General features: G+C 63.5%; 57 protein-coding genes and 3 tRNA genes (2 of these 60 cut by a window edge). 36 read left to right on the top strand and 24 right to left on the bottom strand.

Features of this window, described 5'->3' with window-relative positions; genetic code table 11:
• The 5 genes from AUR_RS20700 to AUR_RS05030 form a co-directional block, all read left to right on the top strand.
• A protein-coding gene (locus AUR_RS20700; protein ID WP_062097550.1) for a LysM peptidoglycan-binding domain-containing protein crosses the window boundary here: on the top strand, positions 1-92 show its 3' portion. It extends 382 nt beyond the left edge of the window; only the last 92 of its 474 coding nucleotides appear in the window; its start codon lies beyond the left edge, outside the window; it ends in the stop codon at positions 90-92.
• Positions 93-209: 117 nt separating this feature from the next.
• A tRNA-Thr gene (locus AUR_RS05045) sits at positions 210-281 on the top strand.
• Positions 282-341: 60 nt separating this feature from the next.
• Positions 342-415, top strand: a tRNA-Met gene (locus tag AUR_RS05040).
• A gap of 86 nt (positions 416-501) precedes the next feature.
• On the top strand, positions 502-1,158 hold the full coding sequence (locus AUR_RS05035; protein ID WP_062097548.1) for an SDR family oxidoreductase: 657 nt from the start codon (positions 502-504) through the stop codon (positions 1,156-1,158).
• 99 nt (positions 1,159-1,257) lie between these two features.
• The gene (locus tag AUR_RS05030) at positions 1,258-2,829 is read left to right on the top strand and encodes a Na+/H+ antiporter (protein ID WP_062097546.1); all 1,572 of its coding nucleotides are present in this window, start codon (positions 1,258-1,260) and stop codon (positions 2,827-2,829) included.
• Positions 2,830-2,848: 19 nt separating this feature from the next.
• On the opposite strand, the gene AUR_RS05025 is transcribed toward AUR_RS05030, so the two are convergent.
• Complete coding sequence (locus tag AUR_RS05025; RefSeq protein WP_062097544.1) at positions 2,849-4,066, bottom strand: ROK family protein; 1,218 nt, start codon at positions 4,064-4,066, stop codon at positions 2,849-2,851.
• Between the two features lie 232 nt (positions 4,067-4,298).
• Here AUR_RS05025 and AUR_RS05020 point away from each other — a divergent pair, with 232 nt between their 5' ends.
• The 5 genes from AUR_RS05020 to AUR_RS05000 all read left to right on the top strand — a co-directional run bounded on the left by AUR_RS05020 (position 4,299) and on the right by AUR_RS05000 (position 10,203).
• On the top strand, positions 4,299-5,570 hold the full coding sequence (locus tag AUR_RS05020; protein WP_062097542.1) for an ABC transporter substrate-binding protein: 1,272 nt from the start codon (positions 4,299-4,301) through the stop codon (positions 5,568-5,570).
• 24 nt (positions 5,571-5,594) lie between these two features.
• Positions 5,595-6,548, top strand: coding sequence for a carbohydrate ABC transporter permease (locus AUR_RS05015; protein ID WP_062097540.1), 954 nt, complete (start codon positions 5,595-5,597; stop codon positions 6,546-6,548).
• Entirely contained in the window at positions 6,548-7,390 is an 843-nt protein-coding gene (locus AUR_RS05010; RefSeq protein WP_062097539.1) for a carbohydrate ABC transporter permease, read from the top strand. Before AUR_RS05015 ends, AUR_RS05010 begins: the two co-directional genes overlap by 1 nt.
• A gap of 82 nt (positions 7,391-7,472) precedes the next feature.
• Positions 7,473-9,227, top strand: a complete 1,755-nt coding sequence (locus tag AUR_RS05005) for a glycoside hydrolase family 13 protein (protein ID WP_062097537.1) — start codon at positions 7,473-7,475, stop codon at positions 9,225-9,227.
• Positions 9,228-9,249: 22 nt separating this feature from the next.
• Complete coding sequence (locus tag AUR_RS05000; protein ID WP_031216534.1) at positions 9,250-10,203, top strand: aldo/keto reductase; 954 nt, start codon at positions 9,250-9,252, stop codon at positions 10,201-10,203.
• An 11-nt stretch (positions 10,204-10,214) separates the two neighbouring features.
• On the opposite strand, the gene AUR_RS04995 is transcribed toward AUR_RS05000, so the two are convergent.
• Genes AUR_RS04995 through AUR_RS04980 form a run of 4 tightly spaced genes read right to left on the bottom strand, consistent with a single transcriptional unit; the run spans position 10,215 to position 14,049 of the window.
• Positions 10,215-11,138 carry a TauD/TfdA dioxygenase family protein gene (locus AUR_RS04995; protein ID WP_021472357.1) on the bottom strand — a complete coding sequence of 308 codons (924 nt, stop codon included), beginning with the start codon at positions 11,136-11,138 and terminating at the stop codon, positions 10,215-10,217.
• 51 nt (positions 11,139-11,189) lie between these two features.
• A complete protein-coding gene (locus AUR_RS04990) occupies positions 11,190-12,104 on the bottom strand; it encodes an ABC transporter permease (RefSeq protein WP_062097535.1) in 915 nt (304 codons plus the stop codon).
• Positions 12,104-12,991: an ABC transporter ATP-binding protein gene (locus AUR_RS04985; RefSeq protein WP_062097533.1), complete on the bottom strand. Its 888-nt coding sequence runs from the start codon at positions 12,989-12,991 to the stop codon at positions 12,104-12,106. Before AUR_RS04985 ends, AUR_RS04990 begins: the two co-directional genes overlap by 1 nt.
• 2 nt (positions 12,992-12,993) lie before the next feature.
• Positions 12,994-14,049 carry an ABC transporter substrate-binding protein gene (locus AUR_RS04980; protein ID WP_062097531.1) on the bottom strand — a complete coding sequence of 352 codons (1,056 nt, stop codon included), beginning with the start codon at positions 14,047-14,049 and terminating at the stop codon, positions 12,994-12,996.
• A gap of 383 nt (positions 14,050-14,432) precedes the next feature.
• On the opposite strand from AUR_RS04980, the gene AUR_RS04975 reads away from it, so the two are divergent.
• The 5 genes from AUR_RS04975 to AUR_RS04955 all read left to right on the top strand — a co-directional run bounded on the left by AUR_RS04975 (position 14,433) and on the right by AUR_RS04955 (position 17,729).
• On the top strand, positions 14,433-15,296 hold the full coding sequence (locus AUR_RS04975) for an HpcH/HpaI aldolase/citrate lyase family protein (RefSeq protein WP_021472361.1): 864 nt from the start codon (positions 14,433-14,435) through the stop codon (positions 15,294-15,296).
• 106 nt (positions 15,297-15,402) lie between these two features.
• Positions 15,403-15,627, top strand: coding sequence for a DUF3188 domain-containing protein (locus AUR_RS04970; protein ID WP_062099295.1), 225 nt, complete (start codon positions 15,403-15,405; stop codon positions 15,625-15,627).
• Positions 15,628-15,687: 60 nt separating this feature from the next.
• Positions 15,688-16,149 (top strand): FAS1-like dehydratase domain-containing protein, encoded by a 462-nt coding sequence (locus AUR_RS04965; RefSeq protein ID WP_021472363.1) that lies wholly within the window; start codon positions 15,688-15,690, stop codon positions 16,147-16,149.
• Between the two features lie 2 nt (positions 16,150-16,151).
• Positions 16,152-16,589, top strand: a complete 438-nt coding sequence (locus AUR_RS04960; protein WP_021472364.1) for a MaoC family dehydratase — start codon at positions 16,152-16,154, stop codon at positions 16,587-16,589.
• 72 nt (positions 16,590-16,661) lie between these two features.
• Positions 16,662-17,729: a UDP-N-acetylmuramate dehydrogenase gene (locus tag AUR_RS04955; protein ID WP_062097529.1), complete on the top strand. Its 1,068-nt coding sequence runs from the start codon at positions 16,662-16,664 to the stop codon at positions 17,727-17,729.
• Between the two features lie 21 nt (positions 17,730-17,750).
• Here AUR_RS04955 and AUR_RS04950 read toward each other — a convergent pair whose 3' ends face one another.
• Positions 17,751-18,230 (bottom strand): hypothetical protein, encoded by a 480-nt coding sequence (locus AUR_RS04950; RefSeq protein WP_021472366.1) that lies wholly within the window; start codon positions 18,228-18,230, stop codon positions 17,751-17,753.
• Between the two features lie 82 nt (positions 18,231-18,312).
• Between AUR_RS04950 and AUR_RS04945 the strand changes: the two genes are divergently transcribed.
• Positions 18,313-19,446, top strand: a complete 1,134-nt coding sequence (locus AUR_RS04945; protein ID WP_062097527.1) for a winged helix DNA-binding domain-containing protein — start codon at positions 18,313-18,315, stop codon at positions 19,444-19,446.
• Between the two features lie 89 nt (positions 19,447-19,535).
• On the opposite strand, the gene asd is transcribed toward AUR_RS04945, so the two are convergent.
• The 10 genes from asd to AUR_RS04895 form a co-directional block, all read right to left on the bottom strand.
• Positions 19,536-20,678 carry an aspartate-semialdehyde dehydrogenase gene (gene asd / locus AUR_RS04940; RefSeq protein WP_062097524.1) on the bottom strand — a complete coding sequence of 381 codons (1,143 nt, stop codon included), beginning with the start codon at positions 20,676-20,678 and terminating at the stop codon, positions 19,536-19,538.
• 105 nt (positions 20,679-20,783) lie between these two features.
• Positions 20,784-21,020: an NF038396 family protein gene (locus tag AUR_RS04935; RefSeq protein ID WP_031216541.1), complete on the bottom strand. Its 237-nt coding sequence runs from the start codon at positions 21,018-21,020 to the stop codon at positions 20,784-20,786.
• 19 nt (positions 21,021-21,039) lie between these two features.
• Complete coding sequence (locus tag AUR_RS04930) at positions 21,040-21,639, bottom strand: dihydrofolate reductase (protein WP_062097523.1); 600 nt, start codon at positions 21,637-21,639, stop codon at positions 21,040-21,042.
• Entirely contained in the window at positions 21,636-22,439 is an 804-nt protein-coding gene (locus AUR_RS04925) for a thymidylate synthase (RefSeq protein ID WP_062097521.1), read from the bottom strand. The genes AUR_RS04930 and AUR_RS04925 overlap by 4 nt, the downstream gene beginning before the upstream one ends.
• Positions 22,436-22,828 (bottom strand): GntR family transcriptional regulator, encoded by a 393-nt coding sequence (locus AUR_RS04920; protein ID WP_062097519.1) that lies wholly within the window; start codon positions 22,826-22,828, stop codon positions 22,436-22,438. Before AUR_RS04920 ends, AUR_RS04925 begins: the two co-directional genes overlap by 4 nt.
• Entirely contained in the window at positions 22,825-24,471 is a 1,647-nt protein-coding gene (locus AUR_RS04915) for a hypothetical protein (RefSeq protein WP_062097517.1), read from the bottom strand. The genes AUR_RS04920 and AUR_RS04915 overlap by 4 nt, the downstream gene beginning before the upstream one ends.
• 71 nt (positions 24,472-24,542) lie before the next feature.
• Entirely contained in the window at positions 24,543-25,511 is a 969-nt protein-coding gene (locus tag AUR_RS04910; protein ID WP_021472374.1) for an NUDIX hydrolase, read from the bottom strand.
• An 8-nt stretch (positions 25,512-25,519) separates the two neighbouring features.
• Entirely contained in the window at positions 25,520-27,769 is a 2,250-nt protein-coding gene (locus AUR_RS04905) for an RNA degradosome polyphosphate kinase (protein ID WP_021472375.1), read from the bottom strand.
• Positions 27,770-27,873: 104 nt separating this feature from the next.
• A complete protein-coding gene (gene mshD / locus AUR_RS04900; RefSeq protein WP_062097515.1) occupies positions 27,874-28,845 on the bottom strand; it encodes a mycothiol synthase in 972 nt (323 codons plus the stop codon).
• Positions 28,846-29,071: 226 nt separating this feature from the next.
• Positions 29,072-29,770: a winged helix-turn-helix transcriptional regulator gene (locus AUR_RS04895; RefSeq protein WP_021472377.1), complete on the bottom strand. Its 699-nt coding sequence runs from the start codon at positions 29,768-29,770 to the stop codon at positions 29,072-29,074.
• 261 nt (positions 29,771-30,031) lie between these two features.
• Between AUR_RS04895 and AUR_RS04890 the strand changes: the two genes are divergently transcribed.
• From AUR_RS04890 to AUR_RS04860, 7 genes are all read left to right on the top strand, one after another.
• Positions 30,032-30,766, top strand: a complete 735-nt coding sequence (locus AUR_RS04890; protein WP_062097513.1) for a hypothetical protein — start codon at positions 30,032-30,034, stop codon at positions 30,764-30,766.
• 166 nt (positions 30,767-30,932) lie between these two features.
• Complete coding sequence (locus AUR_RS04885; RefSeq protein WP_021472380.1) at positions 30,933-31,532, top strand: nitrobindin family protein; 600 nt, start codon at positions 30,933-30,935, stop codon at positions 31,530-31,532.
• A 55-nt stretch (positions 31,533-31,587) separates the two neighbouring features.
• Positions 31,588-32,310, top strand: coding sequence for a flavodoxin family protein (locus tag AUR_RS04880; protein ID WP_062097512.1), 723 nt, complete (start codon positions 31,588-31,590; stop codon positions 32,308-32,310).
• A 63-nt stretch (positions 32,311-32,373) separates the two neighbouring features.
• Positions 32,374-33,459: a CAF17-like 4Fe-4S cluster assembly/insertion protein YgfZ gene (gene ygfZ / locus AUR_RS04875; protein WP_021472382.1), complete on the top strand. Its 1,086-nt coding sequence runs from the start codon at positions 32,374-32,376 to the stop codon at positions 33,457-33,459.
• Entirely contained in the window at positions 33,456-33,878 is a 423-nt protein-coding gene (locus tag AUR_RS04870; RefSeq protein ID WP_062097510.1) for an ankyrin repeat domain-containing protein, read from the top strand. Before ygfZ ends, AUR_RS04870 begins: the two co-directional genes overlap by 4 nt.
• Before the next feature lie 120 nt (positions 33,879-33,998).
• Positions 33,999-34,628: a PadR family transcriptional regulator gene (locus tag AUR_RS04865; protein WP_021472384.1), complete on the top strand. Its 630-nt coding sequence runs from the start codon at positions 33,999-34,001 to the stop codon at positions 34,626-34,628.
• Positions 34,612-36,132, top strand: a complete 1,521-nt coding sequence (locus AUR_RS04860; RefSeq protein WP_021472385.1) for a DHA2 family efflux MFS transporter permease subunit — start codon at positions 34,612-34,614, stop codon at positions 36,130-36,132. Before AUR_RS04865 ends, AUR_RS04860 begins: the two co-directional genes overlap by 17 nt.
• Positions 36,133-36,144: 12 nt before the next feature.
• Here AUR_RS04860 and AUR_RS04855 read toward each other — a convergent pair whose 3' ends face one another.
• From AUR_RS04855 to AUR_RS04835, 5 genes are all read right to left on the bottom strand, one after another.
• Positions 36,145-36,894, bottom strand: a complete 750-nt coding sequence (locus AUR_RS04855; RefSeq protein WP_062097509.1) for a GNAT family N-acetyltransferase — start codon at positions 36,892-36,894, stop codon at positions 36,145-36,147.
• A 17-nt stretch (positions 36,895-36,911) separates the two neighbouring features.
• Entirely contained in the window at positions 36,912-37,937 is a 1,026-nt protein-coding gene (locus tag AUR_RS04850) for a 6-phosphofructokinase (RefSeq protein ID WP_021472387.1), read from the bottom strand.
• 247 nt (positions 37,938-38,184) lie between these two features.
• Positions 38,185-38,433 carry a PspC domain-containing protein gene (locus AUR_RS04845; protein ID WP_021472388.1) on the bottom strand — a complete coding sequence of 83 codons (249 nt, stop codon included), beginning with the start codon at positions 38,431-38,433 and terminating at the stop codon, positions 38,185-38,187.
• 2 nt (positions 38,434-38,435) lie between these two features.
• Complete coding sequence (locus AUR_RS04840) at positions 38,436-38,825, bottom strand: hypothetical protein (protein WP_062097507.1); 390 nt, start codon at positions 38,823-38,825, stop codon at positions 38,436-38,438.
• 1 nt (position 38,826) lies between these two features.
• The gene (locus tag AUR_RS04835; RefSeq protein WP_082694527.1) at positions 38,827-40,344 is read right to left on the bottom strand and encodes a PspC domain-containing protein; all 1,518 of its coding nucleotides are present in this window, start codon (positions 40,342-40,344) and stop codon (positions 38,827-38,829) included.
• Positions 40,345-40,469: 125 nt separating this feature from the next.
• Here AUR_RS04835 and AUR_RS04830 point away from each other — a divergent pair, with 125 nt between their 5' ends.
• On the top strand, positions 40,470-41,903 hold the full coding sequence (locus AUR_RS04830) for an ATP-binding protein (protein ID WP_062097505.1): 1,434 nt from the start codon (positions 40,470-40,472) through the stop codon (positions 41,901-41,903).
• Positions 41,900-42,571 carry a LuxR C-terminal-related transcriptional regulator gene (locus tag AUR_RS04825; RefSeq protein WP_021472392.1) on the top strand — a complete coding sequence of 224 codons (672 nt, stop codon included), beginning with the start codon at positions 41,900-41,902 and terminating at the stop codon, positions 42,569-42,571. Before AUR_RS04830 ends, AUR_RS04825 begins: the two co-directional genes overlap by 4 nt.
• 124 nt (positions 42,572-42,695) lie before the next feature.
• On the opposite strand, the gene AUR_RS04820 is transcribed toward AUR_RS04825, so the two are convergent.
• Positions 42,696-43,925 carry a pyridoxal phosphate-dependent aminotransferase gene (locus AUR_RS04820; protein WP_021474787.1) on the bottom strand — a complete coding sequence of 410 codons (1,230 nt, stop codon included), beginning with the start codon at positions 43,923-43,925 and terminating at the stop codon, positions 42,696-42,698.
• Positions 43,926-44,177: 252 nt separating this feature from the next.
• Here AUR_RS04820 and AUR_RS04815 point away from each other — a divergent pair.
• From AUR_RS04815 to rplL, 9 genes are all read left to right on the top strand, one after another.
• A tRNA-Trp gene (locus AUR_RS04815) sits at positions 44,178-44,250 on the top strand.
• Between the two features lie 81 nt (positions 44,251-44,331).
• A complete protein-coding gene (gene secE / locus AUR_RS04810; protein ID WP_031217390.1) occupies positions 44,332-44,613 on the top strand; it encodes a preprotein translocase subunit SecE in 282 nt (93 codons plus the stop codon).
• 109 nt (positions 44,614-44,722) lie between these two features.
• Positions 44,723-45,550 carry a transcription termination/antitermination protein NusG gene (gene nusG / locus AUR_RS04805; RefSeq protein WP_021474785.1) on the top strand — a complete coding sequence of 276 codons (828 nt, stop codon included), beginning with the start codon at positions 44,723-44,725 and terminating at the stop codon, positions 45,548-45,550.
• Positions 45,551-45,679: 129 nt separating this feature from the next.
• On the top strand, positions 45,680-46,108 hold the full coding sequence (rplK, locus tag AUR_RS04800) for a 50S ribosomal protein L11 (protein ID WP_021474784.1): 429 nt from the start codon (positions 45,680-45,682) through the stop codon (positions 46,106-46,108).
• Positions 46,109-46,334: 226 nt separating this feature from the next.
• Positions 46,335-47,042 carry a 50S ribosomal protein L1 gene (rplA, locus tag AUR_RS04795; RefSeq protein WP_021474783.1) on the top strand — a complete coding sequence of 236 codons (708 nt, stop codon included), beginning with the start codon at positions 46,335-46,337 and terminating at the stop codon, positions 47,040-47,042.
• A 147-nt stretch (positions 47,043-47,189) separates the two neighbouring features.
• Positions 47,190-48,314 carry a GNAT family N-acetyltransferase gene (locus AUR_RS04790; RefSeq protein WP_062099291.1) on the top strand — a complete coding sequence of 375 codons (1,125 nt, stop codon included), beginning with the start codon at positions 47,190-47,192 and terminating at the stop codon, positions 48,312-48,314.
• Entirely contained in the window at positions 48,293-49,462 is a 1,170-nt protein-coding gene (locus tag AUR_RS04785; RefSeq protein WP_031217388.1) for a GNAT family N-acetyltransferase, read from the top strand. The genes AUR_RS04790 and AUR_RS04785 overlap by 22 nt, the downstream gene beginning before the upstream one ends.
• Positions 49,463-49,758: 296 nt before the next feature.
• Entirely contained in the window at positions 49,759-50,358 is a 600-nt protein-coding gene (gene rplJ, locus AUR_RS04780; protein ID WP_021472393.1) for a 50S ribosomal protein L10, read from the top strand.
• Positions 50,359-50,434: 76 nt separating this feature from the next.
• Positions 50,435-50,815 carry a 50S ribosomal protein L7/L12 gene (gene rplL, locus AUR_RS04775; RefSeq protein WP_021472394.1) on the top strand — a complete coding sequence of 127 codons (381 nt, stop codon included), beginning with the start codon at positions 50,435-50,437 and terminating at the stop codon, positions 50,813-50,815.
• A gap of 118 nt (positions 50,816-50,933) precedes the next feature.
• Here the strand turns inward: rplL and AUR_RS04770 are convergent, their stop codons facing one another.
• Both AUR_RS04770 and AUR_RS04765 read right to left on the bottom strand, forming a co-directional pair.
• On the bottom strand, positions 50,934-51,410 hold the full coding sequence (locus AUR_RS04770) for an aminoacyl-tRNA deacylase (RefSeq protein ID WP_021472395.1): 477 nt from the start codon (positions 51,408-51,410) through the stop codon (positions 50,934-50,936).
• Between the two features lie 14 nt (positions 51,411-51,424).
• On the bottom strand, positions 51,425-52,621 hold the full coding sequence (locus AUR_RS04765; protein ID WP_062097503.1) for an acetyl-CoA C-acetyltransferase: 1,197 nt from the start codon (positions 52,619-52,621) through the stop codon (positions 51,425-51,427).
• A gap of 414 nt (positions 52,622-53,035) precedes the next feature.
• On the opposite strand from AUR_RS04765, the gene rpoB reads away from it, so the two are divergent.
• Both rpoB and AUR_RS04755 read left to right on the top strand, forming a co-directional pair.
• Positions 53,036-56,542 (top strand): DNA-directed RNA polymerase subunit beta, encoded by a 3,507-nt coding sequence (gene rpoB, locus AUR_RS04760; RefSeq protein ID WP_031216553.1) that lies wholly within the window; start codon positions 53,036-53,038, stop codon positions 56,540-56,542.
• Positions 56,543-56,643: 101 nt separating this feature from the next.
• On the top strand, positions 56,644-56,803 hold the start of the coding sequence (locus AUR_RS04755; RefSeq protein WP_021472398.1) for a DNA-directed RNA polymerase subunit beta'. It continues 3,740 nt past the right edge of the window; the window shows 160 of its 3,900 coding nt (coding positions 1-160); the start codon lies at positions 56,644-56,646; the stop codon falls past the right edge of the window.

Genomic DNA, 56,803 nt, shown 5'->3' with positions numbered 1-56,803 from the left:
GCGTGGACCTCGGAGCACTGATCGCGACCAACAGTGATACCGTCCCCAACCCGGACGCAATCTACCCCGGGCAGGTCCTTCGCTTGCCCTGAAAAAGGTGAATTGAGAGCAGGAAAATCGCGCGTCCGCAAATTGTGTCGACGCCGTTTTTCCCTGTCTTTGCGCCGATTTGGAGCTTCGGAAAACCTCCGGTAGAGTATTTACTCGTTGCCCCCCTAGCTCAGTGGTAGAGCGCGTTCTTGGTAAGAACGAGGTCACCGGATCGATTCCGGTGGGGGGCTCTGGATGAGGGCCTGCGTCAAGGCGGTTTGACCGGCTTGACGCAGGCTTTTCTCATCCGTGGCGGTGTAGCTCAGTTGGTTAGAGCGCACGACTCATAATCGTGAGGTCGGGAGATCGAGCCTCCCCACCGCTACAAAAAGCAAGGCCCCGCAGATTCGTCTGCGGGGCCTTTTTGTTTCCCCCGCACGCCCCTGCCCTGTTGTGGGACAGAATGGGTCCATGAGCCGAATTGCGATCATTGGCGGCCACGGAAAAGTGGCCCTGCACCTGTCCCGAATTCTTAGTGGGGAAGGTCACGATGTCACGTCCTTCATCCGGAATCCCGAGCATGTGGCTGATGTCACTGCCACGGGAGCTTCCGCGGAGGTGTTGGACGTCGAAAACTCGACGACGGCGGAACTCGCCAAGGCGCTCGGGGGCCATGACGCCGTTGTCTGGTCCGCCGGGGCCGGTGGGGGAAACCCTTCGCGCACGTACGCCGTGGATCGGGATGCTGCCATCCGCTCCATGGATGCTGCCGCTGAAGCCGGCGTCAAGCGCTACGTGATGGTGTCCTACTTCGGTGCGGGCAAGGACCATGGCGTTCCCGAGGACAATTCGTTCTTCGCCTACGCGGAGGCGAAGTCCGCAGCTGACGAGTACCTCAGGAACACCGGGCTGGACTGGACGGTGCTGGGGCCCGGAGCGCTGACCGAGGATGCTCCAACGGGGCTGATCGAGGTGAATCCGGCGAACCCGGGCGACGGCACGCAGACCTCCCGGGGGAACGTTGCGCTGGTAGCTGCTGCTGTCCTGGAGTTGCCGGAAACCATTGGCCGGACCATTCCCTTCAGGGACGGGACCGTGGACGTAGTGGACGCCCTCACTGCGGAGTGATGCGGTTCCCCGGGATATGTTTGTAAGGGCCTTTTCGCTGTACGTGCCGTACAGAAGCAGGAGCAGAAGCCTCTACGAACACCTGGGGAAAGCGGGACTATGGATCAGTTGGCACTCATTGTCGGGTTGTTGCTTGCAACGGTGATCGCGGTAGGCCTTGGCGATCGGTTGCGGCTTCCGTATCCGGTGTTGATGTTGCTGCTGGCCGTTGCCCTGACTTTCATCCCGGGCTTTCCCGAGTTCGAGATTTCGCCGGAACTGATCCTTCCCATCTTCCTGCCGCCGTTGCTGTTCGCCACGGCCCAGAAGAGTTCCTGGGCTGTATTCCGCGTCCGGTGGCGGACCCTGCTGCTGATGGCCGTGGCATTGGTGGTGGTCTCCACCGCCGTGGTGGCGGGGGCGGCCTGGCTCATGATCCCCGGCATCGGGATTCCGGCCGCGATCGCCCTCGGCGCCATGGTTGCACCGCCTGACCCGGTAGCCGTGGAATCGGTGGCGGGGCGCGTGCACATGCCGCGACGCCTGATCACTGTGCTCCAGAGCGAGGGCCTCTTCAACGACGCCGCAGCCATCGTCATTTTCCAGGCAGCGGTTGCCGCCACCTTGGCCGGCAGCGAGGTGGGGCCCAACGTCATCATCCAGTTCGTGGTCGGCGCGGCCCTGGCAGTGGTGATCGGCATCGCCATGGGCTGGCTGACCAAGTTCATCACCAAGCTCGTCACGTCGATGGTCGCCCGCAGCGCGGTCACGCTGGTGGTCCCGTTCGCTGCCTACATCCTCGCCGAGGAGCTGCACGCCTCCGGTGTGGTGGCCGTCGTCGTGACTGCCCTGGAACTGCAGCGCCACTCCAGGCCGCAGGACGCTGCCGAACGCATTACCCGCCGTGCTTTCTGGGACGTGGTGGAGCTGCTGGCCACCGGCCTCGCCTTCGGCCTGGTGGGCTTGGAAATCCGGCACGTGATCCGCGATGAGGGAACAGCCATCTTCGGCATGATCGGAATGGCGGTGGTGATTTGCGTGCTCGTGTTCGTGGTGCGGTACCTCTGGCTCGGACTGCTCGCCATGACCGCCAACCGTCGGCGCAACGTCCTGCAGCCCACCACTGCCAAGGAAGTCCTGATCCTGACGTGGTGCGGCATGCGCGGCCTGGCCACCCTGGCCCTTGCCCTGGCACTTCCGCTGACCCTGCCCGACGGCAGCGACTTCCCGGCCCGCCACGAGATCCTGGTGATTGTCTGCGCGGTCCTGTTGGCCACCCTGGTCTTGCCCGGACTCACCCTCCCGTGGCTGATGCGGGTGCTCAATGCCACGGAGGACGGCTCACATGAGAAAGACGCTGCACGCCTGTTGGCCAAACGTGCCCAGTCGGCAGCGGTAGCGGCCCTGAAGGATCATGACCTCATGAAGGAGCTTCCGCCGGAGAAGGTGGCACTCGTGAAGGACAAAATGCGCAGGCTGCACGCGGAACTGCTGGACGGCACGCTGAAGAACGAGTCGACGGCGGAGAAGCGCGAGCGGGGCCGTGAACTTGCGATTGCGGTGCAGACCATTGCGCTGGATGCCGCGAGGCAGGAAGTGGTGGACGCCCGCAACGAGCCCGGGACGGATCCCGAGATCGCAGACCGCGTGTTGCGGCAGCTTGACCTCCGCACCATGTCCATGCCGGAGTAGGCGCCAGTTGCCGAAGGAGTCAGGACGCTCTCTTCGGCAATGATGCGGGGGAGAGATCCAGGGCGTGCTCTTCGACGTAGTCCAAGGCGTGGCGGATGGCTCCCAGTGACACGATGCCTTCCCCGAGCGTGGAGGTGGCCAGCCGCGGGGGAGTGAAGGTGAACTCCGGAAGTTCCTTCGTGATGGTAGGCAGCAGTACTTCTGCGGAGGCTGCTACTCCTCCAGCCAACACCACCAATTCCGGGTTGGCCAGCGTGCTGATGGCTCCGATGACCTTGGCCATGCGGAGCGCAACGCTGTCCAGGGCGTCGACGGCGGCCTGGTCGCCTTGTGCTGCGGCCTCGAAGACCATCTCGGCCGTCAAGTCTTCAGGTTCTCCGGCGCAGAGCTCCAGCATGATGGTGTCCTGTTGGCGCTCGATCGCTTGCCGGCCTGCCGATACCGCTGAATGCGCTATGCCGTAGGTGCTGCCGACGCCATCGACGTTGTTGAGGAATCCCAATTCGCCAAAGCCGCCCGATTGGCCGTGCAGGAGGCGGCCCGATTCCAGGATGCCGGAACCCAGGCGATCTCCGGCGAGCATGACTATAAGGTGGTCCACGCCCTGCGCTGTGCCCTGCCACCTCTCGGCGAGGGCTGCGAGGTTGGCATCGTTTTCCAGCAGAACGTGCCAGCCGTGCCGTTCCGAGACGATCCTGCGGACATCGAAGGACTGCCAGAACTCCTGGACGGTGAGCACTTCGCCGTCCCTGTTCACGGGGGCCGCTACGCCGACGGAGACTGCCAGGACCGATTCTGCCGGGACACCGGCCTTTTCCAACGCGTCGGCAGCGATCTTGTCCAGGACGTCTGCCCGCTCTGCCGCGGAGACGTTGTAGGTGCGGAACGGCATGGTCACCTGGGACAGCGGGGTTCCGGCCATGTCGGCGACGATCGTGGTGATCTTGTTGGCGCCGATGTCGATTCCCAACACGCTCGCGGCGCCGTCATCGAAGACAAACCGCCTGGCGGGCCGTCCCTTGACGTAGTCCCCGGCCCCGCGTTGGTTCTCCAACTCCTGCAGCCAGCCAAGGCGGACAAGCTCGTCACATATCGAGATAACTGTTGCCCGTGAAAGGCCAGTCCTGGCCATGAGTTCCGTGCCGGTGACGATGCCGGCCCCGCGCATGGCTTTGAGCATGGCACCGGCGTTGACCCTGCGTACCAGTTGTGTTGATGGTGCCGTTTCACCAAGCATGTTGCTCCCCGCTATCCCGGCCGTCCCTGAGGCAGAAGGATCGACCGCTCTAAATTTAGTACATAAATTTAGACTTCGCCCTGTTACGATCCCGGGCTTGACGATGTGGCGGTGCTCACAGAATACTTACGCAGGGTCATAAATTTATCTCCTATCTAAATTTCCCGGGCAGTGCTGCGCGCCATTGCCCTGACGGACTTCAGCAGTGGGGGCCGTTCGACGAAAGGACTACGTGTCTGTGAAAGTGACACGCTCAAAACGCTTCGCGGCCATGGGCTTGGGGCTGGCTTTGTTGGCCGGGCTGCTCTCGGGCTGCGCCGGTTCCCAGGAAAAGGAAACCGTCCGGTTCACGTTCAGCAAGCGTGAAGCCATAGGTTTCATGACCAAACTCGTGGAAGACTACAACGCTTCTCAGGACGACACCGAGGTGGTGCTGGATACTTCCGGCGTCGACGTCGTCTCCGCCAGCTTCGTCCGCGGAAACCCGCCGGACATCGCCCTGGCAAACTACAACATGGAATCCGCGCGCTTCGTCCAGCGCGGAGCCCTCAGCGATTTGTCCGGTACCGGCGCGGCCTCCCGCATCCGGGGAGACCTCCAGCCGTTGATGGACCAGTACGGGGTGTACCCGGGCAGGACCAGTGCCTTGCCGTATTCGGTCATGGCTTCGTCCGTGATCTACAACAAGGAGATCTTCGCCGCCCACAACCTCGAGGTCCCCAAGACCTGGACGGAGCTGATCGCCGTCTGCGACAAGCTCAAAGCCGCCGGCGTGACTCCGTTCTACGCCACGTGGAAGGACGACTGGACGATTGCCCAGGGCTGGTTCGACTATTCGGTGGGTGGCCAGCTGGACACCCTCGATTTCTTTGAGAAGCTGGCCGAGGCCGGTACTGAGGTAGGGCCCGGTTCGGAAGCTTCATTCCGGAAGGACTTCGAACCCCCGGTGGAGAAGATGCTCACTTTGGCCGGCAAGTACGTCAATAAGGATGCGGCCAGCAGGGCATACGGCGATGGCAACCTGGCCTTCTCGCAGGGCAAAGCCGCCATGTACCTCCAGGGCCCCTGGGCGTTCAGCGAGGTGGCCAAGACCGCTCCGGACCTGCAGCTGGGTACGTTCCCGCTGCCCATGACGGAAGACCCCAAGGACCTGCGCGTCCGCGTCAACGTGGACCTTGCGGCATGGATCCCCGAGGCCTCCAAGCATAAGGAAGCTGCGCGTGAATTCCTTGAGTACTTGTACCGGCCGGAGGTGATCGAGGCCTACAACGCATCCCAGTTGGGTTTCACGCCCACGGAGGACGCTTCCGGTACCCCTGACCCCCGCATTGAGGGCATGGTGCCCTACTACCAGAACGCGCAGGTCTACCAGGGCCCGTCGGTGCTGGTGCCCAAGACGATTCCGATCATGAACTACACGCAGGCGCTCGTGTTTGGCGCAGACCCTGCATCCACCCTCAGCACACTCGACGCCGATTGGGCACGCCTGGCCTTCCGCCAGTAGCGCAGACACAGGGAGCCACACACTATGTCCGTCACCAGCACAACCGTGCCATCAAAAACGCCGGAGCAGGGCCGCCCGGACCGGAACCGGTCAACCGGGAGCCGTCCAGCCCCGCGCCGCGGCCGCCGGGTGGAGCCGATTTTCTATCTGTTCCTCCTGCCGAGCCTTGTTCTCTTCACGCTCGCCATCACCGTTCCCGGAATCGTTGGAATCTTCTTTAGTTTCACAAATTCGATCGGGATCGGGGACTGGGAGTTCGTGGGCCTGACCAACTACATCGCGATCTTCAGCGACCCCGCCATCCTGCAGAGCTACCTGTTTACCTTCGGGTTCTCAATCGTCACGGTGATCGCCGTGAATGTGGTTGCGTTCCTGTTGGCTGTCGGGCTTACTTCGCGGATCCGCATGAAATCGGCGCTGCGGACCATCTTTGTCATCCCGATGGTGGTTTCGGGCATCATCATCGCGTACGTGTTCAATTTCCTCTTCTCCAACTCCCTTCCGTCGCTGGGTACTGCGGCCGGAATTCCGTGGCTTGAGAACAGCCTCCTGGCCAATCCGGACCTCGCCTGGATTGCGGTGGTAGTGGTCACGGCGTGGCAGGCCGTCCCGGGATCACTGCTTATTTACATCGCCGGACTCGTGGCAGTGCCGGGGGACGTCTACGAAGCTGCGGAACTGGACGGTGCCGGGAAAGTGCAACAGCTCTGGAGGATCACCCTGCCCCTCGTTGCCGGATACGTGGTGATCAACGTGATCCTTGGATTCAAGGGCTTCCTCAATGCCTACGACATCATCGTGGGCCTGACCAACGGCGGGCCGGGCACGTCAACCCGGAGCATCGCCATGACAGTCATCACCGGCTTCAACGGCGGCGACTACGCCTACCAGATGGCCAACGCCACGATCTTCTTCCTGGTGGCTGTCGTTATTTCTCTTGTACAGCTTTCGCTGACCCGCGGACGGAGTGCCCTCTGATGAACAAGCAAGCTACCAGGCCGGAACGCGTTAATTGGTCGGCGACCACTGTTCTTGTCCTCTGCTCGGTCACGGTCCTGCTTCCGCTCTACGTGACCATTTCCATGGCCCTCAAGACGCAAGGGCAGGCGGTGGACGGTAATGCTTTCTCCCTGCCCGCGCCCTTCAGCATGGAGGGTTTCGTCCAGGCATGGAACCTGACCAACTTCCCTGTCGGGGCGGCAATGTCCCTCCTTGTCACCGCCGGGACGGTTGTGGCCACCATCGTCCTGGCTGCCTTCGCTTCCTATGCGATTGTCCGTAACTGGGATCGCCGGTTGTTCCGGTACTCGTTCTACTACCTGCTGGCAGCAATGTTCATTCCCTTCCCCGTGGTGGCATTGCCGCAGATCCAGTTGACCGGCCGCCTGGCCCTGGACAATCCGTTCGGCGTTATCCTGCTGGCAACCATGTTCCAGCTGAGCTTCAGCGTGCTGCTCTTTACGGCGTTCCTGCGTTCCATTCCCATGGAACTGGAAGAAAGCGCCAGGATTGACGGAGCCACCACGTGGCAGACGTTCTGGAAGGTGATCTTCCCGCTGCTTGCCCCCATGAGCGCCACGGTGGGAATCTTCGCCTTCCTGTACGCCTGGAACGACTTCATGATGCCGTCGCTGATCATTTCCGACCCCGCCCTGCAGACCCTGCCGGTAAGGCAGAACCTGTTCCAGACGCAGTTCAGCAACAACTACCACGTCTCCTTCGCCTCGTACCTGATGGCCATGGCGCCGGCAATCGTCGCGTACTTGTTCACCCAGCGTTGGGTCATGGCAGGCGTCACCCAGGGTGCCGTGAAGGGCTGACCCGCCGGGCTGTTGACCTCCTGAGCCAGCCGTCAGATACTGGTCAAGGAACTAAATTTAGAATCTAAATCAAAGGAGTTTCGTGAGCACCTCCGCCACCAAGGCAAATTTGTCCCTCTCCGAACGCATGGCCGATCCCAAATGGTGGCGCCAGGCGGCGGTCTATCAGATCTACCCGCGGAGTTTCTACGACGCGAACGGTGACGGGCTGGGTGACCTCAAGGGCATCACGGCCAAGGTTCCGTACCTGAAGGAACTCGGCGTTGATGCCGTGTGGCTGAGCCCGTTCTACCCGTCGGCACTCGCCGACGGCGGCTACGACGTCGACGACTACCGCGACGTCGACCCCAAGCTGGGCACGCTGGCGGACTTTGACGAGATGGCGGCTGCGCTGCATGAAGCCGGCATCAAGATTGTGGTGGACATCGTTCCCAACCACTCCTCGGACCGCCACGAATGGTTCAAGGAAGCCCTTGCTTCGCCGAAGGGTTCTGCTGCCCGCGACCGCTACATCTTCCGCGACGGCAAAGGCGAGAACGGCGAACTGCCGCCGTCGGACTGGGATTCCGTGTTTGGCGGCCCCATCTGGGAACGCATCACCGAACCCGACGGCACTCCCGGCCAGTGGTACATGCATATCTTCGCCAAGGAACAGCCTGACTTTAACTGGGAGAACCCGGAAATCCGCGAGGACTTCCTGAAGACCCTGCGCTTCTGGTCCGACCGAGGCGTGGACGGCTTCCGCATCGACGTCGCCCACGGCATGGCCAAGGACCTGTCCGAGCCCATGCCCATGAAGGATGACCTCCTCGCACGGGCCCACGGCACAGACGGCTTCATTGACGGCTCCCACCCCTTCTGGGACCGCGACGAAGTCCACGAGGTCTACGCCGAGTGGCGCAAACTCTTCAACGAATACAACCCGCCCCGCACCGCCGTTGCCGAGGCATGGGTCCACGAGTCACGCCGTGCCCGCTATGCCAGCCCCGAGGGCCTGGGCCAGGCCTTCAACTTTGACCTGCTGCAGTCGGACTTTGACGCCGCATCTTTCAAGCAGATCATCACGGACAACCTGGTCCACGCCAAGGAGTCCGGCGCGTCCTCCACCTGGGTGTTCTCCAACCACGACGTCGTCCGCCACGCCACCCGCTATGGCCTCCCCAAGGGCGGTTCCGTGGCCCAGGGAACCAACGCGGCCCAGGACGTGACCGGCAGCAAGCCCAAGGGCCAGGACGGCAAGGGCTGGCTGCTGGCCGGTGCGCCGCAGGAAGAACTGGACGTTGAACTCGGCCTGCGCCGTGCCCGTGCCGCATCGCTCCTGCTCCTGGCGCTGCCGGGCTCTGCCTACCTGTACCAGGGCGAGGAATTGGGCTTGCGTGAAGTGACGGAAATTCCGGACTCCGAACGTCAGGACCCGTCATTCTTCCGCAACAAGGGCGTTGAAATCGGCCGGGATGGTTGCCGTGTGCCGTTGCCGTGGACCCCTGAAGGCCCATCCTTCGGTTTCGGGGCGGGCAAGGCACACCTGCCCCAGCCGGAGTGGTTCAAGGATTACGCGGTATCCATCCAGGAAGGCGTCGAAGGCTCCACGCTTGAGCTTTACCGCAAGGCCTTGGGCCTCCGCCGCCAGCTGCAGACCGATGAAGAGCTCGAGTGGGTGGAGACCGGTAACCCGGAGGTGCTGCACTTCAGCCGCCCCGGCGGTTGGGAGACGGTGACCAACTTCGGCACTGAAGCCTTCGAGCTTCCGGCCGGGACCGTCGTCGTCAGCAGCGGCCCGTTGGAGGACGGCAAGCTGCCGGCCGACACCACCGCGTGGGTAGTCCGCGACGCCTAGTCTGCGGCGCTGACACAACTACATGGATAACGTGAACGGGCGGGGACGCCTCATCTATGGCTGCATGGGACTCGGCGGGTCCTGGGATAACAACCACTACGGTGCTGCGGAAATCGACCAGGCCGCCGCGGTGATTGAATCGGCGCGGGGAATCGGCATCGGCTTGTTCGACCACGCTGATATCTACCGCCGGGGTAAGTCCGAAGCTGTTTTTGGGGAAGTCCTCGTCCGTTCCCCCGGTCTGCGGGAGAAGATCCGGTTGCAGACCAAATGCGGTATCAGGCTGGCAGAAGGAGGCCGGGACGGCCACTACGACCTCAGTCGCGAAGCCATCCTGGAACGGGTCAACGGGAGCCTGCAACGGCTCCAAACGGACTACGTGGACGTGCTGCTCCTGCACCGTCCGGATCCCCTCATGGACGCGCGCGAGGTGGCGGACGCCGTCGGGCAGTTAATGGCCGAAGGCAAGGTGCGGCACGTGGGTGTATCCAACATGTCCGGCGCCCAGATCGCGTACCTGCAGGACCGGCTGCAGACGCCCATCGTGGCGAACCAGCTGGAGATGAGCCTGCTGCGCCGGGACTGGCTGGAAAGCACGGTGCTGGTGAACCATCCCGAAGGGCGGGAGAACAGTTTTCCGCACGGGACGCTTGAGCTGTGCATGGACAGGGGCATCGAACTCCAGGCCTATGGTTCGTTGGCGCAGGGCCGGTATACGGGAGCGGGTGCCGACTCACCGGCAGAAGCTGCGGCGTCGGAGATGCTGGTCCGCCTGGCGGCGGAGAAGAACACTACTCCTGAATCAGTGCTGCTTGCGTGGCTCATGAAGCATCCGGCAAGGATTTCGCCGGTGGTGGGGACCACCAACCTTTCGCGGATCGGTGCATGTGCGGATGCCGTTGCCGTAGCCGGCAGCATGACCCGCGCCGAATGGTACGGGCTGTGGATCACGGCCCGCGGCTCGAACCTCCCCTAAAACAGCAGCCCCTAGGACAGCCCGGCCACCACGGAGTACGTGCTCGAGTCGCCTTGGATCGGCTGGCTCTGCCTGCCGTCCGTGCCCACCGGGATGTCCCCGGCAATGGTCACGCGGTTCAGTTTGCGGGGCTGCCCGTCGTAGTTGTCCGGTGCGTAGTGCTGGGTGATCCGGTTGTCGAACAACACCACTTGGTTGGGCTCCCAATTCACCCGGAACACGTTCTCCGGACGGGTGACGTAGGCCTGCAGGAGCCGGATGATGTCCTTCGATTCGGTGTTGGACAGACCCACGATCCGCAGACGCTGCGCGAAGCCCCCAATGAACAATCCGCGCTCGCCGGTCAAGGGGTGGACCCGAACCACCGGGTGGGCAGTCTCGAACTTCAGCCGCGTGAATTCCTTGCGGCGTTCCTCGGCGTTGGTGTGCTCCAGGTTCTTTGGAACGGAGTAGTCGTAGTCGTTGGTGTGGATGGCCCAGAGGGTGTCCGCGAAGTTCCGAAGTTCGTCCGGGAGGTCGCGGTAGGCTCCGGCGGAGGACGCGATCAGGGTCTCGCCGCCGTAGGCCGGCAGGTCGATGCTGCGAAGGGTGGAGGCCTGGGGCGGGTTCACCACGAACGTGACGTCGGTGTGCCAGTTGTTCGCGGAGCCGTTCTCGCTGTCCACCGGAAGGACGTTCTCTTCACCCTCCACGGACGCCACGGTGGGGTGTGCCTTGGTGAGCGGACCGAAGTGGGAAGCGAACTTCACCTGGGCTTCGTCCGTCAGGATGTTCGCCTCACGGAAGACGAGCGCCTTGTGTTCGTTGAGGGCAGCACGGATCTGCGCCACGGTGTCCGCGCTCAGATCTCCGGAGATGTCCAGGCCCCGGATTTCGGCCCCGATTCGGGCTCCAAGCTTCCGGAACTCAAGTTTGGTTTCGGTAATGACGGTCATTTGTTTTCCTTACTTTCGATGTGGTGTGTGGCGGGTGCCACGATGGAAAAATCAGGAAGCCGCTGAACCCACGGCGGTGCGCCAGCGGGAGAAGTGCCGCTCCAAGGCGACCAGCAGGAAGTTCACGGCAAGCCCCAGCAGGGACACCGTGAGGATCCCGGCATACATGTCAGGGATGAGGAAGCTGCTTTGGGCGTTGACGATCAGGTACCCGAGGCCTGCCTTGGCGCCCACCATCTCGGCGGCGATCAGGACCAGGATGGAGGCCGTGCCTGCCATGCGGATGCCCGTGAAGATGGTGGGAACCGCGGAGGGCAGGATGACTTTCTGGAACAAGCGGAAGCTGCCCAACCCCAAGGAACGCGCGGCCCGGATAAGGAGTGGATCCACGGTTTTCACGCCGGCGATCGTGTTGAGCAGCACGGGGAAGAACGCGGCGTAGGCCACGATGCTGATCTTCGACTCTTCGCCGATGCCCAGCAGGAGAGTGAACACCGGGAGCAACGCCAAGGCAGCGGTGTTGCGGAACAGCTCCAGCAAGGGGTTGAGCACCGAATTCAGCCGCCCGTACCAGGCGATCAACAGCCCCAGCGCAACACCGGCCACCAACGCAGCACCGAAACCTGCAACAGACCTTGTGAGGCTCGCAGTGATGTGCCCTTGGATGGTTCCGGCCTCGAACAACCTGGCCCAGGCAGCCAGGACTTCGTGCAGCGGGGGAAGGAAGACCTTGGTGGACGGGCTGGCCAGGTACGTCGGGCCCAGCTCCCAGAGCGCCAGGAAGGCAAGGACGGCAGTGGACTTCCACACGACCGAACCGGCAGCGTTGGCGAGACGCCGCCCGGCCGATGGTTCCGGCGTCGTACGGGCTGCTGCAGGATGGGCCGCAGCGGAAGGCTCGACGGCGGCAGCCGGCCCGGGTGCGGACGTTGCCGTTTGTTGTTCTTGAGTGAGGGTGGTGGTCATCAGGCCGCACTCCTTTCAGTAGCAGTGGCGGGTTCGTCCGGTGCGCTGCCGTCGGGCAGGATCTTGCGGTGCCCGGCATCCTGCGCTCGCCGGACCTCGTCGTGGAGCAGTGTCCAGACCTGGTGCCGGTGCTCAACGAACGCAGGGTTGGACCTGACGTCCTGGTCCCCGTCGCGGTCCGGGATAGTGATCTCCACGATTTCCTTGAGCCGGCCCGGACGGGCACTGAGCACGGCGACGCGTTGGCCCAGGTACACGGCCTCGTCGATTCCATGGGTAATGAACACGATGGTCTTGCCTGTTGCCTTCCAGATCCGCAGGAGTTCGTCCTGCAGCTGTTCACGGGTCTGGGCGTCCAACGCGGCGAACGGTTCGTCCATCAGCAGCACGTCCGGTTCGTAGGCAAGGCTCCGCGCGATCGCCACGCGTTGCTTCATCCCGCCGGAGAGCTCGTGCGGAAAACGGTCTTCGAAGCCGGCCAAGCCCACCAGGGCCAGGTATTCCTTGGCCTTGGCCGCCCGTTCGCGCCGGTTCAGCTTCCTGCCGTCCGGCCCGGGGCCTTCCAATCCGATGGAAACGTTCGCCGATGCTGTCCGCCATGGAAAGAGGGCGTATTGCTGGAACACCACTGCGCGGTCCTTGCCGGGTCCCGTCACGGGTTGGCCGTCCACCAGGACCTCGCCGGAGGTCGGGGTGGAGAGGCCCGCAAGCAGGTCCAGCAAAGTGGTCTTGCCCGAACCGCTGGGTCCCACCAACGTGAGGAACTCGCCGTCGCGGACGTCGAGGTTGAGCGAGTCGATGGCCGTGAGCCGTGTGGCCGGGCCACCCTTGCTTGCCCTGACGGTGAATTCCTTGCTGACGTTGCGCAAGCTGATTTTGGCTGTCATGGCTATCCCTTCTTCGCAGTGCTTGTAGTCGCAGTGTCCGCGGAGCCACCGGCGAGCCCGTTGTAGTCGTTGGTGTAGTACTTGGACGGCGTGAGATCGCCCTTCACGATGCCCGAGGAGTTGAGCCACGCTTCCCACTTGGTGAAGTCCGAATCCGTGATCACGCCGGCGTCGGGAACACCGGGGCTCTTCCAGAACTTCAGGTTGGCCGTACTCTCGTTGCGGCCCCGGCCCTCGATGATCTTGGCGAACCGGGCTATGACCTCGTCGCGGGGCGTTTCAGCTGCCCACTTGATGGCCTTGGCAACTCCGGTGGTGAAGGTGCGTGTGGTGCCCGGATTCTTCTGGATGAAGTCGGTGCGGAAGACGATCTGGCCGCCGGCGAACGTGCCGAACAGTTCCACATCGCTGAACAGGGAGCGGAGGCCGCCTGCTTCGACGGCGCGGTCCTGCAGGACGCCGCCGAGCGTTCCAACGTCCACCTGCCCGCGGCGGATCGCTTCTTCCGTGTCATTCGGGGCCAAAGGCACCAGTTGGACTTGCTTGATCTCGTCCTGGCTGAGTCCGTTCTTCGTCAGCCAGGTATTGATCACGGCCTCGTGGTGGGCTCCGAGGGTATTGACGGCCACCTTCTTCCCGATCAGGTCCTTGGGACCCTTGATGTCGCTGTCGGCTTTGACGTAGTACCCGCTGAAGGTTTTCTGGTCCGAGCCGTAGTAGTTGGTGACGGCCTTGACGGGGGAGCCCGCTTCGATGAGTTTGACCACCGCGCCGGAGAACGCGCCGCCGAAGTCCGTCTGGTTGGTGGCGGCGGACTGGATGTCCTGCGGGCCGCTGGTGGTGTTGCCCACCCAGTTGAGCTTGATGTCACCCAGGTAACCCAGGTCTGCTGCCAGTTCCGGGAAGGTCACGTTGTTCGCCGAACCTTGGTAGCGAAGTTCCTTGACTTGGGCGGACGGGTCGGCCGGACCGGCTTCGGCTGAACCGCCGCAGCCGGAGACCGTCAGGGCTAGTACGACGGCGGCCGCGACGCTCAGCAGGGGCAGTTGCAGTTTCATGGGAGCTACTTTCGGGAGTTGTTGTTCGGTGTTCGGGGGGCCGGAGGCTTCACCGGCTTGGGAACGATGTAAGCCCATGTGGCGGGTGGTAGGAAAGCGCGGCGGTAACCGCGGTAAACCCGGGGAAACAACAGGCAACGAGGCGAAATACCGGGCCTTGGGTGGCAACGAATGGACACATACTTCGCTGTGTTGATCCCTTTGACGGGAGTGTTCCGTCCGGTGACAAAGAACTACCGGCGGGCCGGGCATGACTGGCGCGGACCGCCGTCGAACGCCCATACTGTGGGACCCCACAGTCATAACGGGTTTAGTTCGTATTGATCCTCACAAGCGGACTGATTTCTTCGTCGCCCGGGCCGCAGGACGGATACGGTAGATACATGACCTCTAGCATCGCCGCCGAATCAGTTCGGCCCACCCGTAACATCCCTGCCGATATCGCCCGTTCCTGGCTCCTCGTGAATGCCATGAAGACGGAACTTTTCGACGAATCCGCAGGCTCACGGGCAGATGCCATCATCCTCGACATCGAGGACGCCGTTGACCCGTCGCAGAAGGACACCGCCCGGGAGAACGTGGTCAACTGGCTGACCGCCGGCGGCCAGGCATGGGTCCGCATCAATGACGCCACCAGCCCTTTCTGGGCCGATGACCTCGCCGGGCTGCGCGGCACCCCTGGCTTGCTCGGTGTCATGCTGGCCAAGACCGAATCCGCCGACCAGGTGACCGAGTCTTTCCACCGGATGGACGGCAAGACCCCGGTCATTCCGCTGGTTGAATCCGCCCTCGGCATCGAGGAAGCCAACCACATCGCCCGCGCCCAGGGTGCCTTCCGCCTGGCCTTCGGTTCCGGTGATTTCCGCCGCGACACCGGCATGGCAGCAACTCCGGAAGCCATGGCTTACCCGCGGGCCAAGCTCGTGGTCGCCAGCCGCGTCGGCAACCTTCCGGGTCCCATCGACGGACCCACCGTCGGCACCAACCACCCCATCCTCCGTGAGCAGACCGGCATCACCGTGACCATGGGCATGACCGGCAAGCTCTGCCTGGCCATTGACCAGACCACGGTCATCAACGAGGTCATCAGCCCAACGCCGTCGGACGTCGCCTGGGCGACCGATTTCATGAACGACTTCGAGGCCAACGGCCGTGTCATCCGCGACGGCTCAGACCTGCCGCGCCTGGGCCGTGCAGAAAAGATCATGAAGCTCGCGGTGGCCTTCGGGGTCCAGCCTTCCCTCTAGGCGTATTCCTTCGCCGAGGGGTTAGATCCCGGCACTCACCGTGAGCTTTACCCGTGAGAACTAACCCCTCGGCGAAGCCCTGCAACGCGCCCGGTAGACTTGGATGGTGCTGAACGAATTCTGGGCCAACGCCTCCACCGGGTACAAAGTGCTGGTTTTCAGCGCCATGGGACTCATTGCGGCAGGCGTCATCCTGTCCATCGCCGCAAACACCTCGGGCAACCAAGGACTCGCCATGGCATCCCTGGGCGTCCTCGGCCTGGGCCTGGTACTCCATGTCACCGGACTCGTGATCCGCGGCCAGCAGATCCGCAAGAGCTACAAGAAATAGCCTTCTTCACAGGGTGGTGCCCACACCTGTCTCCGTGCGTCCGCCCGATAGGGTTGGACCATGAGTATCAATCCGGACCTGCAGGGCCGCAGCTACCCTGCCGCAGAGGTTTACGACGTCGGCCGTGAGAAAATCCGCGAGTTCGCCAAGGCAGTAAAGGCCACCCACCAGGCGCACTTCGACGTCGAAACGGCGCGGGCCCTGGGCCATCGCGACCTCGTGGCGCCTCCCACGTTTGCCATCATCATTGCCCAGCGTGCTGACGCGCAGCTGGTGGAGGATCCCGAAGCCGGGATCGATTTCTCCCGCGTTGTCCACGCAGACCAGCGCTTCACGCACCATCGCCCGATCGTCGCCGGGGACCGTCTGGTAGCCGAGCTGCACGTCGACGGCGTACGCGCCATGGGAGGCGGCGCCATGATCACCACGCGTTCGGAAATCTTTGCCCTGGCCGACGGTGACAGCCGTGAAAAGGTCGCAACCACCACCTCGTCCATCCTGGTCCGGGGAGAGGGACAGTAACCATGAGCCCCGTTTTCGCAGACCTGGCAGTCGGCCAGGAAATTGGCAACCGCACCATCGAAGTCACCCGCCAGGACCTGGTCAAATACGCAGGTGCTTCCGGAGACTTCAACCCCATCCATTGGAACGAGGCATTCGCCACGTCAGTGGAACTTCCCGGCGTCATCGCCCACGGCATGTTCACCATGGGTGCAGCGGTACAGCTGGTCAGCGACTGGGCAGGCGATCCGGCCGCCGTCGCTGACTACCAGACCCGCTTCACCAAGCCGGTGCTGGTGACCGACACCACGGGAACGGATGAGCCCGGAGCGGTCATCGAGGTGACCGGCGCGGTGGGTGCGCTCGACGCCGAGGCGGGTACCGCCCGCATTGACCTCACCGTGGTGGCCGCCGGCCAGAAGGTCCTCATGAAGTCGCAGGCAGTGGTCAAGCTCTCCTAGGTATTGCAGGGACCGGGTCTCTGCCGCGTGCTTGCGGCGGAGCCCCGGCCCAAACCCCGATAGGCTTGATGGGTGACCCAGACGCTGCTTTCCGAATTGACCACAGCTGCCGTGGGCGGCCCCGCCGGCACCTTTGTGGAGGCACGTACCGAGGCGGAAATCATCGACGCCGTCCGCTCGGCTGACGCCGCGGGGGAGAAGCTCCTCATCATCGGCGGCGGATCCAATCTATTGATCTCCGACGACGGCTACCCCGGTACAGTCCTCAAAATCTCTTCCGAGGGCTTCACAGTCAACGCCGAGGACAGCTGCGGGGGAGTCTCCGTGGTGGTCCAGGCAGGACACAACTGGGATGCCTTGGTTGAACACGCCGTGAAGCACGCCTGGTCCGGCCTGGAAGCGCTCTCCGGGATTCCCGGCGCAACGGGAGCCACCCCGGTCCAAAACGTAGGAGCCTACGGTGCTGATGTTTCGCAGACCATTGCTGCCGTACGAACGTGGGACCGGGAAAGCAACGCAGTCCGCACCTTCACCAACTCCGAGCTCACGTTCGGCTACCGTGACTCCATCCTGAAGCAGACCACTGTGGAGGGTTCGCCGCGGTTCGTGGTCCTCACGGTTGAATTCCAACTGCCGCTGGGCAGGATGAGCGCCCCCATCCGCTACGCCGAACTTGCCCGCGTGCTCGGGGTCGAGGTGGGCAAACGGGCGTATTCCAACGATGTCCGGCGGGAGGTGCTCAGGCTGCGTGCGTCCAAGGGCATGGTGCTGGACGCCGACGATCGCGACACCTACTCAACGGGTTCGTTCTTCACTAATCCGATCGTGTCCAAGGAACAGGCCGAGGCGTTGCCTGCGGACGCCCCCAGGTACCCGGCAGGATCCGACGGGTTGGTGAAACTGTCCGCCGCCTGGTTGATTGACCGTGCAGGATTCGGCAAGGGCTACGGGCTGGAGGAGTCCAGTGTTTCCGGGGGCAGGGCATCGCTGTCCACCAAGCACACCTTGGCCATCACCAACCGTGGCTCCGCCTCGGCTGCGGACATGGCGGCCATTGCGCGCGAGGTGCGTTCCGGCGTCGTGGATCGCTTTGGGATTGAACTGCACCCCGAACCGCTGCTGATCGGCGTTTCGCTGTAGCTTCCGGCCCTGGTCAGCGCGTTAGCGCGTCCGGCGCTCCGCGATGGGCAGCACTTTGTTCAGCAGCAGGAACGTCAGCCCGCAGCTGACAGAACCCAGCAGGAAGATCTGGCTGAATGCGATGCTCTGCGGCGACGGTCCGCTGGGGAGGAAAAGGCCCGCGGTGGCAAAGCCCACCAATCCGAGCATCATCACTATGGATCCCAGCAGGAAACTGCGCACCTGTGCCGCTGCGGCCGGATAGAACCACGGCTCGGGCGCGTCGCCGTCCCGCGGTGAGACGGGCTGGAGGAGGGCTGCGACGCCGAGCAGCAGCGCGGCCAGGGCTGTTGCCACGATTCCGGCGAGCTGGATGCTTTGCATTGAGGGTGAAAGCCGTACTCCCGTGCCTACGGCAACGATCAGTCCGGCCACCAAGCCGACGCCGCTGCAGCACCAGCCGGCGGCAGCCAACCGGCGGCTGAGCGGCCGCACCAGCGGAGCCAGATCACCAAAGAGCATGTAGCAATCCTAGGCAACGCGTCTGGAAGGCGGCTGGGAGGCAGGGCAATGTTCGCTGTGGTCGGCGGCTTTAGGATGGAGCATGCCTATCGGGAAGCGGAGCCCCACACCTGCCGTGATCGGCCGTCTGCGGCTCGCCAACCAGGGTCTGTTGGGCGGGAAGCGTGCTTCTGTTCCCGACGCCGTCCGGTGGATGACTGCCATGCAAGCCCAGGATCTGGGTCATGCGCTGTGGGCGGTTGGCCAGAGGGTGGCGGGACCGGGAGCCTCCGAGGTCCGGGCGGCGCTGGACGCCGGGACCGTGGTCCGGTCCTGGCCGATGCGCGGTACGTTGCATTTGGTGGCGCCGGAGGACCTGCGGTGGATGCTGGGAATCACCAGCGGGCGGCTCCTGCAGTCACTGCGGACCAGGCACCGTGTACTGAACATCACACCGGATGACATCAGTCATGCCCGCGACGTGGCTTTGGAGACCATTGCCACCCTGTCGAGGGACACTGAGGCAGCAGGCGCCAGCCGGGAGCAGCTATTCGCGGCGTTCGAGGAAGCGGGCCAGGTCACCAAAGCCCAACGGGGCATCCACCTCATAGCTTGTTTGTGCCAGGAGGCGTCACTGGTCCAGGGGCCCATGGCCGGAACCAAAGGCAATGCGGGGGTGCAGCAGTTGTTTGTCCCTTTCGACCAGTGGATCAGGGACTCACGTGCCGTGGATCGCGAGCCCGGCATCGCCGAATGGTTCCTCCGCTACATCCACAGCCATGGCCCGGCCACTGTCCGCGACTTCGCGTGGTGGACCCAGGTGCCGCTCAGCGAGGCCCGGGCGGCGCTGAGCGCCGTCCAGAATCAATTGGTGGAGCTGCCGTTCGGGGATGCAAGCTACTGGATGTCGCAGGAGACGGCTGCAATGCTCGACGACGGCGTTCCCGGCGCCCGCTCGGTGCTGGCCCTCCCCGGGTTTGACGAATTCCTGCTCGGTTACCAGGACCGGAGCCTGGTGCTCGCTCCTGAGTATGCCGAACTTGTAGTGCCCGGCAAGAACGGGGTCTTCAAACGGATCATCGTTGCCGGGGGTGGCGTGGTGGGGACGTGGGCCAGGACGGGAACAGGGAAGTCAGCCGGAGTGGTCCCGGAACCGTTCACGGGAACACTTGGACCGTCTGCGGAACGGTCCTTCCTGGCGCAGGCCCGTGCCTACCTGAAGTTCATGGAGAGCTGACCCCGGGTACGCGCCGGTTCCCTTAAACGGAAAACCCGCCCTTCCCTCGCCGTGAAGCAAGGGAAAAGCGGGTTCCGGAACGGGAAAGCCTAGAGCTTGCCCGTCACGATGTTCAGCATGCGGCGCAGCGGTTCGGCCGCACCCCACAGGAGCTGGTCGCCCACGGTGAAGGCGCTGATGTATTCCGGGCCCATTTCGAGCTTGCGGATACGGCCAACCGGGATGTCCAGCGTGCCGGACGCTGCCACGGGGGTCAGCTCGGCCATGGAGGCTTCCTTGGTGTTGGGCACAACCTTGGCCCACTCGTTGTCCTTGGCCAGGAGGTTCTCGATCTCCGTGACGGACAGGTCCTCGCGGAGCTTGAGGGTCAGGGCCTGCGAGTGCGAACGCATCGCACCAATGCGGACACACAGCCCGTCCATGGCGATGTGCTCCTTGCCTGCGGTGCCCTTGCCGGTACCGAGGATCTTGTTGGTCTCGACGCCGGCCTTCCATTCTTCCTTGGACTGGCCGTTGCCGAGGTCGGCATCAATCCATGGAATCAGGGAGCCGGCCAGCGGGACACCGAACTGGGTGGCGTCAACGCCGGTGCGCTGGGTAGCCAGGACCTTGCGGTCGATCTCAAGGATGGCGGAAGCGGGGTCCTCGAGTTCGCTGCTGACCTCGTTGTTGAGCGTGCCGAACTGGTTCAGGAGCTCGCGCATGTGGCGGGCGCCGCCACCGGAAGCGGCCTGGTACGTCATGGACGTACCCCACTCCACGAGGTTGTTCTTGAACAGCCCGCCGAGGCCCATCAGCATGCAGGAAACCGTGCAGTTGCCGCCGATGAAGTCCTTCACGCCGCCGGAGAGCCCGGCATCGATGACGTCGCGGTTGATCGGATCCAGCACGATGATCGAATCGTCGTTCATGCGGAGGGTGGAGGCGGCGTCGATCCAGAGGCCGTCCCAGCCACGTCTGCGGAGTTCGCCGTGGACCTGCTTGGTGTAGTCGCCGCCCTGTGCGGTGACAATAATCGGCAGCTTGGCAAGCGTCTCAATATCGAACGCATCCTCGAGCTTGCCGGCCCCATCAGCGAACGACGGGGCGGCACCTCCTGCGTTCGAGGTGGAGAAAAATACCGGGTTGATGTTGGCGAAGTCGTTCTCTTCCTGCATGCGGTGCATCAGGACGGAGCCGACCATGCCACGCCAACCGACCAGTCCTACGGACGGATTAGCTGCTGTAGTCATTGAACCAGTCTAAACTTTCGACGCCGCCTGACGCTGTTGGTTACATCACCCGCACAACGTACGACGGCGGACCCAGGGACGGCGCCGGGCGGGCCGGCGGCGGTGCTAGCGTCCGGCGTCGTAATCCTGCAGGCCGTTACCCTCCGCGAGGGCAGCTTTGCGCGCGCGAAGGGCGAAGAACGCACCGAAGGCGAAGACCTGGGTCACCACCACCAGGACGATGATTCCGGCGATCTTGTTGCCGCCCAGGATCATGGTCAGCCCAACGATCGCTGACAGCAGCGCAAGGAGGGGCAACAGCATGTACCCCAGGACGAAGAGGGTTTCAGGTTTCTTGAGTATTGCCTGCATGATCCGGTTCCTAGCTTTCGGTCCGGCGCCACGACGTGAACCGGTATTTGGTGCCGTTTTTCGCCGTGTACCAATCCTCGTGAGGGGCTACGGAGTCGAACGTCCAGTCCTCGCCAAGTTCGGGGGCGAAGGTGTCGCCTTCGAGTTCGGCGTCAATGATGGTGATGACCGCAAGGTTGGCGATGCCCATCGATTGTTCGAAAATTTCCCCGCCGCCGATGATCCAGACCTTCTGGCCACCCGGCGCGAACTGGGACTCAAGCAGGGCTGCGTCCAGGGAGGAAGCCACGACGGCGCCTTCCGCCCCGGGCGTCGAGGCCCAGTCCTGGTTGCGGGTCACCACGATGTTGGTGCGCCCGGGCAGCGGCCGGTACTTGTCCGGGAAGGACTCCCAGGTCTTCCGGCCCATGATCACGGGGTGCCCCGTTGTCAGTTGGCTGAAGTGCTTGAGGTCCTCGGGCAAGTGCCACGGCATACTGCCGTCCTTGCCGATGACGCCGGCTTTGGTCTGTGCCCAGATCATGCCGATCCCGGTCATGGATGCTGCAGTTTCCCGGGTGAAAATGAGGCCGGGAAGTTGCGCGTTGGTCTCTTCGGAGGGAGTGCTCATACGGCGATCGGTGCCTTGATAGTGGGGTGGTGGCGGTAGTCGACAACCTCGAAGTCCTCAAGGGTGTAGTCGAAGATGGAGTCGGGCTTGCGCAGGATCTTCAGCTGCGGGTAGGCGTACGGCTCCCGGCTGAGCTGCTCGGCCACCTGGTCCACGTGGTTGTCATAAACGTGGACGTCGCCGCCGGTCCAGATGAACTCGCCGGGTTCCAGATCTAGCTGCTGGGCCACCATTCGAGTGAGCAGCGCGTACGAAGCAATGTTGAAGGGCACTCCCAGGAAGGTGTCCGCCGAACGCTGGTACAGCTGGCAGGACAACTTGCCGTCAGCAACGTAGAACTGGAAGAACGCGTGGCACGGAGGCAGGGCCATGTCCTTGAGCTCGGAAACGTTCCATGCCGACACGATGTGCCTGCGGGAATCCGGGTTGTTGTGCAGGCTCTTCATGACCTCGGAAATCTGGTCAATGTGCCCGCCGTCGGGTGTAGGCCAACTGCGCCACTGGACGCCGTACACCGGTCCGAGCTCACCGTCGGCGTCTGCCCACTCATCCCAGATGGTGACGCCCTGGTCCTGCATCCACTTCACGTTGGAGTCTCCGCGAAGGAACCACAGGAGCTCCACTGCCACGGACTTGAAGTGCACCCTCTTGGTGGTGATCAGCGGGAAGCTTGTGGCCAGGTCGAAGCGCAACTGGCGCCCGAACACGCTCCGCGTCCCCGTCCCGGTGCGGTCCGATTTGTGCGTGCCATTGGCCATGACATCGCGCAGAAGGTCTTCATAAGGGGTGGGAATGCTCACGGATCAAGCTTACTGGCAAGCCGTCCCCGCAGCAGGTCGACGAGCGTTGAATCGCTCACGCCAGCCTCCCTGGCCACGTGGATCAAGCCGTCGACGGCGGCCATCACCGCCGGTTCTCCACCCGGCTGGCCGGGCGTGGCCCGAGGGGGTCCGACGACGATGGTTCCGTTCCGCCGTCGTGATTCAATCAGGCCTGACCGCTCCAGTTCCTTGTAGGCGCGCGCGACCGTCCCGGCGGCGATCCCAAGGTCCGCGGCCAGGCTGCGGACTGTTGGCAGCCGGCTGCCGGGTTCAAGGGCTCCGACGGTTATCGAGGAGCGGAGTTGCCGGCGGATCTGTTCATAGGGAGGGACCGGATCGTCCAAATCCAGCCTGATGGCGGCCGTCACGACGTGGGCTGGCTTTGTTTGTCGTCGTTGTTCCTGGGGATCCTGCCCAACAGGCTCCGGACGGGCGTAACGGCGGTAACCACGGCAGTGGCAGCCAGGAGTGCGCCGATCAACATACTGGGGCCGGGGGCGATGTTGTCGGACCAGGGAATCAGGGTGCCCCATGCTTCCGGGTTGGTCAGCAGAACAGCTCCGGCTTCCGCGAGGAAGAAGGCCGCCAGTGTGCGGACGATGCGGTACATCGCGATGGCCCGCAGTGCGGAGTCCAGTCCGTGCTCGGCCATGTCCCCGGAGATACGGCGGCGAAACCGGGCGGTGAGGATGGCAGCTGCGCCGACTGCGCTGACCCCAACTGCGATCAATAGATCCATGGGCCACGTCGCTGCACCGTTCACCAAAGCCTGCCCGATGCCTGTCAGGATGACGGCGACAGTCCATAGGGCTGCGGCCACCACTGCGAAGGCGAGCAAGCCGCGGGAAAGAGCCCGTTGCGGCCAATTCCCGGGCGCTTGCGAGTTGCCATAGTTTCGGGCGGTCAGGAGTTCACCGCCGATGATGACCAGCAACACAGAGGTAGCCATGACGGCCACGAGAACCGGCAAGATCAGCGGCCGTCCGCCCGTTGCCGGAATATAACCGGCCCAGATGACCATGCTTATCAGCGGCAAGATACCGGCAATTCCCACCACGGGTCCCAGGGAGACGCTGATCCGGGCTGCGCCGGGTGTTCCCGGGTCGGAGCGGAGCGAGGCTGCACTGGTGGTCTTTCGATCCGCTTGTAGCGAGGAGAGAACGGGGACCTTCCACCACCACATGACCAAAAGAACAATGATGTTGGCGAGCCCCAGCAGGTTGAACCACGACGACTGCCACGTGGTGCCGGGTTGGGGGAGGGACGCGAAGTTCCCGGCGATTGCTGCGAGGCCCGCAGCAATGGTGGCCACGGTCCGGAGCAACCTGTTTGCGGCAATGGACCGGAGGACCCGGTTGTCGTTGGTGTCGAGTGCTTCCAGTTGGCGTCGATGCGCGATCAACATCAGGCACAACCAGGTCCCGATCGCCAGGACCAGCAGGGAGCCACCAAGCCACGCGGAGAGTTCACATCCCGGGATCCTGCCATCCTGGCCCTGCCCCGCATAGCCGTTGTACTCCGGTCCCTGTGGGGGCGCAGAAGTTGGAAGCACAGGGTCGTAGGCGGGCAGTGAGCCAACCCGGATGATGGCCACGGCCGCATAGCCAAAGATCCCTGCCGTCCACCATGCCAGCCTGCGGGGAAGGAAGTCGCGGATCCTGCGGACCGTAAGTTCGGCATACCTGCGGGGCGCCTTGGGTGCGGGGTAGCTCCACTGACCGAGCGCGTGCACGGCCAGGGCGGCAACCACCGGCCACGCGAGGGCGGGGAAGATCTGCTCAGGCGTAACCGGCGCGCCCGGTACGGACGGGTTTGCCTTGAGGATCCCCGTGTTCATGGCGGCCTGCAACGAGCTGGCCATCCAACCGATAATGCCCACCCAGAGGCCGTGCGACTCCACGGATTTCGCATCAGGTGCGGACCACACCTGAACACGGAGAAAGAGGTAAACGAGGACCGCGCCTATCAACGGGCCCAGCAAGACCAGCGGCGGCAGATTAAAGGACAACACAGATGAGACCCCCCAAAGTCTTCTAACTTTGTGTCAAGTATTTGATACAAAGTTGGTGGGGTCAACCCGGTCTAGTCGTCGAACGGCTTGAATTGCTCCACGGAGACCACCTTGCGCTCGCTGCCACGGGCCACATGGCAGACGATGACCTCCCCGGGCGAGAGGTACGGGTCCGCGCCGGGGAGCCTGCTGCGCAGATCATCGCCCATGTGTCGGCCCAATTGCTTGAGTACGGTCGGCAAGGCGGGACGGTGCGTGCACAGGGCCACGGGCACTTGCTTGTCGAACAGGGCCTCCACGGCGGCAGCCGTCTTCTTGGGCGAGCGTTCGTGGTTGTGCTCCGTCAGCGCCTCCACGAGCTTCACCTTGGCTTTGCTCGCTTTGGCATACGGGGCAATCGTTGCCACGCATCGCACCCATGGGCTGGTCACGACGCGCTGCGGCTTCCACCCCTGCAGGAGCCGTTGCACAGCCACTGCTTGCCGTTTCCCGGTGGCTGCCAAGGGGCGGTCGCCTTCGGCCTTGGTCCAGGAAGACCTCGGTTTGGCTTTGGCGTGCCGGACCAGGACCAATGGCCATGTGTCCAGTTCGCCCCTGGTATGGGCCTTCTCCAGATACTCCAAGGGTGCCACGTCAGAGGGGTTGCTCAGGTATTTGGCGGCCCTGTCCGGCGCGCACCACATGACGCTGTCCACCTCTTTGCCGTCGGGCCGGAGCTGCTCACCGTTGACCCGCATGGCCCAGTAGTGCACCACTTTGAGGCCAGCGTTGACGTGGTAATGAATGGGCGGCAAGGGGATTCCAAGCGTTGCCTCGAGCCCGATCTCTTCCCGGACCTCCCGGACCGCACACTCGGGAACCGTCTCGCCGTCGTCGATCTTGCCCTTGGGCCAGGACCAATCGTCGTACCGCGGCCGGTGGATGAGCAGCACCTCCAAGGCGCCTTTCTTGATGCGCCACGGGATCGCGCCAGCCGCGACGACGGCCACGGGTTCTCCCGGGTGGTCGGTCTGGTCGGCCACAGGTGTGTCGCTGTTCAAGTTGTTCCTTACCGCCGTGCTGCTGCCCGCTGGCGGGAGCGGGAGGCCAAGAGCCAGGACTGCATATCCAGGAGGGGCTCGCCCTTCTCATCAAGGTGATGCCGGGTCCAATGACCTTCATTATCCAAGTGCCAACTGGCGGTGGAGTCGTCCATGTAGCGGCGCATCAAGTCAAGGACCGTGTTCACGTCCTCCCGGCTGGCCAACTGGACCAGTGCCTCAACCCGGCGGTCCAGGTTGCGGTGCATCATGTCGGCAGAGCCGATGTACACCACGGGTTCTCCACCGTTGGCGAAGGCGAACACCCGGGAGTGCTCAAGGAACCGTCCCAGGATGGAGCGCACCGTGATGTTTTCGCTGAGGCCGGGCACACCCGGCCGCAGGGAGCAGATGCCGCGCACCACGACGTCCACCTTCACTCCGGCCTGGGATGCGCGGTACAGGGCATCGATGATGGCTTCGTCCACCATCGAGTTGACCTTGATCTGGACACGTGCGGCCACACCGTTGCGCGCATTGCGGATTTCTGTTTCGATCCGGTCAATCAGTCCTGAACGCACTGAGCGCGGCGCAACGAGCAGCCGCTTGAACGTGGACTTGGGGGCGTATCCGGAGAGCTGGTTGAACAGCTTGGAGAGGTCCTCGCCCACTTGTTCGTTTGAGGTCAGCAGGCCGAGGTCCTCGTAGTAGCGCGCCGTCCTGGGATGGTAGTTGCCGGTACCGATGTGGCAGTACCTGCGGAGGCCGTCCACTTCCTGCCGCACCACCAGTGACAGCTTGCAGTGGGTCTTCAGGCCCACGATGCCGTACACCACGTGGACGCCGGCCTGCTCCAGCTTGCGGGCCCAGGAGATGTTGGCCTGTTCGTCGAAGCGGGCCTTGATCTCCACCAGGGCCAGGACCTGCTTGCCCGCTTCGGCGGCGTCGATCAAGGCATCCACGATCGGGGAATCGCCGGAGGTGCGGTACAGCGTCTGCTTGATCGCCTGGACCTTCGGGTCCGCGGCGGCTTGCTCGAGGAAGGCCTGGACCGAGGTGGAGAAGGAGTCGTACGGGTGGTGGAGCAGGATGTCCCGCCGCCTCATGGCAGCAAAGACGTTGGCCGCCTTGGACGTCTCCGATTCGTTGAGGTACCGCGAGGTGTGCGGCACGTGCTTGGGGTAGTGCAGATCCGGGCGGTCAATGCCAGCGATGACGGAAAGCCCGCGAAGGTCCAGCGGAGCGGGTACCGAGTAGACCTCGGACTCGTCCACGCCAAGCTCGCGGACCAGCAAGGCCCTGACGTTCGGGTTGATATCGGTGGTGACTTCCAACCGGACGGGCGGACCGAACCGGCGGCGCAGGAGTTCCTTCTCCAGCGCCTGCAGGAGGTTCTCGGCGTCGTCCTCTTCCACCTCGACGTCCTCGTTGCGGGTGACGCGGAAGGTGTGGTGCTCCAAAACTTCCATGCCCGGGAAGAGCGTGTCCAAGTGGACGGCGATCAGTTCTTCGAGGGCGATGAACCGGGCCACCCTGCCCGGGATGGCGCCGGCGCGGGGACCATCCACGGAGATCAGCCGCGGCAGCTGGTCCGGAACCTTCACGCGGGCGAACAGCTCTTTGTCGCTGATCGGGTTGCTGACGATCACCGCCAGGTTCAGGGACAGGCCGGAGATGTAGGGGAACGGGTGCGCCGGGTCCACTGCGAGCGGCGTGAGGATGGGGAAGACCTTCTCCTGGAACAGGGCGCTGAGGCGGTGGCGCGCCTCCTCGTCGAGTTCGTTCCAGTGCATGACGTGGATGTGCTCGAAGGCCAAAGCCGGACGGATCTGCTCGGCAAATACCCGGGCATGCCGTTCCTGCAGTTTGTGGGCTTCCTCGCCGATCTGTTCCAGTACCTCAATCGGGCTCAACCCGGCAGGGGAGGGGACGGCCAGGCCGGTGGCGATACGGCGCTTGAGGCCGGCCACCCGGACCATGAAGAACTCGTCAAGGTTGGAAGCAAAAATGGAGAGGAAGTTGACGCGCTCCAGGAGGTAAAGATCGGGATCCTCAGCCAACTCCAGAACGCGGGAGTTGAAAGCCAGCCAGCTGAGCTCGCGGTCCAGGAACCGGTCCGGCGAAATATCACCCTCCGGTTCCAGGTTGGGCGCAAACTCGGGGATGTCTATCCGGTCCTGCGTGGCCCGGGACGCGGGCACCTCGGATGAGCCGAAGCGCGCGGGCAGCGTTGCGCCCTTGGAGGTAGGTCCGGCGGTACCGACGGGGTCCGGCTGCATGGGTTTCTCCTAAGCTCAGGACTGGGTTTCCTCCCACATTACAAGCAATTGGGCGACCCGATTCCAAGATGTCCATGCCCGGTCCCGTGTCCGGACCGCACAGGCTAATTACCGGGCAAAGGCCCGTACATGACGTCGGTGTCCCACCGGACGAAGCCAAGTTTCCGGTAGAGGGCCACAGCGGCCTCATTGTCAGCGTCGACGTACAGCATGACAGCGTGGAGGCCCTTCTCCTGCAGGTGCCGGATGCCGGCTACAGTCAGGGCCTTGCCCAAGCCCGAACCCTGCGCGTCCGGCGTCACCCCCACCACGTACACTTCGCCGATGGCCGGATGGGGACCTTGCTTCGGGTGCACCTTGGTCCAGTGGTAACCCAGCAACGTGCCGTCGGCGTCGACCGCCAGGAGGAAGCCTTCGGGATCGAACCAGGCCTCTTCCTCCCTGGCCTTCAGATCGGCCAGGGTCATGGAGCCCTGCTCCGGGTGGTGGGCGAAGGCGGCCCGGTTGGCGGCCAGCCAGGCTTGCTCGTCCTGGCCCGGCACAAAGGCGCGCAGGGTGACGCCGGGCGGCAGGGCGGCGTCGGGCAGCGAAGACGAAGATGACATCAAGCGCATCTTCCGCAGTTCGCGGACCGGACCGTAGCCAAACCGGGAGGCAAGTTCGGCAGCGGCCTCATGGTTGCCATGCGACCAAGCCGTCAACCCGTCGAATCCACGCTTCTCCTGCAAGGCAGCCAACAACCGTCCCGCGACGCCGCGGTTGCGGTAGCTAGGGTGGACGGCCAGTTCCAGCACTCCGGTACCGTCCGGCGATTCAATGACGACGGCGATCCCGGCCAGGTCTTCGGCGGTGGCAGGGTCCGAGTCCTCGTCGGGGGCGTAGAGCGCCAGGGACAGCACCCGGTGTACACCGCCGTCGGAGCCGCGCAGTGTCACCAGCGTCTGTTCGGAGAGCGGCGGATTTCCATCCGACTCGGCAGCAGCAGCACCCAAGGTGCTGAAATCCTTAAACAGCTCGGCATCCAAAGCGCCGTCAACGAACAGTACAGGCCAGTTCTCAGGGTGCGCGTGACTCATGATGCAAGGCTATACGCCAAGGCGGGACCGTGCGATTTGAAGTGTCCGCCAATCGGGGGTAGCTTAGGTAACTCGTTCGGCTTTGAAAGCCGGATACGAGGGGGACCCACCAGTGGGGTGGCTTCGATACGTTCGACCCGTATGTCCTCCACAACAGCACACAGAGAGGGCCGGGAATCAGCTGATTCCCGGCCCTCTCTGCTATGCATTTATGTTTCCTGGAGCCCTACGCTTCCGACAGCTCGTCATCCGGAAGCCGCACCAGGGTCAACCGGTAGCCCACGTTGCGGACCGTGCTGATGAGGTTCTCGTGGTCCACTCCCAATTTCGCCCGGAGACGACGGATGTGGACGTCCACGGTCCGCGTTCCGCCGTAGTAGTCGTAACCCCAGACCTCGGTCAGCAGCTGCTGGCGGGTAAAAACGCGTCCCGGGTGCTGCGCCAGGTACTTGAGGAGTTCGAATTCCTTGAAGGTCAGGTTCAGTGGCTGGCCGCCTACGCGGGCCGTGTAACTCGCTTCATCAATGACGACGCCGGCTGCGCGGATCTCCGTTTGGGTTTCCTCTTCGCCCGGTACAGCGCGCGCCATGGCCAAGCGGATACGGGCCTCCACCTCGGCCGGGCCGGCAGAATCCAGGACGATGTCATCCACCGACCATGCCGAGGACACGGCAGCCATGCCGCCCTCCGTGAGGATCAGCATCAGGGGAGCGCTCAGTCCGGTTGCCTTCAGCAACTGGGTCAGGGAACGTGCGCCCACAAGGTCCTTGCGGGCGTCGAGGAACACGATGTCCGTGGGGTCCGTCTCCAACAAGGCTGTAGGTTCTGCCGGGAGGATGTGCACGCGGTGGTTCAGCAACTCCAAGGCAGGCAGGATGTCCACCGAAGATCCGGTGCTGTTCGTCAGGAGCAGGATGTGCGACATAGTTCCTCCAATGGGCTGTGCGCGCATCATCGGGCGTCGAAACCGGAGTTTCACCGGCCGGTCACGGCGGCAAGACCGCCCCTGGCCGTTGTAACGGGGTCAGGGCAAATCAGTGCGCCGTTGAAGTCTGAGTATACCCACCGGCGCCTTTCCAGTCAGGGATTCGTGACGGCCGGAAGCGGGAATTACGACATATAGGGCCGCCATAAGGCAGGATTGTCGAGAGGTCGTAAGACGCATCGAATTGAGGTCGGGCACACAGTGAAGTCTTGGAGCATCGGGGTATTCGGACTCGTGGCGCTCGCAGCCATCGTGGCCAGCACCTTCGTATCCCGGGAAGCCATGGTGGGCGTCGGCGTCGTCGCATCGGCCGTTGTGGGGTTCGGCTGGCCGCATTTCCTGGCCGTGCCCGCCAAGAAAACGCTGGCGGCGGTCATCGGCCTGGCCGGTGCAGGCTCGGCCGTCACCGCGGCCTACCTTCCCGCCCCGGGTTTCCTTGACGGCACACCGGCTTTCATCGCGTTGGGCGTCATGGCGGTTTTCATCATCCAGCTCGTCAGGGGGACAGGGCAGGCCCAACGCCTTGAGTCCACCCTGGGCTGCAGCGCGGGTGTTTTGCTCAACTGCCTTGGTGCGGGGTGGATCGCCGGAGCAAGGTTCAACGGCGTCAAAGAGATGGTCCTCGTGGCCGGGCTCTCCGCCGCCGTGGCGTTGCTGGTGGGGATCATCAGGTGGCCGGACCGCATCGTCGCACCCCTGGGCATCGTCATGGCCGGACTCATGGCGCCCCTGGCCGGCCTGGTTTTCTCGGATATCGCGGTTCTTCCTGCTGCTTTGGTGGGCGTGGCGACGGGCTCGGTGCTGGTCTGCTTCCGGCGAATGGTCACGTTGCGGCGCGGACGCCTGACTCTGCCGGCGGCGCTGGGCATGGGCGTTGCGCCCGTGTGGGCGATCGGAACCCTGGCGTACTTCATAGACAAACTACTCATCTACTAACGGTTAGGATGGCATCATGTCTGTTCTCGCATTTGAAATCTTCTTCCTTGTCCTCCTCGGCATTGCCAGCATCGCCATGGCCTGGTTCGCTGGTTTCGTCGTTTACCGTCTTTTCAAGGGCCAGAAGTAGCCTGTCCCTCCCCGCAGTCCAACTGAGGTAGTCGTTGTGCCTATTGAGATCCCGACCGACCTGACCCCTGAACTTGTTCCCCTTTCCTGGCTCATTGGCGAGTGGGAAGGACGCGGCCGCCTTGGCACCGGGGACGAGGACTCGGAGCATTTCGTCCAGCACGTATCCTTCACCCACAACGGGCTGCCCTACCTGCAGTACCGGGCTGAGAGCTGGATCAGCGATGACGCCGGCGCAAAGTTGCGCCCGCTGACCGTGGAGACCGGCTTCTGGGCTTTGGAGCGCAAACTCCAGGAAGGCGACGGCGGTCCCGGGCTGATTCCCGCGGACATCGTGCCCGTGCTCAAGACCGCTGACGATGTTGAAGAACGCCGCAACAAGGACGGCGGGTTCGATCTCGCCGTCTCCATTTCGCACCCAGGTGGAATTACCGAGTTGTACTACGGCCAAATCAAAGGGCCGCAGATCCAGCTCACCACGGACATGGTGATGCGCGGCGGCCACTCCAAGGAATACACGGCGGCAACCCGCATCTTCGGCCTCGTTGACGGCAACCTCCTCTGGCGCTGGGATGTAGCTGCCAACGGAAAAGCCCTTGAAGCCCACGCCTCGGCATTCCTCCATAAGGTGTCCTGACCCCGGCGCGAGCCTTCACTGAACGTTCCATCAGCACAAGCAAAAGGAGCAGTTAGTGAACAGCAGCCTCAAGCCCGGTGGCTATGAGGGCCTCAAAGCCGTGTTCTTCAACGGAACCTTGAAGCCCTCACCGCAGGTCAGCAATACCGACGGCCTGATCCGGATCAGCCGGGACATCATGGAGAAGCAGGGCGTTGCCACGCAGCTCATCCGCATCGTGGACCACGACATCGCCAGCGGTGTCCACCCGGACATGCGCGAACACGGTTGGGAGCACGACGAATGGCCGGAGATCTATCCGGCGGTCGCCGAGGCAGACATCGTCGTGGTGGCGGGCCCCATCTGGCTTGGCGACAACTCGTCCCAGACCAAGAAGCTGATCGAGCGGCTCTACGCACACTCGGGCCAGCTCAACGGCAAGGGACAGTGGGCGTTCTACCCCAAGGTGGGCGGCTGCCTCATTACCGGCAACGAGGACGGCATCAAGCATTGCTCCATGAACGTCCTGTACAGCCTCCAACACATCGGCTTTACCATCCCGCCGCAAGCTGACGCGGGCTGGATCGGACCGGTGGGGCCGGGGCCCAGCTATCTGGATGAAGGGTCCGGCGGGCCGGAGAGTGATTTCACCAACAGGAACACCACCTTCATGACGTGGAACCTGCTCCACATGGCCAAACTGTTGAGGGACGCCGGAGGTATTCCTGCCTATGGCAATCTTCCGGAAGAGTGGAAGGCCGGCACCCGCTTTGACTTCGAGAACCCCGAATATCGATGACCGGCATACCCTGTGCCAACGTCCGTGGGGAATACCCCCGAACCTGAAGGACTTCTACTTCATATGACATACAAGAGCCCTCTGCTGTCGCGCCCTGGAGCCGTCGAGGATACCGGACTGGATGCCGGCGTCGCGGCCCATTATGGCGAGCCGTTGCGCGAGCAGCGCGCCCTGGCAAACGGTACCGCCGTCGTCGATCTTTCCCACCGCGGTGTGGTGACCGTGACCGGACCCGATCGGCTGAGCTGGCTCAACACTTTGTCTTCGCAACAGTTGACCAATTTGCAACCGCAGGTTGCCAGTGAACTCCTCCTGCTGAGCGTCCAAGGGCGCATCGAATTCGATGCGCGGGTTATCGACGACGGCGGCACCACCTGGCTGATCGTCGAAACGGCCGAGGCCGCCCCGTTGGCGGAGTGGCTGAACAAGATGAAGTTCATGCTTCGCGTGGAAATCGCCGATGTTTCGGAGCAATGGGCGGTGATCGGCTCCACCAAGCCGGTGGAGCGGCTGTCCGGGCGGTTGGTATGGGAGGACCCCTGGCCGCACGTGGGCCCGGGCGGCTACTCGTACAGCCTGGTCCCGGAGGAGTCGCATCCCGGCCTGGAACGTCCGTGGTTCGAATATCTTGTCCCGGCCGCCGAACTCGAGTCCGCCGTGGAGGGCCTGCCTTTGGCTGGCGCCATGGCTGCAAATGCGCTGCGCATCGCGGCGTGGCGTCCACGCCTCGGGGCGGAGACGGATGACAAGACGATTCCCCACGAACTGGACCTGATCCGTACTTCGGTCCACTTGAACAAGGGCTGCTACAAGGGCCAGGAAACCATTGCGCGGGTCCACAACCTTGGCCACCCGCCGCGGCGCCTCGTCTTCCTTCAGTTGGACGGTTCGCAGCACACCCTTCCTGCCGTCGGCAGTGTTGTATTTGCCGGTGACCGCAAGGTGGGTACGCTGACATCGGTGGCGCAGCACTTCGAAATGGGCCCCGTAGCGCTGGCAGTGATCAAGCGCTCGGTTTCGGCAAGCGAACCGTTGACGGTGATGGATGGCGACGAGCCGTACGTCGCGGCCCAGGAAGTGATCGTCGCCCCCGACGCCGGACAGGTAGTCGGGCGCCAGACCGGATTCCTGAAGGGACCCCACAGATGACCCAGCCCACCGGCCACGACGCCGCAGCCCAGCCCTCCAGCGAGGCCGACGATGAAGCAGTGGCACTGGCACACACGCTTTTCGACGCAGCCCGGGAAGGAAATTCCGCGTTGCTGCGCGGCTATCTCGATGCTGGTGCTCCTGCAACCCTGACCAATGCCGCCGGAGACTCCTTGCTGATGCTTGCGGCCTATCACGGGCACGAGGAGACGGTTCAACTCCTGGTTCACCACGGCGCAGACGTCAATTCGGCCAACGACCGTGGCCAGACCCCGCTCGCCGGAGCTGTCTTCAAGGGCTATACCGGCGTTGCCCGGGCCCTGCTTGACGCTGGAGCGGACCCGGACTCCGGAACGCCGAGTGCCCGGGGCGCGGCCAAGATGTTTGCCCGGACGGAGATTCTGGAGCTTCTGGGCTAGGGCCTGATCGACCGATAACCCTGTTGCCCCAAGCAACAGGGTTTTTTGGTAGCGCAATACTCCACGTGGAATAATTGCCATGGAGTATTGGCACAGGCGTATTCAAAGGAGGGCGTCACGATGGTCCAGTCCGGGAAACTGACAGCGCTGGGCGTCGCGTCCCTGGCGTTGCTCGCCGAGGGGCCCATGCACCCCTATGAGATGTACCAGGTGTTGATGGCCCGCCATGAGGACCGGCTGGTGAAGGTGCGCCCCGGCACGCTCTATCACGCTGTCCGGCGCTTGGAGGAGGCCGGTTTGGTGGAGGCCGTCGGGACCGACCGCGAGGGGAACCGCCCTGAGCGGACTACTTACAGGATCTCGGCGGCCGGGCACGAGGCGCTCGATGTGCGCCTCCGGGAGATGCTGGCGAAACCCGTCAACGAATACCCGGTCTTTCCGCACGCCATTGCCGAGGCGCACCACCTCCCCGCCGAGGCCGTCATCGAACTTCTTGGCCAGCGGGTGGACGCGCTCCAGGCCGGCCTGGATTTCCTCCTGCATGCTGAGCGGGTTGTCACAGCCAAAGGCCTCGATCGCAAGTACTGGATCGATGTCATGTATCAACAACAAATGCTTCGAACGGAGATCTCGTGGATCCACGGGCTCCTACGGGAGTTGCGCAGTGGTGAGCTGCCTTGGGACGACCCCCAAGCAACCCCGTCCGAACTTTCCAACAAACCAAAGGAATCCCTTGGAAAACGTAGCTAAGCCGTGGCCGGCCCTGTGGTCACTCGTGGTGGGATTCTTCATGATCCTGATCGACACCACCATCGTGTCGGTCGCCAACCCCCGGATCATGGAGGGTCTCAATACTGACATCAATGCGGTCATCTGGGTAACCAGCGCCTACCTCCTGGCCTATGCAGTGCCGTTGCTGATCACCGGCAGGATGGGTGACCGCTTCGGTCCAAAGAACCTGTACCTGATAGGTCTGGTTGTCTTCACCCTGGCATCGCTGTGGTGCGGATTCTCGCAGGACATCGGCATGCTCATCGCCGCCCGCGCCGTCCAGGGACTGGGCGCTGCCATGATGACGCCGCAGACCATGGCCGTCATCACCCGGATCTTCCCGCCTGACCGCCGCGGCGCGGCCATGGGACTGTGGGGAGCCACCGCGGGCATGGCCGTGTTGGTGGGACCGATCCTCGGCGGCGTCCTGGTGGACGGCCTCGGCTGGGAGTGGATCTTCTTTGTCAACGTGCCCATCGGCGTCGTTGCCTTCATCCTGGTCACCCGCTTCGTCCCGACGCTGACCACCCACACCCACAAGTTCGATATCCCGGGCGTGGTGTTGTCCGCGGCCGGCATGTTCCTGCTCGTCTTTGGCATCCAGGAAGGCCAAACCTACGATTGGGGCACCATCAACGGCGTCGTCAGTGTCTGGGGCCTGATCATTGCCGGTGTGGTGGTGCTGGCGCTGTTCGTCGTCTGGCAACAGATACTTGAACGTCGCGGCGGTGAACCGTTGCTGCCCCTGGGCCTGTTCCGCGACCGGAACTTCTCCCTTGGAAACAGCACCATCATGGCCGTCGGCTTCACGGTTACCGCGTTTCCCCTGCCCACCATCTTCTACTACCAGGTGGTCCGTGGGCTGACGCCAACGCAGTCGGCCCTCCTGATGATCCCGATGGCTGTTATTTCGGGTGGGCTCGCGCCGTTCGTGGGAAAGCTGATCGACCGTGCCAATCCCCGCTGGTTCGCCGTGTTCGGCTTGGTCTGCCTGTCCGCCGCACTTTTCTGGACCGCTGCCTTGCTGACACCGGACACTCCGATCTGGGTCTTCCTGCTTCCCAGCGCCTTGCAGGGTGTAGCGAACGCCTTCATGTGGGGGCCGATCTCCAATGCCACCACCCGTAACCTTCCGCCGCGCCAGGCGGGAGCGGGTTCCGGCGTCTTCAATACCACCCGCCAGATCGGTGCGGTCCTGGGGTCGGCCGCCGTCGCGGCGCTGATCCAGGCGCGCCTTGCTGCAGAGCTGCCGTCCAGCGGGGCGGGGGCACCGGTCAATGAGGCATCCATGTCCGGGGCACTTCCGGAGGCCCTGCATGCAGGATTCTCGACGGCGATGAGCCAGTCGACGCTGTTGCCGGCAATCGCCGTCCTGGTGGGAGCAGTGTTGGCTGCCTTCTATGCCAAGCCGAAATCGGTGGACGGCTGGGGCGGGGGAGCACCGGTCCCTGAGGGGCAGGCTGCGGAGCGGTCCAGCAAGTAAACGGGCAGGGCCCTACGCGAGCAGGACGCCCGCGTGGAGCCCGCCGGTGGTAAAGCCGATGCTGCGTGCCATGGCAAGCGCGCCGCTGTTGCTGACATCCGCCTTCCACTGGAGCGTCAGGCCGGCGGCCAGGGCCTCGTGCGCGGCAATCGAGGCAGCAAGCGTACCGAGGCCCCGGCGCCGCCATTCAGGGGCAACCAAAACACCCATATTGGCAAGGAGCCCTTCCCATTCGGAATAGGCTCCGCACGCCAAAGGCACCGGGCTTTCCGCATCCGGGTGCATGATGGTGAATCGGTGTTCCAAGGTCTGCAGCCCTACCTCGTTGACGTCATCGGGAGGACACAGCTGTTCCAGTCCGATCGCTTCCGGATTGCCCCGGGAAACGGTCACGTCCTCGCCCGGTTGTTTCAAGGGAAGGTCGTCGGCGAAAAAGAGGGCGGAGGAACCCAAACCGTGTCCTCCGTGGGAGCGCGTCAGGGTCAGCAGGGTGACGTGCTGGGCGAGGTCGACGTCGGGAATGTCCGCCGCCGCGTCGAGCGCCCATTGCGGCCCTACCAGGGCCGATACGCCGAACAAGCGCAGGAAAACCACGGATCGTGCCGATTCGTCCGCCTTGGAAATCCTGTACGCGGGATCGCCGGGATCCGCGGAGGCTGCTGCGACGCGGGCTGAGGCGTCCGCAAAGGAGTGGTCACCAAGCCCCAAATGGCGAGCCCACGCCAGCTGGATAATGGCAGCGGACGTGGGCTCAAGGGTCATGGGTTCAGCCTAGCCGACTAACCAAACAACACTGACGCTTCGTCGTAGCGGTGCTGCGGCACGGTCTTGAGCTTGCCGAGGGCTTCCTCAAAACCAACATGGGAGATGTCCGTGCCCTTGAGCGCAACCATGGTTCCCCAGCGGCCGTCCACCACGGAGTCGATCGCTGCCATGCCCAGGCGCGTGGCGAGGACGCGGTCATAAGCGGTGGGAACGCCGCCGCGCTGGATGTGGCCGAGGATGGTCGCACGGGTCTCGATGCCCGTGCGCGCCTCGAGCTCGGGTGCCAGCTGGTCCGCGATGCCTCCCAGCCGGGGACGGCCAAAGGTATCCAAGCCGCGTTCGGAGTGCGGGGATTCCATGTGATCGGGCACGAACCCTTCCGCCACCACCACCAAAGGTGCGCGACCGCGGTCATGGGCCAGTTGGACCCACTCGGCGATCTGTTCGATGCTCACCTTCTGTTCGGGGATAAGGATGGCGTGGGCGCCGGACGCCATGCCGGAGTGGAGGGCAATCCAGCCAACGTGGCGGCCCATCACTTCCGCAATCATGCAGCGGTGGTGGGATTCACCCGTGGTGCGCAGGCGGTCGATCGCCTCCGTGGCGATTTCCACGGCAGTGTCGAAACCAAAGGTGTAGTCCGTCGCGTCGAGATCGTTATCCACGGTCTTCGGGACGCCGACGATCTTCAAACCGGCGTCAGTGAGGCGTTTGGCTGCTGCCAGGGTGCCCTCGCCGCCGATCGCGATGATGGCATCGATGCCCAGCCGTTCCATGTGGGCCTTGATGACCTCCGGACCGCCGCCGTTCTCGAAGGGGTTGGTGCGGGAAGTGCCCAGGATGGTGCCGCCCTGCTTGGCGATACCGCGGACCATGGTGCGGGGGATGTCAATGACGTCACCTTCCACCACACCACGCCAGCCGTCCCGGAAGCCCACGAACTCCTGGCCGTGGATTGCGATGCCTTTGAGGACCGCTCCACGGATCACTGCGTTGAGGCCGGGGCAGTCGCCGCCGCTGGTAAGAATGCCAATTTTCATGTTTGCTCACTCATGGCTTGGAGGAATACTTGCCGAGCGCCACGCTGAGCTCCCCACGATTGTAGTCGTGGATGTGGGGTGGGACACAAACGGTTACATTCCACTCACGGCGTGCGGTATTGGAAACACTCCCGAAAACACGATGAATCGCCCCGCATCCGGCAGGACGATTCTTCGTATTCAATGAGGTGTTGCGGAGCCCGCTAAGTGCGCTTTCCGTCTTTGTCCCGGCCGGCTGGCCGGGGTACTACCGGGAACGCTGGCTGATGAACGATTCCAGCGCGATCCGGTTCTGTTGGTCCGGAAGGATCAGCCACGCGAGGATGTAGAAAATGATGGCCGGTCCGGGCAAGAGGCAGAACAACAGGAATCCCACCCGGACGTACGCTACGTCCACATTGAGCTTCGCTGCGATGCCTCCACAGACGCCGGCCAACCAACGCTGCGGGCCGCGCTTCAGGCCGAAGCCCCTGACGATGCTGAAGAACTTGTCCATGGTTACAGCCTTCCTTGTTGGTGCTGCTTTGTCACTTGCTTCGACCCCCGTCCGGCAGCCACGAGGCCGCCGACTACCAGCGCGGCGCCGGCCCCGATCATCAGGCCGATCAACACGTAGGTTCCGTCCAGGACGATCCAGCCCATGGTGGAAACCAGGAGCAGGGCGGCCAGGGCGATCACAATCAACCCCCACACCACGGTGCCGATGCGCGCTTGCTTGGGTTCGTCGTCGTTCTGTTCAATCCGGTAGGTGGGCTCCAAATGCGGCGTCAGCGGAATCTCCTCCAACCGGGGCCGCGCGATCGGCTCGGTGGGACGTGTTTCCTGGGGGAGAGCCTCTTTGGGGAGCGGCCCGGCGGGGCGGGCGTCACCTGGTTGGTTGGTGCTCATGTCAGTTTCCTTCCTTGATGGTCACGTTGCTGAACGTGCCATCGATCTCCACCACGAGGTTCGCTCCGGGTTTGTCCGTGTTGTACGTCGAGCGGTCGTCCTCGAACCGCCCGCCGCGGTCGGCGCCGCGCTCGTTGAGGTTCCCGAACGTCATATCCGCCCGGACTTCCACCGGAACGTTGTCCGGAATGATGACGGTGATGTTGCTGGCGGTTGCATCCACCGGGACAGTGACTTCCGTGGTGAGCGGCGGCGTCAGGTTCATGTCACTCAGGTCCACGGTGCCGTTCGCGGCAGTGATGTTCAGCCCCTGCCGGGCCTGGTCAATGCTGACCGGAGCCCAATTGACCTCTTGGAAGCCAAGGCGGTCTCCATTGCGCGGGATGACGTTGAAAATACCGCCGACCACCAAGGCCACGACGGCCAGGAATCCCAGAAAACCTGACGTCCGTCCGCGCAAGCCAGCCACCAAAATGCCCAGGCCGAGGATGGCCGCACCCACGGCCCACACCACGGAGTCCGCTGCGTTACCCAGGTTGATGACGTTGGCGACGTCCAGGGCCTTCAAGGTTCCGCCGGCCAGGAGGGCCGTTCCGGCACTGACTGCCACGATTGCGGCACCTGGTCCCTTGGCCTTCTGCCGAGGGGGCTTGGGCGGCTGTACCTGCCCCGAGCCATAGGGCGGCTGACCATAGGGTGGCTGCCCGTAGGCGCCGGAGCCGCGGGGAAGACGGGGGCCCGACGGACTGTAGGGGCCCACCGGCGTCGATGAGCTGCCCGGTCCGTACACCGGTACACCCGTGTTGGCTCCGGCGGGCGCCTGGGAAGAAGAAGCACCGTAGGTGCTGCCTGCGGGCCCACCCGTCGACGCCGGGGTTGCGGTGCCGGCCGCCGGGGCCGCGGGTGCGCCGAAGTTTTGCCGGTTCATGGGAGATTCGCCTTTCTGGCTGTTGTTGCGCTGGACCAGGTAATAGATGAGGTACGCGATGCCGCCCACCCAGAACAGCGTCCAGAAAAGACCCGGAAGTCCGTCCCAACCCCAGCCCCAAAAGCCGCGTCCCAGGCTCGGCAGGCCGATGATCGAGGTTGCCAGTGCGCCGGTCATGCCGCCGGACCATCGGCCGGCAGCCGCTTCCTGCACGTGGATACGGCCATCAGGTTCCGGCAGCAGCGCCCACGCAAGGCCGTAGAGCAGGACGCCCACTCCGGCGAAGAGCGCCAGGACAATGAAGATGCCCCGGACAATCAAGGGATCGATGCCGAACCGGTGCGCCACTCCGCTTGCGACGCCGCCGATCCAGCGGTCCGGGCCGCGGCGGATGCCTTGGTTGCGGATCCAGTCAAAGAAGTTCTGCTGGGAAGTCCAGCTACCGGGACCGGCGTTGCCCGTGGGGTACGGGCGTGCGGAAGGCTCCTCGGCCGGGCCGGATCCGGCGGCACCGCCGGGGGCGTTGTTGCCCGGACGCCCGGCATCGGCAGGGGTTCCGGAATCCTCGGGATTCATGCTGTTCGCGTTCATACTTCGATCCTGCCGCCTGGCCCGTTCCGTCCTCTATTGGGGGATACCCTGAATGATCCCTGAGGGACCCCCGAAGCGCCGCCGTTACGGGCCCTGAGAGCCCCGATCCGTGTTTGGATTGATACATGGATACCGCTTTGGAACGCCCCGCGCTGGTCCGCAGCAGCGACCGCATGATCGCGGGAGTCTGCAGCGGACTCGCCGGACACTTGGGCTGGCCGGTGAAGTATGTCCGGCTGGCCATGGTCCTCGCCAGCTTCGCCGGCGGTGCGGGCATGGCCTTCTACGCGTGGCTGTGGATCATGGTTCCCACGGCGGATGAGAACGCCCGGCGCAACGCCAAGCGGCCGGCGTCGCCCATCGCTCCCGCGGTGAGCCGCCCGTCCGCCGGTCCCGCCACAAACTACGACGCCGGGTCCCTCACCGGGCGTGGGACAGGCGCCCCCGGCAACGTCGCCGGAGCCTCCGGTGATGCCCCCTCCGGTGCCGATCGAGCAACTCCGCCGTCCGGGGAGTGGGGGAGCGTCGGTGCAAGTCCCGTGGCGCCGTGGTTCACGTTCCGGAAGATCCAGTACGGCAAGGAAATTCTTCTTGGGGTAGGGCTGCTGCTGGTGGCCGCCATCCTGATTGCCCAACAACTGGGTGTCGACGTGCCGCTGGGAACCCTGATCCCGGCCGCAGCAATCCTTGGCGGCGCCTCCATCGCGTGGATGCAGCTGGATGAGACCCGCCGGGCCGGATTGGTGGACAAGACGAAAGCCGATCAGGCAGGCGGATGGGTTCGCCTTGCGGCCGGGCTCGCGCTGGTGGTGGCAGGGGTCCTGGTGATGGTGTCCGGCTCGGGCTCGTGGGAGCAGACGTGGCTTGCCCTGCTTGCCTCCGTGGCGGTCCTTGGGGGAGTCGTGTTGGTCCTGCTGCCGTGGGGTTTGAAGTTCTGGAAAGACCTCGAAGCCGAACGCGCCGGGCGTGTCCGCGAAACTGAACGTGCCGAAATCGCCGCGCACCTCCACGATTCCGTCCTGCAAACCTTGGCGCTCATCCAGCGCCGGGCGGGTTCGGAGCAGGACGTTGTCCGGCTGGCCCGGGCACAGGAACGTGAACTGCGTAGTTGGCTGTTCAGCGATTCCACCAAGGAAGCCGGGCTCCTCGCAGAGCGGGTCAAGGCCGTTGCGGCGGAGGTGGAAGACGCTCTGGGCAATCCCGTGGAAGTGGTGACCGTAGGCGATACGGAGATGACCGAGCGGCACGAGGCACTGGTCCAAGCTGCCCGTGAGGCCATGTTGAACGCGTCCCGCCACGGCGGAGGCACAGTGTCTGTCTACCTTGAATGCACTGCCGGAAACACCGAGGTCTTCATTAAGGACCGGGGGCCGGGATTCGATCCCGACGCCGTGCCCGAGGACCGCATGGGCGTCAAGGAGTCCATCATCGGGCGCATGAGGAGGCACGGCGGCACAGCGGCCATCATCAGCAGCGGCAACGGAACGGAAGTCCGGTTGGCGCTGCCCGCCATGGAGGCGGAGAACAACGAACCAAGGAACGGAGAGGTCCGGCAATGAACAGCCCTGCCCAGCCCGGCGCGCGGAGCGTGCGCGTGGTGATCGTGGACGACCACACCATTTTCCGCTCAGGTCTCAAAGCTGACCTGGACGAGCGCATGGACGTTGTGGGGGAGGCCGGCACGGTTGAACAAGCCATCGCCGTGATTGCCGAAACCCGCCCCGAAGTGGTGCTGCTGGACGTCCACCTGCCAGGGGGCTTGGGCGGTGGAGGCAGGGAGGTCATTGCGGGTTCGGCTGCGCTCCTCAAGACGACGAGCTTCCTGGCCCTGAGCGTTTCCGACGCCGCCGAGGACGTGGTGGCCGTGATCCGCGCGGGCGCCCGCGGGTACGTTACCAAAACCATCTCCGGTGCCGAGATCTCCGACGCCGTCATCAGGGTTGCCGATGGCGACGCCGTCTTCTCGCCGCGGCTGGCCGGGTTTGTCCTTGATGCCTTTGGAACTGCGCCGGCCGACATTGCCGACGACGAACTGGACAAGCTCTCCGCCCGCGAGCTCGAAGTCATGCGGCTCATCGCCCGGGGATACAGCTACAAAGAGGTGGCCAAGGAGCTCTTCATCTCCATCAAGACGGTGGAAACCCATGTCTCCGCGGTCCTCCGCAAGCTCCAGCTGTCAAACCGCCACGAGCTCACCAAGTGGGCTGCCGAACGCCGCCTCCTCTAACCCCTCCCCAACGCTCTCCCACATCCCACCCGTGTTTCCCCAACCATCTTCCACATCCCACGCCTTAAACTGAAACGCTCTTCCACCATCAGCGGTGGAAGAGCGTTTCAGTTCAGGGGCGGGGTTACTTGGCCTTGCCGAGGAACTCCTGGAGCCGGCGGACGCCTTCGGCGAGGTCGTCGTCACCGAGCGCGTAGGACAACCGGACGTAACCCGAGGGGCCGAAGGCCTCACCGGGAACCACTGCGACCTCAACCTCGTCGAGGATCAGCGCGGCCAGTTCCGCGGACGTCGAGGGACGCACGGGGCCGTTGGCCGTGTCAAATTCCTTACCCAGCAGCCCGCGGACGTCTGCGTAGACGTAGAACGCGCCGGTCGGCGTCGGGCATTCAACGCCCTCAATCGCGTTCAGGCCGGCCACAATCGCCTTGCGGCGGCGGTCGAAGGCAACCTTCATCTCGTCGACGGCGGTCAAGGGGCCGGTAAGTGCCGCGGCTGCGGCCACCTGCATGATGTTGCTGACGTTGGACGTGGCATGGGACTGCAGGTTGGTCGCGGCCTTGATGACGTCGGCGGGGCCGATCATCCAGCCCACGCGCCATCCGGTCATGGCGTAGGTCTTGGCAACACCGTTCAGGATGACTACGCGGTCGCCCAGTTCAGGAGCCGCAGTAGCGATGGAGGTGAATTCCACGCCGTCGTAGGTGAGGTGTTCGTAGATCTCGTCCGTGACAACCCAGAGGCCTTTGGAGGCGGCCCACTTGCCGATCTCTGCTACCTGCTCCGGGCTGTAGACGGCGCCCGTGGGGTTGGACGGGGAAACGAACAGGAGGATCTTGGTCTTGTCCGTGACGGCGGCCTCAAGCTGCTCAATAGTCACCAGGTAGCCCTGCTCCGGTCCTGCGAAGACCTCTACCGGGACGCCGCCGGCGAGCCTGATGGCCTCCGGGTAGGTGGTCCAGAACGGGGAGGGGATGATGACCTCGTCGCCCGGATCAACCAGCGTGGCAAACGTGTTGTAGACAGCCTGCTTGCCGCCGTTGGTCACAAGGACCTGGGACGGGTCGACTTTGTAGCCGGAATCGCGCAGCGTCTTGTCCGCGATGGCTTTCTTGAGCTCGGGCAGTCCGGAAGCGGGGGAGTACCGGTGGTACTTCGGCTGGCCGGCAGCTTCAATGGCGGCCTTCACGATGTAGTCCGGGGTGGGAAAATCGGGTTCTCCGGCTCCGAAACCGATGACGGGGCGGCCCGCGGCCTTCAACGCCTTGGCCTTGGCATCAACGGCAAGGGTGGCGGACTCGGCAATGGCGGAGATTCGTTGTGAAATGCGGGCGGCAGGTGTTCCGGCAGACATCTAAGTACCATTCTTCGCAGGCAGCACGTGGGCTGGATGATGGGATTCGACGTAAACTACCTTATGCTGTTCTGCGGAGCTCCCGGGGGACTGCTGGAGTTTGTGACTGATGTTGCTGGTCACAAGCCCGGACGGCCCTGGAGCCCCGAATCGAGCCGGTTCGACTATCGCGGATTTCTTGCGTAGACTGGTTCACCGGTGTTGAAAAGCACCACAGGCTGAAGTGCGGCCTGAAACATGGATTCAATCCATAGGGTAGTGGCGCAATTGGTAGCGCAGCGGTCTCCAAAACCGCAGGTTGCAGGTTCGAGTCCTGTCTGCCCTGCGCAGGCTGTTCCGGCGGAAACGCCGGAGCACGCGCAGCAACCATGGCTCTGATCAGGGCCGGGTCTAACGACTTTGCAAGGTGAGTGAGGATCAGGTGACCGAAACAGCTGCAAGCAGCTCAAAGGGCCGCCCCGCCAAGAAAGCCGATTCCGGCTTTTTTGCCCGAATTGCACTCTTCGTCCGCCAGGTTATCGGCGAACTGAAGAAGGTCGTTGCTCCAACCCGCAAAGAACTGATCAACTACACGCTCGTGGTGCTGGTGTTCGTCGCCATCATGATGCTCATCGTGACCCTCCTGGACCTTGCTTTTGGTACCGGAGTCAGCTGGGTCTTCGGAGGATCAGGCGCCACGGACCGCTAAGCGGATCTGTCCGCAAACTGCGTAAACCCTGGTTTCAGGGATTTTGCGGGGTTTGCGGAATTGAGCCATTTAAATAGGCATGTTAGGCAATGAGGAAGCAGGAGACCAAGTGTCTGAGCAGGAGCTCGAGGTAAACGAGACTGAGCTGGACGGGACCGCAGAGAATGCGGCCGTAACCGCAGACGAGTCCGAGGTTGATTCCGCTGCGCCCGAAACTGCCGACGTCGACGAATCCGAAGACGCTGACGTGGACGACGAGTCCACTTCCGAGGTAGACGAAGAAGACGATTCGGAAGAGGGCGTCTCCTTGGAATCTGCCGCTGCCGCCGCCCCGGCTGATCCGGCCGAGGAATTCAAGGCCAAGCTGCGCCGCCAGGAAGGTGACTGGTACGTCATCCACTCCTACGCAGGCTACGAGAACCGCGTGAAGGCCAACCTCGAGACCCGCATCCAGACCCTGGACATGGAAGATTACATCTTCGAGATCCAGGTTCCGATGGAAGAAGTCGTCGAGATCAAGAACGCGCAGCGCAAGGTCATCAACCGCGTACGCATTCCCGGATACGTGCTGGTCCGCATGGACCTGACCGACGCTTCCTGGGGCGCCGTCCGCCACACCCCCGGTGTCACGGGCTTTGTGGGTAACGCCCACAACCCGGTTCCGCTCCGCCTTGACGAGGTCTTCTCCATGCTTGCCCCGGTCTTCGAAGAAGAACAGGCTGAGAAGGGCAAGCCGGTCAACAAGCAGCAGCAGGCTCCGGTGGCCGTGGACTTCGAAGTCGGCGAGTCCGTCATCGTCAAGGAGGGCCCGTTCGAAACCCTTCCGGCAACGATCTCCGAGATCAAGCCCGAGTCCCAGACCCTCGTGGTGCTGGTCTCCATCTTCGAGCGCGAAACCCCGGTTACGCTTGCATTCAACCAGGTCACCAAGATCTAGCTGATACACAGATTTCGCTCCCGGCCGCCTGCTTAGCGGCTTGGTAGCGGCCGGTCGCCTTGCCATGGCGGCCACCAACCTGGGACGCGCTCCTGTGCCCCAGGAAGCTATTGAGAGAAGGACCCTACATTGGCTCCCAAGAAGAAGGTCACCGGCCTCATCAAGTTGCAGATCCAGGCAGGTGCCGCTAACCCGGCTCCGCCGATCGGTCCTGCGCTTGGCCAGCACGGTGTCAACATCATGGAATTCTGCAAGGCGTACAACGCTGCTACGGAATCCCAGCGCGGAAACGTCATTCCGGTGGAAATCACGGTCTACGAAGACCGCTCCTTCACCTTCATCACCAAGACCCCGCCGGCTGCAGAGCTCATCAAGAAGGCTGCAGGCGTCGCCAAGGGTTCGGCTACCCCGCACACCGTCAAGGTTGCCAAGCTGACCCAGGCACAGGTCGAGGAAATTGCTTCCACCAAGATGGAAGACCTCAACGCCAACGACATCGCGGCTGCTGCCAAGATCATCGCCGGCACTGCCCGCTCCATGGGCATCACCGTCGAATAGTCGAGGAATGAACGTACGGTGAGGGCTGAGGAACGAGGCACTCGCCGGAAGTGAGTCCCGGAGACTTTCGACCATTAGGTACCGTCGAGGGCTAATTACAGCCTTCACCCGCCGGGAAACCGGCAACCGAACATAGAAATGTCGCAGGATCCTTTGCCGGATCCACGACTGTGGCAGGGCCCAGCGCGGTCCGAAGACCACAACTGCACAAGGAGAAACAAGCAGCATGGCAAAGCGCAGCAAAGCATATGAGGCAGCCGTAGCCAAGATCGAGGCAGGCAAGGCCTACGCCCCGTTCGAGGCAATCACCCTGGCAAAGGAAACCAACCCGTCGAAGTTCGACGCAACGGTTGAGGTTGCTTTCCGCCTCGGCGTTGACCCCCGCAAGGCAGACCAGATGGTCCGCGGCACGGTCAACCTCCCCCACGGCACCGGCAAGACCGCCCGTGTCCTGGTTTTCGCAACCGGTGACAAGGCTGAGGCAGCAATCGCAGCCGGCGCCGACTTCGTTGGCTCCGATGACCTGATCGAAAAGATCGCCGGCGGCTGGACCGACTTCGACGCAGCCGTTGCCACCCCTGACCTCATGGGCAAGGTTGGCCGCCTCGGTAAGGTCCTCGGCCCGCGTAACCTCATGCCGAACCCGAAGACCGGCACGGTTACCCCGGATGTCACCAAGGCTGTCAACGACATCAAGGGTGGCAAGATCGACTTCCGCGTCGACAAGCACTCGAACCTGCACTTCATCATCGGCAAGGTTTCCTTCGACGCCACCAAGCTGGCCGAGAACTACGCCGCCGCACTGGAAGAGGTTCTTCGCCTGAAGCCGTCCGCTTCCAAGGGCCGCTACATCCAGAAGGCCACCGTTGCCACCACGTTCGGCCCGGGTATCTCCGTTGACCCGAACGTCACCAAGGTTCTCATCGAGGCGTAAGCATTCGACGAGCATCGGCTCTGAAAGGACCGTCCGGCATTGCCGGGCGGTCCTTTCCGCATTCCTGCCCGGTGCGACGGAGGGCCCGACTTCGGTGTCCCGGGCGGGGTCTTGTACCGCCTGACCGCGGGCCCTAGGCTGTGGGGCGTGACGTCGTCGAACCTTATGAACAGCGGCGAATTAAGCAACGCGGGACCAACCGTGGAGCGGATCAACGCCCCGGACGGTCCCGGGGCGCGCATCACTCCGGACTTCAGGGCCTTCCATGAACTTGGCGTACGCCACGAACTGGCCCTGTGGGGCACTGCGGACCGGGCCGCCACCCTTGAGGAGGACATAGCCTTCTGGCGGGGAAACGAATACGAAGAACGTCACGTCTACGTGGCACGTCTCGAGGGGCGGATTGTCGGCTGCGGCACGTTGACGCTTCCCTTGAGCGAAAATACGACGACGGCGGGCGTACACGTCCTGGTGGACGCACCTTTTCGTCGCCGCGGTTTCGGGTCGGTGATCCTGGGGGTATTGGAGGGCGTGGCCCAAGACCGTGGCCGGAGCTCCTTCGACGGTTACTGCGGTGAGCCAATCGCGCCCGTGCTGGCGGGCGTGCCTCTGTTGGAAGCCGCATCGGGCAGCGGCGGTGTGCCCCGGGACAGCGCCTCAACCCGCTTCGCCGTTCACTGCGGCTACTCGCTGGAACAGGTGGAGACCAACAGCAGCCTGGCGCTGCCCTTTGACGCGACGCACATCGACGCCCTGGAGGCGGACGCCCGGTCCCGTTCCACGGCTTACAGTGTCATCACGTGGTCGGATCGTTGCCCGGATGAGTTTGTTGAAGCCTATGCGCGGCTCAAGAGCCTTATGAGCACGGAAGTTCCCATCGCCGGACTCGGGTGGGAAGGCGAAGCATGGGATGCGGCAAGGGTGCGGCAGGAAGAAGCCACCTGGCGTGCGGGCGGTTTGGACGCAGTGGTTTCCGTCGCCCGGCACAACGACTCAGGGGAACTGGCTGCCTATACCGCGCTGGTTCATCGGGAGGCCATGCCGGCGGTGATTTTCCAGGAGGACACCCTCGTGGACCCGGCCCATCGGGGACACCGTTTGGGAATGCTGGTGAAAATTGCCAACCTGCGCAAAGCAGTGCTGGCCTGGCCTGCAGGTACGTCCGTCATGACATGGAATGCCAGTGAAAACCAGCATATGCTGGCCATTAATATCGCCTTGGGATTCAAACCTTCCGGCTTTGAAGGCGAATGGCAGAAACGGTTGGTATGACTTTAGAAGAGGCGAAGACCGTCGAGGTTGAGCAGGCATGGGTTCCCGACAACCTGGACAGCCCGGACGCCAAGGACTTCCTCGACGCGGTCGAGGTTGCCCGGCGGGTGCGGATGCAGACCTGGGGGAGTGACGACCTCGCCTACACGCCGCTGGAGAAAATGCTGGAGTTCTCCGATCCCTACGAACGCCAGATCATCCTGGTCGCCAAAGTGGATGGCAAAATTGTAGGAACCATAGACATCGCCTTGCCGTTGGCTGACAACATCGACCTGGCCGAATTCACCTTGGATGTCCTGCCCGAATACCAGCGCAGGGGCGTGGGCCGCCACCTCCTCGAAGCCGCGGAACAGCTGGCCCGGGCAGAGGGCCGCACCATGGTCCTGGTGGACACCAACCACCCGGCAACGTCCCTGACCGAGATTCCGGAAGACCAGCTCATTCCCGGTACCGGGCCTGGCTTCGTTCCTGTCAGCAGCCGTGAGGTGGACTTCGCACAGCGGGCGGGCTATACGCTGCAGCACATCGAGCAGTTCAGCTCATGTGTCCTTCCGCTGGATTCCAAGCTGGTGGCGGATCTCCAGGCCGAAGCCGAGGAAGCCAACGCCGGCCGCTACGCGTTGCACCACTGGACTGACCGCTGCCCTGAGCGGTTGCTCGAGGGCGTGGCGGAGCTGGAGAACGCTGCCGGCGAAGTGGTCCACGGCGAGGACGAGGCCGACGAGCCGGCCGGGGCGGACACCGGCATGGTCTTCGACGCTGCGGTATTGCGGGAAACGGAAGACGCAGCCATGGCGCAGGGAAGGCGGACGGTTGTTACCGCCGTCGAGCATGTTGCCACCGGGAAGCTGGTAGGCCTGACCACCATCAGCGTTCTGGCCCACCGCCAGGACGTCGTCTTCCAGGATGACACCTTGGTCCTGCAGGAGCACCGGGGGAACAAGCTGGGGCTCCTGATCAAGGTGGCCAACATGGAACGCCTGAGTGAGCAGTTCCCGGACGCCAGGGTGATCTACACGTGGAACGCGCCGGAGAACCGCTACCTCCTGACGGTCAACAAGCAGTTGGGATTCACGACGGCGGGAGTCACCGGACTGTGGCAAAAGGAACTGCCGCGCCGCTCGGCCGGGGCGACCACATCGGACTAGGGGGCCGATTTGGAGTTCGCATGCCGTCTCCCGTAACCTTGAATTACCAAAGACCGTCGGTTGATGGGAATCCACCCTTTCGAGCAAAGCTCAGCTCTGTAGCTACGCCCGTGAGAACAAGGTGAATTTCTTGACGAAGGACCCTGACATAGGGCGGCCAACGCAGGTGAACGAGTTGAGTCTCCACAGTAAAGCTGTGTTGAGCCAAGCCCCGTGCATCTGCGCGGGGCGTTTTTAGTTTTAGCTCTCGTGAGCGGGGACCCGGAAGACCGGCTTTATTCCCCGGAAGGAGGGTTATGACAACGCCTAGCAAGGTCTCCGCAGTTGCAGAGATCACCAACGATTTCAAGGAATCGACTGCGGCTGTCCTGACCGAATACCGTGGGCTCTCTGTTGCGCAGCTCAAGGAACTCCGTGTTGCTCTCGGCCAGGACACCAAGTTCTCGGTCGTCAAGAACACCCTGAGCGCCATTGCAGCCAAGGAAGCTGGTGTCGATGCATTCGACGGCCAGCTCGCCGGCCCCACTGCGATCGCCTTCATCAAGGGCGACGCCGTTGCTGCTGCAAAGAGCCTGACGGACTTTGCCAAGGCCAACAAGCAGCTGGTCATCAAGACCGGCCTGTTCGAAGGCAAGGCACTGGACGCTGAGGGTGTCGCCGCACTGGCTGCCCTCGAGTCCCGCGAGTTCCAGCTTGCACGTGTTGCCGGTGTCCTCAAGGCTCCTGCATCCGCTGCTGCACGCATCATCGATGCCCTGCGCCTCAAGCTTGAAGAAGAGGGCGGCGCTCCTGCACCGGCCGCTGAAGAAGCACCGGCTGAAGAGGCTGCAACCGAGGAAGCTCCGGCTGCTGAAGAAGCACCGGCTGCTGCCGAAGCTGCAACCGAAGAGAACTAAGTTCTCCCCCCAATCAAACTCCGGTGCACGGAACGGCAAGGTCCGGACCAGCACCACCTAATGGAAGGACGCCACCATGGCGAAGCTCAGCAACGAAGAGCTCATTGAAGCTTTCAAGGAACTGACCATCATCGAGCTCTCCGAGTTCGTCAAGCTCTTCGAAGAGACCTTCGAAGTTACTGCTGCTGCTGTTGCAGTTGCAGGCCCCGCCGGCGGCGGCGCCGGTGCTGAAGCTGCTGAAGAGAAGACCGAATTCGACGTCATCCTCGAAGCAGCCGGCGACAAGAAGATCGCAGTGATCAAGGAAGTTCGCGCCATCACCTCCCTCGGCCTCAAGGAAGCCAAGGACCTGGTTGACGGTGCACCGAAGGCTGTTCTCGAAGGCGCCACCAAGGAAGCCGCAGAGAAGGCAAAGGCTCAGCTCGAAGAAGCTGGCGCAACGGTTACCCTCAAGTAACTCGTTCTGCTTTGGGAAGCCCCGTCCGGTTCGCCGGGCGGGGCTTTCTGCTGTTAAAGCACCCAACCAGGTCGCATTAGTGCGCGTTTTGAGGGCTCAGAACGCGCACAGATGCGACCTAGTTGGGTTCGCTGATGTCTGCCACGATTGCGTTCAGCGCCGCCGTCAGCGCGTCGGCATCCACGAAGGCGCTGCGCCCGTGCGCACCGGCCCCCATCGAGATCCGGCGGCCCGCGATCGAGGCGTCAGCATAGACGGGCCAGGCGTTCGTGCTGCCCAGCGGAGTGATGGTCCCGCGTTCGTAGCCGGTGGCTTCCAGCGCTACGTCCGCAGCCGGCAGCGAGAGTTTGTTGACCCCCACCAAGGCACGCAGCTTCGGCCAGGAGATCTGCCGGTCTCCGGGAATGAGCGCGAAAAGGAACGTGCCGTCCCTGTGTTTGACCACGAGGGACTTCACGATGTCAGCGGGAGTGATTCCGAGGATGCTCGCCGCTTCTTCCAGGCTGCGGGCTGCCGGACGTTCGACGACGTCCACGTCCAGTCCGCGGGCGGCGGCATCATCCAGGAACCGTTGGGCGCCGTTGGCGTGGGCCATGGTCCGGACCTCCCTTAGTCGCGGTACAGGAGGAGGGCTTCGCCTTGGCCTCCGCCGCCGCACAAGGATACGGCGGCCTTGCCGGTTCCCCTCCGTCGGAGCTCATGCGCCGCGTGCAGGGCCAGGCGGGCTCCGGAGGCGCCGATGGGGTGGCCCAAGGCAATCGCTCCACCGTGGATGTTGCACTTTTCCAAGGGGTATTGGAGGTCCTTGAGGGACTGGACGGCAACGGACCCGAAGGCCTCATTGATCTCTATGAAATCCAGGTCTTCGGCAGCCCAGCCGGCCTTCTTCAGAGCCTGTGCAATGGCGTTGGAAGGCTGCGAGTGCAGGGAATTGTCCGGTCCGGCCACCTGCCCCGGCTTGCCCACGACGGCAAGGTATTCGAGGCCGTTGTCCTTGGCGAAGCGGCGACTGGTCAACACCAGCGCGGAGGCGCCGTCGGACAGGGGAGAGGAGTTGCCGGCAGTAATGGTTCCGTCCGTGGCGAAGGCTGCCTTGAGCGGGGCGAGCGTTTCCAGCGTGGTGTTGGGCCGGATCCCCTCATCCGAGGTCAGCACCACGGGATCTCCCTTGCGCTGCTTGACGCTGAGGGGCGCAATTTCGACGTCGAAGATTCCTGCCTCCGCTGCGGCGGCGGCGCGTTGGTGGGAAGCCGCGGCCACCTCGTCCTGGGCACGCCGGTCAATGCCGAGCGTTACGTTCTTGGATTCCGTGGAGAGTCCCATCGACTGCCCGTCAAAAGCATCCGTCAGGCCGTCGTGCGCGGCGACGTCCAAGGCCTGGACGGCTCCGTAGGTCCAGCCCTGGCGTGAACCGGGGAGGAGGTGCGGGGCACGCGTCATGGACTCCTGTCCGCCGGCCACAACTACCGTGGCATCTCCGGCGCGGATCATCCGGGCAGCGTCGATGACCGCCGTGAGCCCGGACAGGCAGACCTTGTTGATGGTTACGGCCGGGATATTCCAGCCAACGCCTGCGGCTATGGCGCTCTGCCTGGCGGGGTTCTGGCCGGCGCCTGCCTGCAATACCTGTCCCATGATGACGGTGTCCACCTGCTCGGCCTTGACACCGCTCGCCGCCAGGGCGCCCGTGATCGCGTGGGCACCAAGTTCGACGGCGGTGAAGCCCGCCAGCTGCCCGTTGAGGCGGCCCTGCGGGGTCCGGGAACCTGCAAGGATGACAACGTCATTGTCGTCGGAGTTCGTCATGGTCTCTCTTCCGGTCCGGTTGTATTACGTCCTAGGCTATCGCGCGGCGGGCTCTCCGGTACCCGGCTTGGAAAGGCACTCTTCCGGAAGACCTGCCCGGGGCCGTGGAGCGCCTTCGCTTTGGTGCCTGCAGCAACGGTGCTTGCAATCCCGGACGATCTGGGGTAGACAGAAAGGCTACTTTGCCGTATCGTAGATATTTGCGTCTTCCCTGTTAACCTTCAGCCTTCATATAGCGGTGGGCTTTACATCTCAGCTGCGTCAATCGGCATGCCGTCCAAGGCGTGCATTTACCTTTTGCGGGGCTGGGTCCGGGTCATATAGCGGAACCGGATTAAGTATGCCGCGGAGAACTCCGCGGGATGCAAACGGGGGAGATCTGAAAACGCCTGAAGGTCTGTGGAAGGATCCCTCTTGGTCGCCTCGAGCACCTCTAATAACGAAACCGCTAACACGGCAAGCACCGATGGTGCCACCCGCCGCCTCTCATTCGCAAAGATTCACGAACCGCTGGATGTTCCGAATCTTCTCGCCCTGCAGACAGACAGCTTTGACTGGCTGGTCGGAAACGAACGCTGGCAGGCGCGGGTAGCGAAGGCTGTCGAGGAGGGCGACCTCAGCGTCGCCACCACCTCCGGACTTGCCGACATCTTCGAAGAGATCTCCCCGATCGAGGACTTCCAGGGCACCATGTCCCTGAGCTTCTCCGAGCCGGAGTTCGCTGATCCGAAGTACACCATGGCCGAATGCAAAGACCGTGACGCCACCTACTCGGCTCCCTTGTACGTCAAGGCCGAGTTCATGAACAACAACACGGGCGAAATCAAGCAGCAGACCGTGTTCATGGGCGACTTCCCGCTCATGACCGAAAAGGGAACATTCGTCGTCAACGGCACCGAGCGTGTTGTTGTTTCCCAGTTGGTCCGTTCGCCCGGCGCGTACTTCGAGCGCGCTGCAGACAAGACCAGTGACAAGGACATCTTCACCGCGAAGATCATCCCGTCCCGTGGTGCTTGGTTCGAGCTCGAAATCGACAAGCGCGACCAGGTCGGTGTTCGCCTCGACCGTAAGCGCAAGCAGTCCGTTACCGTCCTCCTGAAGGCCCTTGGCTGGACCGAAGGCCAGATCCTCGAAGAGTTCGGCCAGTACGACTCCATGCGTGCAACGCTGGAGAAGGACGCCACCGAGACCCGCGAAGACGCCCTGCTGGACATCTACCGCAAGCTGCGTCCGGGCGAGCCGCCCACAGTCGAGGCTGCCCAGTCCCTGCTGGACAACCTGTACTTCAACCCCAAGCGCTACGATCTGGCCAAGGTTGGCCGTTACAAGATCAACCGCAAGCTGGGCATCGACCGCTCCCTTGGTGACAAGGAAGCTTCGGTCCTGCACGTTGAAGACATCGTCGCCATGATCAAGTTCCTCGTTGCGCTGCACGCCGGCGAGAAGACCATCATGGGCAAGCGCGACGGCGAAGACCACGAGCTCCGCGTCGAGATCGACGACATCGACCACTTCGGCAACCGCCGCATCCGCGCCGTTGGCGAGCTGATCGAAAACCAGGTCCGCACCGGCCTGTCCCGCATGGAGCGCGTCGTCCGCGAACGCATGACCACGCAGGATGTCGAAGCCATCACGCCGCAGACCCTGATCAACATCCGCCCGGTTGTTGCAGCCATCAAGGAGTTCTTCGGAACCTCCCAGCTGTCGCAGTTCATGGACCAGAACAACCCGCTGTCGGGTTTGACCCACAAGCGCCGCCTGTCGGCCCTTGGCCCGGGTGGTCTGTCCCGTGACCGCGCAGGCATGGAAGTCCGAGACGTTCACCCGTCCCACTACGGACGTATGTGCCCCATCGAAACTCCTGAAGGCCCGAACATCGGCCTGATCGGTTCGTTGGCTTCCTACGGCCGCATCAACCCGTTCGGCTTCATCGAAACCCCGTACCGCAAGGTCACCAACGGTGTTGTTTCCGACGACGTCGAATACCTCACCGCAGATGACGAGGCCGAGGTCCTGATCGCACAGGCCAACGCTCCGCTGGATGCCGACAAGCGCTTCTCCGAAGAGACCGTTCTTGTCCGTGCCCGTGGTGGTGGAGGCGAGCCCGTGCTGGTTCCGGCCGAGGATGTCCAGTACATGGACGTTTCCCCGCGCCAGATGGTGTCCGTGGCAACGGCCCTGATCCCGTTCCTCGAGCACGACGACGCCAACCGCGCACTCATGGGTGCCAACATGCAGCGCCAGGCTGTGCCGCTGGTCCGTTCCGAGGCTCCGTTCGTGGGCACCGGCATGGAGCGCGCCGCAGCTGTTGACGCCGGAGACGTTGTCATCGCCAAGAAGGCCGGTGTGGTAACCGAGGTTTCCGCCGAGCTGGTTGTCATGCTCAATGACGACGGCACGGAAACCAACTACCGCATCAACAAGTTCGCCCGCTCCAACCAGGGCAACTGCTACAACCACCGCGTCCTGGTCAACGAAGGCCAGCGCCTGGAAGTTGGCGGCATCATCGCTGACGGCCCGGCAACGGACCAGGGTGAACTTGCCCTCGGCAAGAACCTGCTCGTGGCATTCATGTCATGGGAAGGCCACAACTTCGAGGACGCCATCATCCTGTCCCAGCGCATCGTCGCTGAAGACGTTCTGTCCTCCATCCACATCGAGGAGCACGAGATCGACGCCCGCGACACCAAGCTTGGTGCCGAGGAAATCACCCGTGACATCCCCAACGTGTCCGAGGAAGTCCTGGCAGGCCTGGACGAGCGCGGCATCATCCACATCGGTGCCGAGGTTGAAGCAGGCGACATCCTGGTCGGAAAGGTCACCCCGAAGGGTGAAACCGAACTGACTCCGGAAGAGCGCCTCCTTCGCGCGATCTTCGGTGAGAAGTCCCGCGAAGTCCGCGACACCTCGCTGAAGGTGCCCCACGGCGAGTCCGGTACGGTCATCGGCGTGCGCGTCTTCGACCGCGACAACGACGACGAACTGCCCCCGGGCGTGAACCAGCTGGTCCGCGTCTACGTTGCAGCCAAGCGTAAGATCACCGACGGTGACAAGCTCGCCGGCCGCCACGGCAACAAGGGTGTTATCTCCAAGATCCTCCCGGTCGAGGACATGCCCTTCCTCGCAGACGGTACCCCGGTGGACATCGTCCTGAACCCGCTTGGTGTTCCGGGCCGTATGAACGTTGGCCAGGTCCTGGAAACCCACCTCGGTTGGGTTGCCAAGACCGGTTGGAAGATCGAAGGCGAGCCGGAGTGGGTCAAGAACCTCCCGAACCTGCCTCGTGAGACCGGCCAGACCACCGTTGCCACCCCGGTGTTCGACGGCGCCCGCGAAGAGGAAATTACGGGCCTGCTTGACTCCACCAACGTGACCCGCGACGGCGACCGCCTGATCGACTCCTCCGGCAAGACGCGTCTGTTCGACGGCCGCTCCGGCGAGCCGTTCCCGGACCCGATCTCCGTCGGTTACATGTACATCCTGAAGCTCCACCACCTGGTGGACGACAAGATCCACGCGCGTTCCACCGGCCCGTACTCCATGATCACGCAGCAGCCGCTGGGTGGTAAGGCACAGTTCGGTGGCCAGCGCTTCGGTGAAATGGAAGTGTGGGCGCTCGAAGCTTACGGCGCCGCTTACACCCTTCAGGAACTCCTCACGATCAAGTCGGATGACATCCACGGCCGCGTGAAGGTCTACGAAGCCATCGTCAAGGGCGAGAACATCCCCGAGCCTGGCGTTCCCGAGTCCTTCAAGGTCTTGATCAAGGAAATGCAGTCGTTGTGCCTGAACGTGGAAGTTCTTTCCACCGACGGAACCACGATCGAAATGCGTGACTCTGATGACGCAGTCTTCACGGCTGCGGAAGAACTGGGCATCGATCTGTCTCGCGCAGAGCCCAGTTCCGTAGAAGAGGTCTAGCAGCCGCTCCGGCGGGTGGTGCCAGCACCGCCCGCCGGGCAGCTCCCTCTTTCCGTAACCAAGACTTCAGAATTTAGAGAACAAGAGAGAACAGGGACCATATGTCCAGCGAATCCTCCTTCGGCCTCATGCAGATCGGCCTCGCCACCGCGGAAGACATCCGTGGCTGGTCTTACGGTGAGGTCAAGAAGCCGGAAACCATCAACTACCGCACTCTCAAGCCTGAGAAGGACGGTCTTTTCTGCGAGAAGATCTTCGGAC

Origin of the sequence: Paenarthrobacter ureafaciens (genome assembly GCF_004028095.1) — a bacterium.
Lineage (GTDB): Bacteria > Actinomycetota > Actinomycetes > Actinomycetales > Micrococcaceae > Arthrobacter > Arthrobacter ureafaciens.
This window is presented reverse-complemented; position numbering and strand designations above follow the sequence as displayed.

Excerpts from the sequence above, each read along its gene's own strand:
- AUR_RS05035 (WP_062097548.1), top strand. The coding sequence starts at position 502 with ATGAGCCGAATTGCGATCATTGGCGGCCACGGAAAAGTGGCCCTGCAC.
- AUR_RS05030 (WP_062097546.1), top strand. The coding sequence starts at position 1,258 with ATGGATCAGTTGGCACTCATTGTCGGGTTGTTGCTTGCAACGGTGATC.
- AUR_RS05025 (WP_062097544.1), bottom strand. The coding sequence starts at position 4,066 with ATGCTTGGTGAAACGGCACCATCAACACAACTGGTACGCAGGGTCAAC.
- AUR_RS05015 (WP_062097540.1), top strand. The coding sequence starts at position 5,595 with ATGTCCGTCACCAGCACAACCGTGCCATCAAAAACGCCGGAGCAGGGC.
- AUR_RS05010 (WP_062097539.1), top strand. The coding sequence starts at position 6,548 with ATGAACAAGCAAGCTACCAGGCCGGAACGCGTTAATTGGTCGGCGACC.
- AUR_RS05000 (WP_031216534.1), top strand. The coding sequence starts at position 9,250 with ATGGATAACGTGAACGGGCGGGGACGCCTCATCTATGGCTGCATGGGA.
- AUR_RS04995 (WP_021472357.1), bottom strand. The coding sequence starts at position 11,138 with ATGACCGTCATTACCGAAACCAAACTTGAGTTCCGGAAGCTTGGAGCC.
- AUR_RS04990 (WP_062097535.1), bottom strand. The coding sequence starts at position 12,104 with ATGACCACCACCCTCACTCAAGAACAACAAACGGCAACGTCCGCACCC.
- AUR_RS04985 (WP_062097533.1), bottom strand. The coding sequence starts at position 12,991 with ATGACAGCCAAAATCAGCTTGCGCAACGTCAGCAAGGAATTCACCGTC.
- AUR_RS04980 (WP_062097531.1), bottom strand. The coding sequence starts at position 14,049 with ATGAAACTGCAACTGCCCCTGCTGAGCGTCGCGGCCGCCGTCGTACTA.
- AUR_RS04975 (WP_021472361.1), top strand. The coding sequence starts at position 14,433 with ATGACCTCTAGCATCGCCGCCGAATCAGTTCGGCCCACCCGTAACATC.
- AUR_RS04965 (WP_021472363.1), top strand. The coding sequence starts at position 15,688 with ATGAGTATCAATCCGGACCTGCAGGGCCGCAGCTACCCTGCCGCAGAG.
- AUR_RS04960 (WP_021472364.1), top strand. The coding sequence starts at position 16,152 with ATGAGCCCCGTTTTCGCAGACCTGGCAGTCGGCCAGGAAATTGGCAAC.
- AUR_RS04950 (WP_021472366.1), bottom strand. The coding sequence starts at position 18,230 with ATGCTCTTTGGTGATCTGGCTCCGCTGGTGCGGCCGCTCAGCCGCCGG.
- AUR_RS04945 (WP_062097527.1), top strand. The coding sequence starts at position 18,313 with ATGCCTATCGGGAAGCGGAGCCCCACACCTGCCGTGATCGGCCGTCTG.
- asd (WP_062097524.1), bottom strand. The coding sequence starts at position 20,678 with ATGACTACAGCAGCTAATCCGTCCGTAGGACTGGTCGGTTGGCGTGGC.
- AUR_RS04930 (WP_062097523.1), bottom strand. The coding sequence starts at position 21,639 with ATGAGCACTCCCTCCGAAGAGACCAACGCGCAACTTCCCGGCCTCATT.
- AUR_RS04905 (WP_021472375.1), bottom strand. The coding sequence starts at position 27,769 with ATGCAGCCGGACCCCGTCGGTACCGCCGGACCTACCTCCAAGGGCGCA.
- mshD (WP_062097515.1), bottom strand. The coding sequence starts at position 28,845 with ATGAGTCACGCGCACCCTGAGAACTGGCCTGTACTGTTCGTTGACGGC.
- AUR_RS04895 (WP_021472377.1), bottom strand. The coding sequence starts at position 29,770 with ATGTCGCACATCCTGCTCCTGACGAACAGCACCGGATCTTCGGTGGAC.
- ygfZ (WP_021472382.1), top strand. The coding sequence starts at position 32,374 with ATGACATACAAGAGCCCTCTGCTGTCGCGCCCTGGAGCCGTCGAGGAT.
- AUR_RS04870 (WP_062097510.1), top strand. The coding sequence starts at position 33,456 with ATGACCCAGCCCACCGGCCACGACGCCGCAGCCCAGCCCTCCAGCGAG.
- AUR_RS04865 (WP_021472384.1), top strand. The coding sequence starts at position 33,999 with ATGGTCCAGTCCGGGAAACTGACAGCGCTGGGCGTCGCGTCCCTGGCG.
- AUR_RS04855 (WP_062097509.1), bottom strand. The coding sequence starts at position 36,894 with ATGACCCTTGAGCCCACGTCCGCTGCCATTATCCAGCTGGCGTGGGCT.
- AUR_RS04850 (WP_021472387.1), bottom strand. The coding sequence starts at position 37,937 with ATGAAAATTGGCATTCTTACCAGCGGCGGCGACTGCCCCGGCCTCAAC.
- AUR_RS04845 (WP_021472388.1), bottom strand. The coding sequence starts at position 38,433 with ATGGACAAGTTCTTCAGCATCGTCAGGGGCTTCGGCCTGAAGCGCGGC.
- AUR_RS04840 (WP_062097507.1), bottom strand. The coding sequence starts at position 38,825 with ATGAGCACCAACCAACCAGGTGACGCCCGCCCCGCCGGGCCGCTCCCC.
- AUR_RS04835 (WP_082694527.1), bottom strand. The coding sequence starts at position 40,344 with ATGAACGCGAACAGCATGAATCCCGAGGATTCCGGAACCCCTGCCGAT.
- AUR_RS04830 (WP_062097505.1), top strand. The coding sequence starts at position 40,470 with ATGGATACCGCTTTGGAACGCCCCGCGCTGGTCCGCAGCAGCGACCGC.
- AUR_RS04825 (WP_021472392.1), top strand. The coding sequence starts at position 41,900 with ATGAACAGCCCTGCCCAGCCCGGCGCGCGGAGCGTGCGCGTGGTGATC.
- AUR_RS04820 (WP_021474787.1), bottom strand. The coding sequence starts at position 43,925 with ATGTCTGCCGGAACACCTGCCGCCCGCATTTCACAACGAATCTCCGCC.
- rplA (WP_021474783.1), top strand. The coding sequence starts at position 46,335 with ATGGCAAAGCGCAGCAAAGCATATGAGGCAGCCGTAGCCAAGATCGAG.
- AUR_RS04785 (WP_031217388.1), top strand. The coding sequence starts at position 48,293 with ATGGCAGAAACGGTTGGTATGACTTTAGAAGAGGCGAAGACCGTCGAG.
- rplJ (WP_021472393.1), top strand. The coding sequence starts at position 49,759 with ATGACAACGCCTAGCAAGGTCTCCGCAGTTGCAGAGATCACCAACGAT.
- rplL (WP_021472394.1), top strand. The coding sequence starts at position 50,435 with ATGGCGAAGCTCAGCAACGAAGAGCTCATTGAAGCTTTCAAGGAACTG.
- AUR_RS04770 (WP_021472395.1), bottom strand. The coding sequence starts at position 51,410 with ATGGCCCACGCCAACGGCGCCCAACGGTTCCTGGATGATGCCGCCGCC.
- AUR_RS04765 (WP_062097503.1), bottom strand. The coding sequence starts at position 52,621 with ATGACGAACTCCGACGACAATGACGTTGTCATCCTTGCAGGTTCCCGG.